Source organism: Arthrobacter sp. TWP1-1 (assembly GCF_049897845.1).
Taxonomy (GTDB): Bacteria; Actinomycetota; Actinomycetes; order Actinomycetales; family Micrococcaceae; genus Specibacter.
This window is the reverse complement of record NZ_JAFCXC010000008.1, coordinates 1-57671: the sequence shown is the minus strand read 5'-3', so window position 1 is coordinate 57671 and position 57671 is coordinate 1. Positions and strand designations below refer to the sequence as shown.

The following is a 57671-nucleotide window of genomic DNA, read 5'->3' as shown; positions in this document are numbered from 1 at the left end:
AAACGGCGTCGTAGCCGGTAATTTCCGCCAGCCAGGCCTCAAGCTGTGTGGCCATTTCTACGATGCCCACGGTGTCCGCGGCAGGGGCGAAGGGGTGCAGATTGGAGAACTCGGGCCACGTCACGGCAGCCATCTCCGCTGTGGCATTCAGCTTCATTGTGCACGAGCCCAAGGGAATCATGCCGCGGTCCAGCGCGTAATCGGCGTCCGAAAGCTTGCGCAGGTACCGCAGCATCTGGGTTTCGGAATTGTGCGCATGGAAGACCGCGTTGCTCAGGTAGTCCGTGGCACGGGCTGGCGCCGGGAGCTCGACGGCGGACGGGTCGGTAGCCTGGTCCGTCTCCTTGACGCCGAACAAGGCTGCCAGCGCGGCGACGTCGGCCTCGGTGGTGGTCTCGTCGGTGGCGATCTGCAGGTGATCGTGATCCACCTGGCGCAGCAGGTAACCGGCCCGGTGCGCGGCGGCAACGAGCTCAGCCGCCGCGTGGCCGCTCTGTGAGGTGACCTTGATCTTGACCGTGTCGAAAAAGTTCGTGTGCACCACGGTGTGGCCAGCAGCCGTTGCCGCGGCGGCAACAGCCAGCGCCATCACGTGGACGCGGGCGGCGATCTTTCGCAGCCCCTCAGGGCCGTGGTAGACCGCATACATGCCGGCCATAACGGCCAGCAGCACCTGCGCCGTGCAGATGTTCGAGGTGGCCTTCTCACGGCGAATGTGCTGCTCGCGGGTCTGCAAGGCCAGGCGGTAGGCCTGGTTGCCCACGGCATCCTTGGACACGCCCACCAGACGGCCGGGCAGCGAACGCTCCAGCCCCTTGCGGACGGCCATGTAGCCGGCGTGCGGGCCACCAAAGCCCATGGGGACACCAAAACGCTGGGAGGTGCCAACGGCTAGATCGGCGCCAAGCCCACCCGGGGACTCCACAAGGGTCAGCGCCAACAGATCGGCGGCAACCGCCACAATGGCCTTGCGCGCGTGGGCCGCGGCGATGATCGGTTCAATGTCACGAATCAGCCCGGAGTCACCGGGGTATTGCAGCAGCACACCGAAGAACTCAACCGCCGGGAGTTCTTCGTCAAAGTTATGCGCGAGGACCGGGATGCCCATGGCCTTGGCGCGGGTATGCACTACCGCGAGGGTCTGAGGGAAGGTGTCAGCGTCAACCAGCAGGACGGCGTCGTCCGCTGCAGAACGATTGTTGCGGCGCATCAGCGCAACAGCCTCGGCGGCCGCCGTGCCCTCATCGAGCATTGAGGCATTGGCTGTAACCATGCCTGTCAGATCCGACACGACAGTCTGGAAATTCAACAGCGCTTCGAGGCGGCCCTGGGAAATCTCGGGCTGGTACGGGGTATATGCCGTGTACCAGGCAGGACTTTCCAAAACATTGCGCTGAATCACACCCGGGGTGTGGGTGCCGTAGTAGCCCTGGCCGAGGAAGGACTTGTTGACGGTGTTTTTGCCCGCCAACTCCTTCAATTCAGCCAGCATGGCCTCTTCCGACACCGCTGCCTGCAGCTTCATCGGCTCGGCCAAATAGATCGATTTTGGCAGCGCGGCCGTTGTTAGCTCCTCTAAAGAACCAAATCCGAGGGTGCTCAACATATGATGAATGTGGGGCTGCGCAGTAACCCCAATGTGTCGATCACTAAAGGTGGCCGACACAAGGTTGTTTGTGCTCTGGCGTTCCGGCAAATTATCAGCGGTATTTGTCAATGGGTTCTCCAAGTCGCGAACGTTCCACAGCTATTGTATGTGTCAGGGCTAACAGCTAGCAGCACAACACATGATTGAGTAAGCAACGCAAAGGGTAATGGTTCATCCGTGCAAGTAGTGAGTATCAGCAGCCTCAAGGGCGGCGTCGGCAAGACCTCAGTCACGCTCGGCCTGGCCTCGGCAGCCCTGGCGGCAGGCATCCCCACGTTGGTGATCGATCTTGATCCCCATGCCGACGCCACCACCGGTCTCGGTGTCGCCGCGCGCGACCAGCTGGACATTGGTCAAATGATCAAGAACGCACGCAAGGCCAATCTTGGCGCCAACGTGGTCCCCAGCGGCTGGCTGGCGGCCCACCAGCACGACGACGGTGCCACACCAACGCTCGACGTCGCCATGGGTTCGGCCTTCAGCGGCATCTACGACCGCCCGGATCTGGGCAAGCGCGATCTGCGCCGCCTTTCCACCGTGTTGGCGAATGCCGATCGTGACGGCACAGCGCCCTATCAGCTGGTGCTGATCGACTGCCCTCCGTCACTGAATGGCCTGACCCGCATGGCGTGGACAGCCAGCAGCCGCGTGCTGCTTGTTGCCGAGCCTGGCCTGTTCTCCGTGGCCGGTACGCAACGCACCCTGCGCGCCATAGAACTGTTCCGCACCGAATTCGCCCCGGCCCTTGTGCCTGCCGGCATTGTGGCCAACCGCGTCCGCACAGGGTCCAACGAGCATGCCTACCGACTGGGCGAGATGAAGACCATGTTTGGTGACCTGCTGCTCTCCCCCACCATTCCCGAGCAGGCCAACTGGCAGCAGATCCAAGGCGCCGCGCACCCTGTGCACCAGTGGCCCGGAGATTCCGCCAAGAACGCCTCGGCACTCTTTGATCGATTGCTCGATTCTGTCCTGAATCAAAGCGCAACCCGAAGCCGCCTCTACCGCGGCTAGGTCCCTGGACTTTCCAGAACTTAAAGAAGAAGCAGCCCGCTGAAATTCAGCGGGCTGCTTCTTGCTTACTTATTTCTTTTGCACTTAGGAGATCTTGCGGGCTTCGCGGCGCTTGCTGAGTTCATCGTCCGGGAAAGCCGCAATGGCTGCGTGCTCGCTGGGGAGGGAAGCAAGGCTTCCCTCAACCTCTCGCCAAACACGGCCAACGGCAATGCCAAAGACACCCTGGCCACCCTGCACTAGGTCGATAACCTCATCTGCCGAGGTGCACTCGTACACGGATGCGCCGTCGCTCATCAACGTGATTTGCGCCAAGTCCTCGACGCCGCGCTCACGCAGGTGCTCCACGGCGGAACGAATTTGCTGGAGGGACACACCCGTGTCCAGAAGCCGCTTGACCACCTTCAGTACCAAGATGTCCCGGAAGCCATAGAGTCGCTGCGAGCCGGATCCTGCGGCCCCGCGGACGGCCGGTTCTACTAGACCCGTGCGTGCCCAGTAATCGAGCTGGCGGTATGTAATGCCGGCAGCCTTACAGGCCGTGGGCCCACGGTACCCTGCGTGAATATCGAGAACAGGCAGGTCTTCGGTGAACAACAAACCCTGGGATCCAGCACGGAATGCCGCACTGGGGACAACGGCTGCCGTCGGCTCGCCGGCGTCACTCTTGGCATTCACGTGGATCCTCCTGTTCACAGTCCCCCGAACGGTTTGCTTGCCCGCCAACCGTCAATGCACGACACATCCAAGGGAGAGCTGTAGGGGGCTCTAACCTCAAGTGTGCCCGTGCCAGCCGAGGCTTGCAATGGGAAACTCAATACTTTGACGTTAGATCCCTGTGGGAGCAAGGTCAAAGACGTCCGCACAACAATTTCATCGTGTCGAAAGTTTCAGGCTCAGCTTTAAGGTTAGACATGGCAGGAAATCCGCGACAATACGCGGGTTACTTGTCAAAATCCTCTGGCTCAACGTCGTTGAGGAATTCCCTAAATTGACGAACCTCACGCTCCTTGGCCTCGTCGTCATCGGCGACCACTGCTGCGTTTCCGTCCTCATCGTGGTCCCCAATCACCACACCGGCCTCCTCGATAAGGGCCTCAGCAGCCAAAATCGGGCACTCTGCGCGTTGGGCAATGGCAATGGCGTCGGAGGCACGCGAGCCAATGGTTATCCCGTTGTCGAAGCGCAATTCGGCAAAGAAAACACCGTCCTCAACCCTGGTCAGGCTGACGTCCAGAATTTTGTGGCCCAACGCCAAAACGACCCCGCACAAGAGATCGTGGGTTAGTGGCCGCGGAGGCACCACACCTTGTTCTGACAAGGCGATTGCCGTGGCTTCGGCGGCACCGATCCAGATCGGGATATGCCGCTCCCCTACCTTTTCGCGCAGCAGAACCAGCGGCTGGTTGGACGGCAGTTCAATCCTGACACCCACGATCTCAACCTCAATCATGAGGTTTCCATCTCAGCGATGCGTGTCTGGACCAAGGCACTGTGCAGACTCAGGCACAGCTCGGCAATTTCGCGCGCAGACTCGGCAGCCCGCATGGCGGCCGTGCTGTCTTTGCGCGCTGAAACCGGACCTACAGCACGTTCAACCAAGCCAAATTCCCTGTCGGCGGCGGCCTGGAAGGGCCGCAGGTGCCGGGGTTCAAGTCCGTGGACTGCCAGCGCAGTGCATGCCTGAGCAACCTTCAAGGCATGATCGTCGAAAGTTCCCTCATGCGAGGCGATCAGACCATAACTGATCATGGTCTCAAATAACTCAACGCCGGAACCAGACTCGGTGCGCAACTGCTCAGGCGTCAGGCGACGTGTCCGGCCCTTGAGTTCACGGAGCACGTCTTCGGAAACCATACGCGGTGCGATGGAAACACCCGGCGGCAGGTTCTCCGGGGTCAGCCCCTGATCGATGGCATCAAGATACTCCCTGATGACCTTCAGCGGCAGGTAGTGATCACGTTGGAGCGCGAGCACAAACCGGAGCCTTTCGACGTCGGACTCCCGAAACTGCCGGTACCCGGCAGCGGTTCGCTGCGGGGTAATGAGTCCCTTTTCCTCGTAAAAACGAATCTTAGAGGCCGTCACTGAAGGGAAGTCCGAGGTCAGCTGCGCCAAGACTTCACCAATATTCAGGACGGTTGCGGCACCGGAACGCCGGCTCGTGGACTGCACGTCCACTAGCCGCCGCCCTGTGCCGGTATTCATACTTCCCACAGCGCCCTAGGAATCCGCAGCGGCGTTGCTGGAGCTGAAGTAGTACGTGAGTCGGAACTTGCCGATCTGAACTTCATTTCCGGTCCGCAAACGAACAGAATCCACACGGTCACCATTGACGTACGTCCCGTTGAGGCTGCCGGCGTCGATAACTTCGAAGCCGCCGTCGTACTTCATGAAATTCACGTGCCGGCGCGAAACTGTCACATCATCCAAGAAGATGTCCGCGTCGGGATGGCGGCCGGCCGTGGTGACCTGGCTGTCCAGCAGGAACCGCGCCCCAGCATTTGGCCCTACGTGCGCAATGAGCAGCGCGGAACCAGCAGGAAGCGAGTTCACGGCGGCTTGCTCATCGAGCGCCAGAACGGGCACCGTGGAGGGCCTTATCTGGACGGGAGGAAGATGAATTGAGGTCGTATCTGTAGCACCGGGCTGATCCTGGGAAATCGCCTGATCATTCACCCCGGCGCCGTTACCCGTGTCAACCATTGGTACTCCTCCTTGCTGAAAAAATCTTGCAGAGGAAAGCGGATGCTTCCTCAGTTACTAACAACGTATGAGCCGTCGCTGGGAATGTACTGGGTGGAACCGCCCAGTACATCCACAAAAAGCGGATATACCGGGCCAGCCCGTCGCCAAATAATTCTTTGCTACTAGCCTACCTTTTCCTGGTACTCGGCCGCGCTGAGGAGCGAACCGTAGCTGGCCGCATCCGTGAGGGTGATTTCGAGCAACCATCCGGCACCGTAAGGATCTGAATTGATCAGCGCCGGATCGGCATCCAAGGCTTCGTTGCGGGCGGTGACGGTGCCGGTCAGAGGCGCGTAGATGTCGCTGACGCTCTTGGTGGACTCGACCTCACCCACAACTGTGTCAGCTGTAACTTCGGTTCCGAGCTCCGGGACCTGGACATATACGACGTCGCCCAGTGCATCCTGCGCAAAATCGGTGATGCCAACGCGCACTACGCCCTCAGCCGTGGGTGCCAGTACCCATTCGTGTTCACCGGTGTAGGACAGATCTGCTGGAATGTTGCTCATTAATGCGCACCTTTCGGGGTTCATCGCGTGCAGTGCGAGGAAAAAATGAAGTCTAAAGGGAAACTAAAACACATTTCTAAAGTGATACCAAAACACATTTGGCCGCGGAATTCTTCAACGATCCGTATCCAGTCTTTAGTGTGTGGCCGTTCTTGACAAGTCGAAGGTACTTTCTAGCATATTTAGTCGAAATGACCCACGCTGTCAGCAGCAACTCTGAGATGATGCATGCATGACTGATTCAGCAGCCCGCACTCCGACGGATGGTTCAACCGATTCCGACACCCGAACCGACAAGCAGGGCAAGTCGAAACTGCCCGTATGGCTATTTCGTACGATTCTTGGCGTAATCATTGCCGCTGTTCTTGTGGTCGCGTATCTGATCGCGTCCGTGACGGTTCCACTGATCTGGGCGAAGTCGATCGGAAATCAGGTCGGGAACCAATTGGGCAACAGCATCCCGCTGGGCATGTTCTACGGTTTCATCTTCTCCTTCATCCCTGTCCTGGTCGCATGGCAGGCCCACCACCGCAAACTCAACAAATGGGTGCGCGTTTCACTGGTCGTTCTGGGCATCGCTCTAACAATCCCGAACCTGCTCACGCTTGGCGTCCTCTTTGGCACCACGCAAACCGCTGCCGACGCCCGCTCCATCTGGGCCAACACCGCCAACTGGTTCGGCACTTGGAGCCAGATCTTCATGCTGGTTGGTGTCGTCTGCGCCGTGATTGTCATCGTTTTGGGCCGGATGTGGATGCGACGCGGACGCAAGATCCGTGAAATCAAGGCCGCCGAGAAAGTCCTCCGCGACAACGAGAACGCCAAGGAGCGCGCCGCCAAGGCCGCCATCAAGGCCCAGCGCAAAAATCCCTCTGCGACTCCCCCTGCAACCCCCGCGCCCGACGCCGCATCCCCGGCTTCGCCCGCTTCGCCCACCGACACGCCGCGGGTCTAGGCGCCTAACTTGCCCCAGTCATCAGACCAGTCATCAGAGCAGCCATCGCCGAAGCAGCCCTGCGTGCTGGCTGGTGTTCACCCAGGCCAGCCGGCCGGCGTCGTGCTTGAAGCGGCCCGGCTTGCTGCCGCACTGAACCTCCCACTCATTTGTGCCTATTCAAACCCGGCGCGTTTCCCGGTCGAAGAGAAAGCCGATGGAACTGTCATCTCAGAGTCCGTGGATCCAGATTTCATGGACGCCAGCGAAGCTGCCTTCCCCGCCGAGCTCGCAGCGGAATTGGAGTTGCGGCTGGGCTCGAGCCCGGTTCATTGGCGCACGGCATTGCTAGCCGGTGATCCGGCCCGTGCGTTAGCACGTTGTGCCCAAATCACAGGTGCCTCCATGATCGTTGTCGGCACCCATGGTGACGCCCGCACGCCGCTGCGCGATATCCTGCGCCTTTCGGTTGCTGCGCATCTGACCCGACTGGCCAGCTGCCCTGTGCTCGTTGTCCCTACCTTTGGTGGAACTGTTGCCAAGGACCGTTTGTGAAACCACACCTCCTTCATTCCCTAGTTCTCATAGGGATTGGTGGCTCTCTTGGTGCCGCAGCGCGTGAGGGACTGGTTCTGGCTATGCCCGACGCCGGTGGCATACCGTGGGCGATAGTGCTGGCCAATGTTGTTGGTGCCTTTGTGCTCGGCCTGTTGCTTTCATCGCTGGCCCGAGTGGCGCTCCAGAATTCACCACGGCATGACCTTGCCGATGCCCGTGGCTTGCCTCGGAGACGGCGTTTGCAGCTCCTCCTGGGAACGGGATTTTGCGGCGGCTTCACCACCTACAGCACGCTTGCCGTGGGGATGGTTTCACTCTCCGGAACCGCCACCCAGGGCCTAAGCTCGGCCGCGCTTTATGGTCTTGGGACGGTTCTGATTGGCGGCCTAGCCACCTGGGCGGGCATGGCCTTGGGTAGTCGCTCGGTTGCTTCCGAGCCGGCAGGCTGCATAGCTTCAGCAGGATCGCGGCAGGACGGACGTTCATGACTCCGTTGGTTTTCATCGCCCTGGCCCTGGCTGGCGGGCTTGGTGCCATTGCCCGATTCCTGTTGGACGGCGCCATGGGCCGGCGCTTCCAGACGGCGTTTCCGTGGGCAACGTTCACCATCAATGTCTCGGGCTCCCTGGCGTTGGGCCTTTTGACTGCACTGGCAGCCGGAAATCTGATCCCGAGGGAATGGGCACTCATTCTGGGCACCGGATTTTTGGGCGGGTACACGACCTTCAGCACCAACAGCTACGAAACACTGCGCCTCCTCGGAGAGAAGCGCTACGCCGCCTCGTTCGCCAATGCCCTTGGCACACTTGCTGCCAGCGTCGGCGCTGCAGCCCTGGGATTCTGGCTAGGAACGCTTGCCGGGGGCATCACGGCGCTCTAGCCGGCGCCGTCATCGAGAATCTTGGGGAAGCTCTTTAAACTAAGACGACCCGCAGAGCATCGGCGAGATACTCGTACGGGCCTAACCGCAGCTAACTCTGAGAAGAGCGCATTGGCTACAAAGAACATTACCTGCCACTGGTCCAATCACTTGCACCGAGGGCACCTAATGAGCCCCACTTCACACTTCGGACGCATCAATTTGGTGTGATCCGCGCAACATTACTCGCAAGTAACTCATTTCCGCGACAAACAAGTTACCCAAGGGTACGCTGACGATCATGAACGAATATCAGCCACCAATTGCAGACATCGCCTTCGCCCTTGAGCATGTTGTCGGATACCCGGACATTGCTAAGCTGCCAGGCTTCGAACACGCCGACCTCGAGACCGTCGTCGAACTCCTTGAGCAGTGCGGTGAGTTCATGACCGAGGCGGTCGCCCCGACGAATCGCCAGGGCGATGTCCAGGGATCCCGGCTCCAAGCCGACGGAACTGTGGTGACACCGGAGGGATTCAAAGAGGTGTACCGCCAATATGTTGAGGCCGGTTGGGGATCTGTGCCGCTGCCGGAAGAATTTGGTGGGGGCGGCTTCCCCCGCACTGTGGGCTTGGTGATCCAGGAGCTTATGACAAGCGCCAACATGGCATTCTCCCTGTGCCCGCTATTGACACAGGGTGCCATTGAAGCGCTGTTGCACTACGGCAACGACGACTTGAAACAACGCTACCTGCCCCCGATGGTCAGCGGCGAGTGGACCGGGACCATGAACCTCACCGAGCCGCAAGCTGGCTCGGACGTTGGCGCACTCACTACCCGGGCAGTGAAGAACGACGACGGCAGCTACGCCATCACCGGGCAGAAAATCTTTATCACCTACGGCGATCACGACATGGCCGAACAAATTGTGCACCTAGTTCTCGCACGGACCCCCGGCGCTCCCGAAGGTACTCGCGGCATATCCTGCTTCATCGTTCCGAAGTTCCTCGTCAACGACGACGGCTCTCTGGGCGATCGAAATGGTGTGGAGACTGTTTCACTCGAACACAAGATGGGCATTCATGCCTCCCCCACCTGCGTACTTTCATATGAAAATGCCACCGGCTATCTAATCGGTGAAGAAAACAAGGGCATGCGCATCATGTTCGTCATGATGAATAGCGCACGTCTCGGCGTTGGTGTCCAAGGACTGGCAGTTGCTGAGCGCGCCTACCAGCAGTCACTGGCCTATGCGCAGGACCGCCAGCAGGGTCTGGCAATCGGAGCAACCGGCAGCAGCTCACCCATCATTGACTTCCCTGATGTTCGGCGCATGCTCATTACTCAGCGGGCCTCCATTGCGGCCCTGCGGTACCTCACCTTGCTCGACGCCGTGTACGTAGACCTCAGCACTAACGATCCGGACCCTGCTGTTCGAGCCAGGGCAGACGAAATCGTTGGAATCCTGACCCCGATCTGTAAATCCTATGGAACAGATCTCGGAAACGAGCTGACCTCCTTGGCACTACAGATTCAGGGTGGCATGGGCTTCATCGAGGAAACTGGGGCTGCCCAGCATGTTCGGGATGTGCGTATTGCAGCTATCTATGAAGGCACCAATGGCATCCAGGCCGCCGATCTTGTGGGCCGCAAACTGGGACTTCGTGGTGGCGCTTCAGTCTTGGAATTCATCGCCACGATGCGTGAGATCGAAGGTGAACTTGATGCCGCTGGCGCAGAATTTGTGAGCATCCGCCAGGAGCTTGGTCGCCAATTCGATGCCCTTGAGGAAGCCACAAACTGGATGCTCCAAACAGGGCAGGCAGATCCCAACGCTGTGCTATCAGGATCGACGCCGTACCTCCGGATGTGGGGCCTATGCACCAGTGCATGGATGCTTGCGCGGGCCGCCGTCGCTGCAGCCAGAACCGGCGACGCCGACCTGGCGCAGAACCAACTCGTGTTGGCCAGATTCCACGCCGAACAGATCCTTCCGCAATGCGCGAGCCTGCTGGGTGCTGCAACGGCAGGATCAGCTGACTTGTTTGCCCTCGACGCACACCAACTCTCGGGATCTGCGCGCAAGGTCAGACGCTAGCCCTCGATTGCCCGGCTAGTCCGCACTGGACCGCATCGTTAGAGGATCGCCCGCACAGGTTGGCGCAGGACGGTTTTCAGTTTCTCCGGTGCGGTCCGGCGAGGATCACTGAGATAGATCTCGTGGTGCTTGCCATTGAACTGAAGATCATTTTCTGGCATGTAAGTGTTGTGGAGCCTGTCCAAGGTAGGCGCCTCGTCATCGTAGGGACCGACGTGGAGGATTTGCACGCAAAGGCCCTCCTCCATCTCCTCAAGACGCAGCTTCGCCGACACTGGCAGGTCCTGCTTCGCAGTGACTGTGGCGATCGACTCTTCGACTCGCTCAGAAGTGATCCATTGTGGCTGGCAGATCATCATGGTCCAGTCCCATCGCTCCTTCTTCCGGGAAACGAAATCACCCATGTCTTCCGCCCACCACAGTCCTTCCAACGGCGCAACAACATAGTCTTGATTCAGGGATTTCTTGCTCGCGAATTTCGCTGCATAGGAAACCGAATAAAGAGCCGTCACTGCCTCGGCATAGTCGATGGAGCTATTGGGATCACCATGTCCGTCGACCGCCAGATAGCGAAAAGGGGGCACCTCAGCCAGTGAAAAATCTTTTCTGTCGGGTGCATACAGCTTCTTGTAGGCCCGCTTTAGATCGTATTTCGCCATTGAATATTCCTCCTCTACCTGATTCTTCCGCCAACTCTAGAATGATGCTAGTTCCTATTTTCCAGCCGGACGGCCCGAAGGAGTGCCTTGAAATCTGAGTTGATCATCCCGGCCAAAGACGCGTGGCAAATCGCCATGGGATTTATTCCGTACGCGGTGGTAAGTATTGTCCATGTGGGCGCACGTTTTGCCGACAACGAACTGCTTGCAGACCCCACCAAATTGTTCCTCATGCCATTGTTGATTGTGGCAGTCATCCTCGCAGCCCGGCGGTCCTTGGCGTCTGGGATGGAAAATGGAGGACCGGCAAGGGGCCAACTGGCCGCCAAAGGTCCATGGTTCTTGCTGCTGGCAGGGCTCTTCTTCTCATGGTTGGGCGACGGCGCGGGCGCCTTGTTCCCCTTTGCCCCCACGCTGCCCCTGATGCTGCTGTTCTTTGGCATCGCCCACCTTTGCTATATGCGACTCTTTTGGCGGCATCTGGCTGTCCGCACAGTATCTTGGTGGGCCCTGGCCTTTGCTGGCTGGTGGGTGGTCTTGCTGATCATCATGTGGCCGCGAGCTGAGGGACTCGCCATAGCGGTGGCCCTCTACGGGCTGGTTCTCGGCGGAACAGCTGCCCTATCGACTCGTTGCAATGTCCTCGTGCTATGGGGCGGAATCTTCTTCCTTGCCTCCGACACAATTCTGTCTTTTAGAATCTTTGCTCTCGAACTCATGCCGGACTGGACAAGCGGAATGGTCATGCTGACTTACACAATAGGTCAAGGATTGATCGCAGCGGGGGCCCTCGTAACGCTGTACCAGGCTAACTCTGAGCGTAAGCCTGTTCCCGTGACAGCTCGCTAACGCAATGGCCATGATTACCTCTTGGGCCTTCTTTTGAGGGACTTGGTGATGCGTTGCCCGGTGATGCGTTTCTTCAGCCACCTGGGGTATCTCGTGGGCCGGGTTTGGTCTTCCTGGGGTGGTTCATACGCTCCAGTCGGAGTGATCCAACCGACCCGCCCATCCTGAGTCAGTGTCGGTGTCCAACCACGCATCCGGATCCCTTCACGCTGTGGTTCCTTGAACCGGCGATACACACCGTGTTTATCCTTGTCATCCTTGAAGTGCTTGAGCCCATGATGCTTCCTACACGCCGGACGCGCGTTCTCCTGGGTAGTCTTCCCACCCCGTTCAAAGGGTACGAGATGATCGAACTCGGTATCCAGGATCGGATTCGAACAATTCGGGAAATAACAACTCCCCGCCATAGCCCGCAACACCTCCCGCTCCGCTTCTCGAAGCGTGTACCGCTCAGGATTCAACGGCAACATCTCCCCCGTCACCGGATCCGTGAAGACCCGCAGGAACGTCGAGGACCCAGACAACAGCTCCCTAGCAATATCGGCGGGGATCGGCCCGCCTCCAGGACCCACAAATTCACCCGGCTCATCGGTAAGGTTCAACAACCCCATCAACGGAACCGTGACCAACACGATCGCTTGCGGCAACGGCGGACCCGCCACCACACCACCAACCCGCAACCCTGCTAACTGATCCAAATACTCCTGCCCAGGATCCTCCACCACCCCATCAACAACCCCGTCCACATACCCAGACCCATCCCCCACCACCTCACCCACCAACAACACCACCCCATCCTCATCGACATCTTCATCGGCAGGCAGATCGCCAGTGGGTAGCTCGCCAGTGGGTGGTTCCTCGGGCAACCCGTCCAGGAGTTGACCGCACAGAAGCTCGGGCGGCTCGGGCTCATCGGATGGTGTGAGCGGTTCGGGTGGTGGTGGAGGTGGGTCAGCATCGGGGCTGGCCAGATTCGCGGCACCACACTCACTGGCAGGGTTGTTGTCCATCTCGGTACCGTCACCTGGGGTCGGAATCCGCCCGACAGCTTGCCCTGGGTCCCTGTGCGCCCACACAGGCTCTTCATCAATCAACCTCACCCCGCCAAAACCCACACCACCGGCACCCTGCCCAAAGGAGTCTTGACCACTAGAGCTTTGGCTGCCGGGGCTCTGACCAAAGGAGTCTTGCCTGCCGGTGTCTTGCCTGGCGCCGTTGTGCCTACCGCTGCGGAAGACGCTTCCACCCGCGGCGTTCGATGGCTTCGAAGTTCCCCCGGCAAAGGGATCCGATGTGAACGCACCAGTGGTGAAAGGACTGGGGCTGGGGTTAGTGGAGGGGTTGTTGGGGCCGGGGGTGCTGGTGGGGTTGGTGTAGCTATTACTCGGGAGGTCTTGGCCCATCAGTAACTGGGCCGCGATATCAACACGCAGCTGAGCCAGGGTCCGGTGCTCCAGCAAATCCTCACCGGCACCATCCTGGCCCCGGTGGGCGTGGTTAGCGGCGCGGTGTTCGCGGCGGGCGTCGTCCTTGATCGCTCTAGCGATCCTGGTACACCGGGTCATGATCGGTTCCGCCGCGACCGTCGGGAGATAAAACGTCATCCACGACATCCCATCCCGACCCGACTCACAACTCAACCTACGCTGAGCGAATGCTTTCTTCGTCCGGGCACTGATCGATCCCGGAAACAAAGACTCCCTAGCCCGGCGTGCTTTAGAAGCGAACCCGGCCGCCGTGGAACCGACAGCTAACACCAACAACCTCGCCTCAAACCCGGCCACATCCTCCCCAGTAACCCCCAAGGTTTCCTGCAAAGTCCCGATTTCATTGAGCACGATGCACGCATGCCTCCACGACAACACCCCAGAATCCAACGCCGCATACGTGTCCGGGTGGTGTCGTAAAAGATCAACACTGTGATGAGCCAACGCCGCGGCCGTGACCTCAGGAATCCGTAAAACCAACGCCATATTCGTCACCGCACTAGACTCCGCGATCCCTGACTGCCAAGGATCCAACTCCATCGCCACAGCCTCCACCGAGGCCGCACCCAGGATGCGATCCATCAACGCCGCCTTACACGCAGCCAACGCATCCTCCAAACCCTTCACCACCAACAACGCCGCGATCCCGGCGTCATACACACCCCGGGCCACGACCAACCGGGTCAACGGCTCAGGAACCGGCACCGGAAACGGAAAATGCCCCTCCAACCCCACCAAAGCAGGACTGTCAGAGCCAAAGGGTTCAATGGAAGGAAGAGTAATCCCAGCAAGCAGTGCAGCCACATCCTGTGTGGCTTCATCACCCCGGTCCCCGGGGAAACACTCCCGACTACTCATACAACAACACTACCGGCACCGTAACCACACCGCAATAGATATTAGAATAAATATTCTATTATCTAGTACGGGGACCAACCCCGGGGCCGGGTCTCGACAAGCTCGACCAACGGAGACGGCCCGGCTGACGGAGGCAAGCTCGACCAACGGGGACACGCACTACCAGCGGGAACCGAGCAAGGATCGTTGTTGTTCAGCTCAACGTCGAAGTCCATGCCTAAGGGATTCCGCGGTACGCATGACCGATCCCACTGCGCCCAAAAGCGCATTGCGTTCCCGAAAACCGTGCGGCATCATGGCCGTCCGGCCCATCAGCCTCGACATCGCTATGAGACGCTGTGTCTTTGCCCGGCGGGCGTGGTCGTAGGCGGCCAACCCTTCCGTCACCGAGGTGGCCTCGCCAAGGCAGCGCCCCAGCGTTACACCGTCGACCAGCGCCTCACAGGCACCGCGCCCCAAGAACGGCCCCATCGAGTGCGCGGCATCCCCCACCAAGACCACACGCCCGCTGACGTAGGACGGCATCCGCGGCAGCTCAAACAGTTCATGATGCAAGATGTCAGCTTCCTTGACGTGGCGCAACACCTCAGCCGGGCCAGTCCGCCAAGAACCGAAGAGGTCTCGCAAGTGTTGCAGGTGCGGCGGCTCGAACCGCCCACCCGCCTTGAGGCAGGCATACCAGTTAGTGGCGTCGGGTCCAGCGGGCGTGAGCCCGAACATTGCGCCGGGCGCCCACGTTTCTCCGTGACTGACGACGGCGCCTGCCACCGTCCCGCGCCACGCCACAACACCCAGGGACCGCGGGCTGGAAGATTCACCAAAGAGGGCCAACCTAGTCCTACTGAAGGTGCCATCGGCCCCAACTACAACATCCGAACCGGAGAAATCACCGGGATTGGCGACCTCGGCACCAAAGGTGACATCAACGCCGTCGGCCAGTATTTCCAATAGTCGAGGGCGGGCAATCATCAACAAATTGCTCCCGCCGGACATTGAGACAAGAGTTCGGCCCGCCGGCGTCCTCAGGCCAGTATCCGCAGACGCCTCCATGCGTGACCCACTGCGGCGCACCGCGTCACCAGCGCCAATAGCATCAAGGGCCTTCAGCGCCTCCGGCCACATACCAAGCGCGGTACCGGCCGCAGGCAGCGCAAGGGCGCTCTCCCGCACGTCGACCTTCCACCCCCGCATGGTGAGCGCCCGCGCGGTGGCCAGCCCCGCGATCCCGGCCCCTATGATCGTCACATTCCCCTTCATGCTTGTGAGCCTACGCTTTCGCAGCCTTGGCGGCGAAGGTAAATGCCGCCACATTTTCCGGGCTGCAAGATCATCGTCTTGCACACCGCTAGGGTTGTGCCATGACTCGTACCCCAACCTCCACCGAGACCGGCGTCCGCCAGTTCACCGTCGACGCGATCTTGTTCGATCTGGACGGGACCTTGATTGATTCGACGCCGGCAACGGAACGCGCATGGCGCACGTGGGGCGAGCGAATGGGATTGGCGAACTTTAGCTACGGGACGCACGGCGTTCCAGCCCAGGCTCTCGTGGAGCAGACCATTGAGCCCGCAAGGCAGGCCGAGGCGTTCGAACTGATCAAGGCCCTCGAGACGGCGGATACAGACGGCGTCGTCGCTAAGGACGGGGCCCTGGCCTTGTTGGCGTCGCTTCCGGACGAAACGTGGACGATTGTCACCTCCTGCACTCAAGGGCTGGCCGACGCGCGGATGGCCGCCTCGGGCGTATCCGGCCCGCACCACATGGTCACCGCTGATCAAGTGACCCACGGCAAGCCCCACCCGGAACCGTTCCTACTCGGCGCCAGCCGGCTGAAGGTAGATATTCGGAGCTGCCTTGTCGTCGAGGACGCGCCAGCAGGCCTGACGTCTGGACGGGCAGCCGGGGCGTTGACCCTCGCCGTGGCCGGAACTACCGTGGCTGGCGAGCTCGACGCCGATCACGTGGTCAAGAGCCTCGCGGACGTGAGCGCCATTGTGCTCCCCGACGGCCGGATCCAGATCACCTTGAGAGTCGCGTGAGGTTCGGGAGGCGGTAAATGGGCAACAAAAAACCGCTCAAACCCTGAGTTTCCTCAGTGTTTGAGCGGTTTTTTGTTCGGTCGGGCTGACAAGATTTGAACTTGCGACCCCTTGACCCCCAGTCAAGTGCGCTACCAAGCTGCGCTACAGCCCGAAATGTTCAAGCCCCGGAAAGTATCATCCGTGGCTGAACCACCTGAAAAAGTTTACATCATAAAATACCTGACCATTACCAATTCAGATGTGAGCCGCGTTACTTCTTGCGGCTACGCTTTTCACGCACGCGCATGCTGACCTCGATGGGCGTACCCTCGAAGCCAAATGTCTCGCGGAGACGGCGTGTGATGAAGCGGCGGTAGCCGGGATCAAGGAACCCGGTGGTGAACAGGACAAACTTCGGCGGACGGCTGGAAGCCTGGGTTCCGAAGAGAATACGGGGCTGCTTACCGCCACGCACGGGGTGCGGGTGCTCGGAGACCAGTTCACCAAGGAACGCGTTTAGGCGGCCCGTGGGGATGCGGCGGTCCCAGTTCTCAAGAGCCAGGTCCAGGGCAGGAACCAGCTTGTCCTTGTGCCAACCGGTCTTGGCGGAGATGTTTACGCGCGGGGCCCAGTTGACGTGGGCCAGATCGGTCTCGATTTCGCGTTCCAGGTACTTGCGACGCTCATCGTCCATCAAGTCCCACTTGTTGAACGCGAGCACCAGGGCCCGCCCGGATTCGATGGCCAGCTGCAAGATGCGAACATCCTGCTCGCTGAGGATCTCGTCAACGGCCATCAGGACAACGGCAACTTCTGCCTTTTCTAGGGCAGTCTGGGTACGCAGTGACGCATAGAAGTCTGCACCCTGTGCCATGTGCTGACGACGGCGGATACCGGCGGTGTCCACGAAGCGCCAGGTACGGTCGCCCAATTCGATGAGCTCATCGACAGGGTCACGCGTGGTGCCGGCAACATTGTCAACGACAACGCGCTCGGAGCCGGCCAGCTTGTTCAGCAGCGAGGACTTGCCCACGTTGGGACGCCCAAGCAGTGCAATGCGGCGCGGGCCACCTGTGCGCTCGATGCCTTCGACGGCGGAGAACTCGGGCAGAATTTCCATGACATGGTCAAGCATGTCGGCAACACCACGGCCGTGCACGGCCGAAACCGGAAGCGGTTCGCCCAAGCCAAGGCCCCACAGCATGGCGTTGTCGGCTTCCTGAACCAGGTCGTCAATCTTGTTACCAACCAAGATGACGGGCTTCTTGGACTTGCGGAGCATGCGCACAATGGCCTCATCAGAGGCGGTGATGCCTACGATGGCGTCCACTACGAGCAGCACAGCGTCAGCCATTTCCACGGCGATCTCGGCCTGCTCTGCAACGCGCAGGTCAAGTCCGCGGGCGTCGCGCTCCCAACCACCGGTGTCAACCAGTGTGAAATTGCGGCCGTTCCAGTCAGCTGTGTACTGAACACGGTCACGGGTAACACCCGGAGTGTCCTCGACAACAGCCTCGCGGCGGCCAAGGATACGGTTCACCAGGGTGGACTTGCCCACGTTGGGGCGTCCCACAATGGCAAGTACGGGGTCCTGGCGGAGGGCATCAAAGTCGGAGCCGTCGTCGAACCCGCCCGAAAGCAGTGCGGCGTCCTCGTCGTCGAGCTCGTAGTTGGCTAGGCCAGCAAGCAGGCCGGCCGCGCGCGCATCTGCGTCCTCGTCGGAGATGGCCGCCAACTTCTCGGCGATCTGGTCGGTACCCGTGGGTACGTATTCCGGGTGACCAGACTCACCGTCACCGAAGGGTGCGGTTGACTTGGGGTCGCTCATGGTTGCTGTCCTTTATGCTTTGAAGATAGGTGATCATCCGCAGGCAAATCCTGCCCTGTAGCGGCTTGCGATGCGGCAATGTGTGCCGCCAGCCGCAGGCGGATTTGTTCGGTTGCTCTGTCCATTGAAACACGCCCGGAAACTCCAGGCTCACGAGTGATTCTCAATGGTTCCCCAAACACTACGTGCAGTTTGCGACGTGGTGCTGGAATTTTATCGCGATGTTCCCCGTTGCGTCTTGTTCCCAAGACCGCAACAGGTACGACGGCGGCGGCTGAGTTAAGTGCCAGCCACGCCACTCCGCTGTTCATGGAGGCGGCGTCCCCGGCTCCCCTGGTGCCTTCCGGAAGAATACCAATGCAGTCTCCGCGATCAAGGACCGCCTTGGAATATTGCAGGGCCGCCCTGTCACCGTTTCGGTTGACGGGAATTTGCCCTGATGCGTGCAAAACCCGACCAAGTATGCCCTTGAACATATTGTGGCGGACCATGACATGCATGTACCTGTTACTCGCACCGACCATAACTGGACCGTCCAAGTAGCTCAGGTGGTTTGCGGCAAAAACCACGGGGCCAACTGCCGGGATATTTTCACGTCCCAGAACCGTGGTTTTGTACACCACATGGTCAATGAAGCGGCCCAGCGGACGGCTCCAACGGGTTTTCCACCGCGGCGGGGGCGCCGTCAGCACCCTCAGCGGCCGTTCGTCACCGCTCATGCAGGCGGACCCGCGTTGACTGCTTGGCGAACCACGGCGATGACGGCGTCAATGGTTTCCTCGAAGTCGAGATCCGAGGAATCAACGGTGTAGACACCATCGGCGGCGCGCTGGAAGTCAACCACTGTTGCATCCTTGGCGTCACGGGCCAGAACCTGCTCCGCCAACTGCTCGGCCGTTTGGGTACCGCCCAGCTGCAGGCCCCTGCGGCGCAGGCGAGCTTCCTCACTGGCCGTCAGGATGAGGCGCGCCTCTGCATCGGGTGCCACAACGGTGGTGATGTCCCGGCCCTCAACCACAATGCGGTGACCGTGTTCGGCGATGAGCGCCTTCTGGCGGCGCACCAATTCGGCGCGTGCCCCGAGGTTGGTGGCGACGGCGCTGACGGCCGCTGAAATCTTGGGCTCGCGGATGGCATCCGTGACGTTGATGCCGTTGACCTTGAAGAACTCAGTCTCCGGTACCATGCTTTGTTCCAGCTTGATGGTGCGTGCGGCGGCCTCAACGGCTCCGGCATTCGCCAAGGGAATCAAGGCGTTCAGGCAGTGCCAGGCCACGCTGCGGTACATGGCTCCGGTATCCAGGAATGCCAGGCCAAGGCGTTGGGCAACAGCCTTGCTGACACTTGACTTGCCCGAACCCGATGGACCGTCCACGGCAATCACCAAGGACTTGCCTTGGCGAATCTGCTGCACAGTTACATCTGCATTGCTCACTGAATTACCTTCCAACCACGTGCCGTCAATTCCTCCACCAGCAGCACACGCCGTGAAGGCAGCACCGAAAGTTCAACCATGCCAACCTGCACTCCGGCGGAGTGATCCAGCCGCAGGTCTTCAAGGTTCACGCCAATCTCACCGATTTCGGTCAGTAGGCGTGCAATCTGGCCCGGCTTGTCATCGACAAGCACCGTGAGCCATGAATACTGCTGCGCGGGACCACCGTGTTTACCGGGAATCCTGCTCTGCCCGGCGTTGCCCTCAGCCATGAGCTGGGCCAGATCCAGGCGCGCGCCTGGGGCCGTGGGAGCGCTGAGCGTGTTGATCAACCGGTCAAGATCGGTCCGCACGCCCTTCATAATCTCCAAAAGCTGCGGGGCATTCGCTCCCAAAATCTGCACCCACAGCGAGGGATCGCTAGCTGCAATCCGGGTAACATCGCGCAGGCCATTGCCGGAAAGCGACAGCGCATGCGCCGGCGTTTCCTGCAGGCGGCTGGCCACCAGTGACGACATGACCTGCGGCAGGTGCGAGACCAGGGCCACGGCGCCGTCGTGCTCGTCAGGGGTGAAACGGAACACCACGGCGTTGAGATCTATCGCCAAGGAATGCGCAACCTTGATCGCATGCGCAGAACTCGCCTCCGACGGGCACAGCACCCACGGCATGGAATTAAACAATTCCCCGCGCGCGGCCACCGGACCGGAACGCTCGCGCCCGGCCATGGGGTGCGTGCCAACATAGCGGGACAAAACCAACGCATCCATACCGTCCAGGGCTGTTAGCTCGGCAAGTATCGAAGCCTTGACGCTGGCAATATCAACCACGACGGCGGACGGGTACCGTGTGAGGGCCCCGGCCACCACCTGCGCGGTGACATCCGGCGGCGCGGCAACAACAACCAGCTCGGGAACCAGGTTTTCGGCAGGGTCAAAGGCGCGACCGGCGCCAATGTCCACCGCAACGGCCTGAGCCGAGGGCGAGGGGTCGCTGAGAACTACATCAATGCCACGGGCGCGAAGCCCGAGACCGATGCTGGCCCCCAGCAGACCGCTGCCAAGAACCAGCACCGGACCTAACAGGTGCGAAGGATTCATCCGGTGCTTACATCCCTACGTCTGCGAGCAGGTAACCAACCTCGTGGCGACCCAGAAGTCGGACACTGCCCTGGCGCTGATCGCCCAAGGCGATGGGGCCAAACTTCACACGAACGAGGCGCTCTACCGGGTAGCCGACAGCGTCGAACATACGGCGCACGATGCGGTTCTTACCGGAGTGCAAAACAACCTCGGCCAGAACGTGACCCGGGGTGGAGTCAACGAGGCGGAAGGAGTCAACCTTCTGCCAACCATCCTCAAGCTCCACGCCGTCCTTGAGCTGGGCACCAACACCGTGGGCCATCGGGCCGCGGACCTGGACCAGGTAGGTCTTCGGGATCTCGTACTTGGGGTGGCTCAAGCGGTTGGCGAGCTCGCCGTCGTTCGTCAAAATCAACAAACCCTCGGTGCCCGTGTCCAAACGGCCAACGTGGAACAGGCGCTCACCCGTCTGGCGCTTCTTCAGGAAGTCGCTGATGCACGGGCGGCCTTCGGGATCATCCATGGTGGAGACAACACCCTTGGGCTTGTTGAACACCATGTAGACCATTTGATCGTTGGTCTGGATGGTCATGCCATCAACCACGATCTCAACGTTTTCCGGGTCAACACGCAGACCGAGCTGGTTCACGGTGACGCCGTCAACCTGAACGCGACCTTCGAGGATCATGTCCTCGCACAGGCGTCGGGAAGCAACGCCAGCCATGGCCATGACCTTCTGCAGGCGCACGCCCTCGGCATTGTGAATATCAATGTCGTCAGTGGTGCGCGACGGGCGACGGTTCTGCTCCGTGGGGCGGTTCTTCGACGGGCCGACGGTGCGGCCGTACTGCTCGTTCTTGAACGGGCGGGCACCGGTCTGGCTTGGCTTGCGGGCACCGGGCTTGTTGAATGACTTCTTGGGGCCGCCCAGCTTGGGCGCACCGGACTTGTAACCTTCGGCGCTGGCCGCTTTGGCCCTGTCGGCATTGTAACCTGCGGCGCGCAAAGCGCCCTGGCTTAGGCCGTCATCGCCCTGGTTCTTCCGAGGCGCGCCGGACTTGAAGCCGCCGGACTTGGGTGCGCCGGACTTGAAGCCGCCTGACTTCGGCGCTCCCGACTTGAATCCACCAGTGCGGGGTGCGCCGGCGCGGGAATTGCCACCACGCGGCTGGTACTGTCCGGAAGAGCTTCCGGAGCGGGGTGACGGTGTCATAAGTTTGTCCTTAAAGTGCTAAATATTGTGGTCATGCTAAAAGTGTGAATCGTCAAAATCTTGGAGGTTTTCAAGACCGGGCAGGTGCGGTGCAATTTGCGGCAACTCGTCGACGCTGCCCATTCCCAACCGTTCCAAAAAATACGCCGTGGTCCGGTACAGGAATGCCCCGGACACCGGATCGGTGCCCACTTCCTCAATCAGCCCGCGCTGCGCCAACGTCCTCACCACGGAATCGACGTTCACACCACGAATGGCGGAAACTCGAGCTCGTGATACCGGTTGGCGGTAAGCTATTACCGCCAAGGTCTCCAAGGCCGCTTGCGTGAGCCGGGCCGTCTGGCCGTCCACAACAAATGCTGACACTATCTCGGCGTAGGCTGCGCGTGAATAAACACGCCATCCTCCGGCTAGTTGCCGAAGTTCAAAGCCGCGGACCGGTACAGTGCCACCTCCCCTAGTATAGCCGTCGTACTCCCTTGCCAGTTCGTGCAATAGCTCACGTACCGTGGATGTGGGCAAGCCCACCACAAGGGCCAACTGTTCCTCGGCCACCGGTTCATCGACCACCATCAGGACCGCTTCAAGTGCGGCCTTGACGCTGTGTCGGGATTCGAGGAGCTCTTCACTTGCCGCCGAGGCGTTCATTGGTCCGTCGGCAAGCGTCGCTTCATCGCTCATGATCGCTCCCATTCCCTGCGTCTGAGTTGCCTGCATCGGAGTTGTCGGCGTCTAGGTTGTCGGCGTCGAAATCGCTGCCTGTTGCCGGCGCGTTTTCCAAACCGGCACTCCAGCGCACCAACAATTCGCCCAGCGGGTTCGCCTGGTCGAAGGCCACCATCTGATCCCGGAACAACTCCAGCAAGGCCAGGAATCGCGCAATGATCATCATGGAGGAATCGGCATCGGCGCTCAGGACCGCGAAGGACAACGGGCGGGCACTCCACGTGGCCAGGGCTGGATCATCCTTGGCCGGCATTCCCTCGGTGAGCATGGCCATGATGATGCCAGCCTGCTCCCTGACACTGACGGCCGGGACGTGTAGATGTGCCAGACCAACCTCGGTGCTCGCCGCTTCCTTGGGCTCCATGGCCCGGGCGGCCAGCTCGGCAAATTGCTGGGGCGTGTGCCGCCATACCAGCTCCGGCAGGAGCGCCGCGAAGTGCGGCTCCAATCCAACCTGGCGCGGGAAACGCCTCGCTTCACGGTCCAGTTCACCGCCCATGAGGGTGGCAACTTCCTTGAAAGCCTTGTATTGCAGAAGCCGGGCGAACAAGAGGTCACGGGCCTCCAGAAGGGCCAGGTCGTCGTCGTTCTCCACTTCCCCTTCGGGAAGTAGACGGGCGGCCTTGAGGTCCAAAAGGGTTGCAGCCAGGACTAGAAATTCACTGGCTTCATCCAGGGCCCACTCTTGCCCCAGATCCTGCAGGGCCTTCAGATAGCTGATGAATTCGTCGGTCACTGTGGCGATGGCCACGTCCGTGATGTCCATCTCATGCTTGGAAATCAAGCCTAAAAGCAGGTCGAAGGGGCCGGTGAAGTTATCCAGCCGCACCTCAAAGCGCTGCTTACCTGAAGTCTCGGCGCCAAGTGCCTCCGAGCTTTCAGTGGGTGTTTCTGCCGCGATCCCCGCGACCTCTGTTGTTGAATTCAAGTTAGGGCGAGCCGCCTCGGGCGATCAGTTCCTTAGCCAGTCGGCGGTAGGAATCCGCACCTGGGTGGTTGCCCGCGTAGGACGTGATGGGCTCGGCGGCCACAGACGCGTCGGCGAACTTGATGGTGCGCTTGATGACCGTCTCGAAGACCTTGTCGCCAAAGGCTTCGACAAGGCGGGCCAGAACTTCGCGGCCGTGGAGGGTGCGGGCGTCGTACATGGTGGCCAGCACGCCGTCGACCTGCAGGCCGGGATTCAGGCGGTCCTGCACCTTTTCGATGGTCTCTACAAGAAGAGCTACCGCACGCAGTGCAAAGAATTCGCAGATCAGCGGAATGATGACACCGTGGGCTGCGGTCAATGCGTTGACGGTCAACAGGCCAAGGGAGGGCTGGCAGTCGATGAGAACAACATCGTAGTCATCCTCAACCTTGCGCAGCGCACTGGCCAGGACCTGCTCGCGGGCAACCTCATTGACCAGCTGGACTTCGGCGGCCGAAAGGTCAATGTTGGCCGGGAGAATGTCAATGTTCTCAACGTCCGTGTGAATGATGGCGTCGCGGATGTCCACTTTACGGTCCATCAGCACGTTATATACGGTGATGTCGAGTTCGTGGGGGTTGGTACCCAGACCGGCGGAGAGTGCTCCCTGCGGATCAAAATCAACCAACAGCACCTTGCGCCCGGCTTCTGCCAGCGCAGCGCCAAGGTTAATGGTGGAGGTAGTCTTGCCGACGCCGCCCTTTTGGTTGACCATCGCAATGACGCGGGCCGGACCGTGGGAGGTGAGGACTGGTGGTTCGGGGAATTCCGTCAAGGGACGCCCCGTAGGGCCCATTACATCCTCGCCGGCAAGTGCCGTTGCACCCTGCTCGTTGCTCACCTGTCAGTCCACACTTTCGCTGCTTAATAATTCTGCGCTGCCAATGACTAGGTTACCGGTTGCCGGGTGCAAGTTTTGAACATTTGGCGCCGATGGGTTTTGAGCCTTGACCCTCAAGCTGAAGCTGAACGTTGCCTGTGGCCCTGCTCAGGGAGCCCGAACGGAGGCCAGGCGAGCCTATACTTCGTTAGTGATGAGCAAAGCTAACAGCACCCCCAACAATCCCCCTCGCCGTTCACCACAGAGTCCATCCCAGGAAGCACAAGGCTCACGCAAGGATGTAGTGCGTGCCGAGAAGCTGCAGGCAGGATACTCCGGCGAGGCAGTGTGCGGCGTTGTCAGTTTCAGCCTCCATGCTTCGCAGGCACTGGCTCTGGTCGGCCCCAACGGTGCCGGCAAGTCAACCGTGGTCAAGACCCTGGTGGGTCAACTCGAGGCAGTCTCCGGGACCACGTTGATCAACGGCGCTGAGGTGGACGATAGAACCCTGGACTTCCGCCGCGAGGTTGCTGTTGTTTTTGATGATGACGCCTTCTTCCCCTCCTTGACGGTCGAAGAGCATTTGGCGATTGTCGCGGCTGGACACGGTGTTGACGACGTGGAGGAAATCATCGCCTCCGAGCTGGAGTTCTTCGGCCTGACGGAACAGGCGAAGTCACGGCCCTACAACCTCTCGTCAGGGCAACGACGCCGGATGCTGCTGGCCGCGGCCTTTGTGCGTCCGCGCTCGCTCTTGGTCCTTGACGAGCCCGAACAGCGTTTGGATACGGCCATGCGGCACCGGCTGGCGACCCGGTTGAGGGAAGAAGTCGATGCCGGACTGGCTCTCCTTGTTGTCACCCACGACCCGGCCTTCCTATCCACAGTAGCTACCAAGGCCATCTTCATTTCCGACACCATTCACGCCATGACGCCAACCCAGGCTGCGACAGCCATCGCCTCCGAGAACCCGCACGCGGACTGATCCATGAGCGTGCAATCAAAAGAGCGCTTCAGCGCCAAGGAAATCCGCCAATATACGTTCCGGGCCGGCCTGAGCCGCACCGAGGGCGGCCTCATGGAACTCGTTTCAGAGGTCTACACCTCTCTTCTGGGTGGCCTCACGCTGCTGACCATGGCGGGGGCCCTCATCATGGCGCTGCGCCACAGCCTCGGAGTCGGTGACGAATCGGCGTTGGCGGCATCCGCCGTCGCAGCCGGTTTTCACTCCGTCACTCTGCTGCAGGCCGGCGCCACGGTACTGCTCACGCTCGCGGCAGCCCTGTTATCCGTCGAGATGACCATGGGCCCCATCGCCATGAGCCTTCCGCAAACCGCATGGTGGCTTGGACTGCCGGTGCGGCGCAGGGGCTTCATCCAGCCGGGGTTCCTGAAATCCCTACTGTGGCCGACCATTGCGGCCATCATTGTGGTGCTTCCGCTGTCTCTAGGTATGGCCGATCACCCAACGCCTGGCCGGATTGCCCTGGCCGCATTGTGCGGGGCCGCTCTGGCGTGGTTGCTGTACGGCATTGCGTCCTGGTGCCAGGTCACCGGTCAGGGCGCTTGGTTGAAGAGGGTTATGGGCGCCATCACTCTTGTGGCCCCATTGACCCTTGTCGCTACCGCCCTGTACAACAACGTGGCCGGACGTCAGGCTGTTACGGCCAATCAGACCGCGTGGATGGAATACCTTCCCACCAGCTGGCCTTTCTTAGTGGCCGACGGCGCACTGTGGCCCCTGCTGGTCGTGGCCCTTGCGCTGGGGTTGCTCGGGCTGGTTTATGCAAACCTTGAGCGGATCACCACGGCCCAGCTCAAGGCCAGCGCGGCGGCAGGTGCCTACGCGGCGAGTTCACTGCTCTCCATGGACGCCACGGAGCTTTCGCGATCCTTGAGCACGGGCCCCTCGCTGGGGAAGAGCAAGGCCAGGCTGAAGCTCATCTTTACGGGCGGCACCGCCCATGCGCGGAGCGTTAAGACGCTCATCAGCACCCACGCCACGATGACACTACGCTCCCCCGCCACCTTGCTGCGGGTTCTTGTTCTGGCCGCCATCCCGGCATCGCTAGCATCGGTGGAATTCCTTGGCAACGCCATCCTGATCGCCGTGGCGTTGTACCTGTGCGCCAACTTCGCGTCAACTGCGCTCGGTGCAACGGCACGCTTCTCGGCAGGCAACCCGGCCGTCGACACCTTGATGCCACTGCCAGCCAAGACCGTGCGATTGGTGCACTACGCCATCCCTGCGGTGGCCATGACACTCTGGGCACCAATCTGCATGGGACTGCTGCTGGCACTTGGCGTTGGTTCACCGGCCCTGCTGGTCCTGGCAACACTTGCCGGGCCGGGTCTTGGCGCGGCCACCTTGCGTGCGGCATTCAAGCCAGCTCCCGATTGGAACATGCCTGCCGTGGCCGCACCCATGGGCCCGGTCCCCACCGGCGCCATCAGGTCATTTCTGATTGGCCCCGATCTGACGCTCATTGTGTTGCTACCCGTAGTTATTTGCCTGATCTCCGGCGGTGTTCCAGCTATTGCCTTCCCGGCCCAGCTGACGCTGACCTGGCTAGCATTCCTGTGGGGAACACACCTGCGCAAGACCAAGTCGGCCAAGGACGGTGGCCTGTTCGGCACGCCGGCGGCCGCCCCCGCAACCTCCACAAAGTAGCTCAATCGCCCTGTCCTGGACGTAGTCCCTCCACCCCGGGCAGGGAAAGTGAATCCATTAAGCAGCTCCTGCGGGTGCGCGCAGGGAAAGCAAATCTGTTAAGCAGCTCACGCGGGTGTTCGGCTCCGGAGCCCGCAGGAGCTGCTTAAACAAATAGCGGGTGGCCATCCTCCAAGAGGACGGCCACCCGCTTTTGACTCAGAAAGCTACACCGTGACCGGAACGCGGTTCCCTGCGGCAGCTGCTTCGTCTCCACCCTCGAAGCCGGCGGCCGGCGCGGAGCCGTGGTCGTCGTCGTTCAGGGTCAGTTCATCGAAGGGATCCTTGCCGGAAAGAACGGCGTGGGCTTTGTCCATGTCGAGCTCATGCGTCCACTTGCCAATCAACAGGGTTGCTACGGCATTGCCCGTGAAGTTGGTGAGTGCGCGGCACTCGGACATGAACTTGTCGATGCCCACAATCACGCCCATGCCATCGAGCAGGACCGGCTTGTGTGCGGCGAGACCGGCGGCCAAGGTGGCCAATCCGGCACCCGTGACACCGGCTGCACCCTTGGAAGCGATGACCATGAAGACCAGCAGGCCAATCTGCTCGCCCAGGTTCATGGGCAGACCCATGGCGGTGGAGATGAACAGGGCGCTCATGGTCAGGTAGATGGCGGTGCCGTCGAGGTTGAACGAGTAGCCGGTGGGGACCGTAATGCCGACAACGGGCTTGGAAACGCCGGCGTGCTCCATCTTGGCCATGAGGCGGGGCAATGCGGATTCGGAGGACGAGGTTGCGAAGATCAGCAGGTACTCGCGAGCCAGGTAGCGCATCAAGGCGAAGATGTTCAGGCCGGTGACAAGGCGCAGGATGGATCCGAGGATGACCACGATGAAGAGCGCACATGTCAGGTAGAACGCACCCATGAGGATGGCCATGGAGCCGATCGCGGCCCATCCGGTGGCACCAACCACGGCGGCGATGGCACCAAAGGCACCCAAGGGAGCGAGCCACATGATCATCATCATCAGCTTGAAAACAACCTTCTGGATGTTACGGACCGCGTTGAGCACCGGCTCGCCGGCCTTGCCCATGGACTGCAAGGCAAAGCCAACCATCAAAGCAAGGACCAACGTGGGCAAGACCGGAATGTCGCCCGGGATCATTTCCATGAGGAACTTCACGGTGGAGTTCACTTCGGCGCCACCTGAGGCCTCATACGGCTTGAGGTGCAGGCCGGCGCCGGGGTGAATAATGTTACCGACAACGAGGCCGATTCCCAGTGCAACGGTGGACATCACCATGAAGTACAGCAGCGCCAGGCCACCGACCTTGCCGACAGTGGCCGCTTTGGCGATGGAGCCAACACCAATGACCAGTGTGCAGAAAATGATGGGCGCAATGACCATCTTGATCAGTGAGATGAACATGGTGCCGATGGGCTTAAGTGATTTGCCGACCTCGGGGGCCAGCAGGCCGATCGCCGCTCCGAGAACGACCGCCGCAATGACGGCAATGTACAGCCAATGGGTCTTGTCCAACCCGCGTCGCGCCGGCTTTGCAGTGCTGACTGTCCCTCGTCCTTGAGAGCTCATGGTGACTCCTTGTGATACTGGTGATTAGCATTGGTAGGTGGGGCGTGCGATCCGCCTCACACAAGATTGCCCCGCAACGTGACTTATCTCACTGTTGTGTTCATATTGGTCGCACGAAAGGTGAAACATGTTTTGGCGTGGCTGGAGCATTGCCCGAAGGTTGCTTGTCGCCAACCTGCTTTTTGTGGTGCTTCTGACCAGTGGCCTGACCGCCATCATGGTGGCCGACGCCGGTTCCCGCACCTATGAGCAAACCCGTCAGCGCATGCTCTCGGTCGCCACGGCGATTGCCGATTCACCCATGGTGGTGGCTGCTGCGTCCGACCAAAACCCGACTACCAGCTTGCAGCCCTATGCCAAGGCGGTCATGCGTGACGCTAGGGTCGACTTCATCACCATCATGGACGCGCAAGGCCTCCGCTGGACTCATCCGGATCCGGAAGAGATCGGCAAGCCTTATGTGGGCTCCACGGCCCAGGCCAAAGCCGGTGAGACGTTTTTTGAGACCACCAGCGGGACCCTTGGACCCTCGGCGCGCGTCATAGTGCCGATCAAGAATTCTGCTGGCGAGGTGCTGGGCATGGTGGCCGCCGGCGTGACGGTCAGCAATGTCCAGGTCCTCGTTGCGGCCCGCATCCCGGAGGTTTTGGGACTGGCAGCCGCCCTTTTGCTGGCAGGTTCATTGGCGGCCTGGGCACTAGGTCGCTACCTCAAGCGCGTCACCTTCGGTTGGGGTCCCGAGGAATTGGGACAGCTCTTCGCCTACTACGAATCGGTGCTCCATTCCGTCCGGGAGGGCCTGGTGCTGGTGGACCCCCGCGGCACCATGCTCCTCTACAACGATCACGCTGCACTGCTGCTAGGCATGGCAGCGACAAGCTCGACGGCGGCACGTTCGACGGCGGCCGGCACCGCGCCGTCGTTGGCGTCCCTGAACCTGCCCGAGTCCCTTACGGAACTTCTACGCACGGGACGCACCGCCACGGATGAGGTCCATCTCGCCGGCGATCGCCTGCTGGTGGTCAGCCAGCGCCCCGCCCTGGCGCCAGGCAGCAATAACATTGCCGGAACCGTGGTGACATTGCGCGACCACACCGAACTGACGGCGCTGGCCGGCAGCCTCAGCAGCACCCAGACACTGGTGGAAGCACTGCGCTCCCAAACACACGAGCACGCAAACCGGCTGCACGCCATTATTTCCCTGATGGAACTGGGCCGCTCAAGCGAGGCCCTGGCCTTTGCCACCTCGGAACATTCGGAGAACGTGCGGCTCGGCGGGGAATTTGTTGACACCCTCGATGAGCCATTCCTGGCCGCCTTACTCATGGGGAAACATGCTCAGGCCGATGAACGTGGCGTAGCCCTTGAACTGACGGCATCTGGCACATTGCCGCCGGCCACGCTGGACATCCGCGAGCTGGTGACGCTGCTGGGCAACTTGGTGGATAACGCCATTGAGGCGACGGCCGGCCACTCCCCCGGCCCCACCGTGTGGGTTGACCTGCTCGTGGCCGACGGCACCCTGACCATTACAGTTGCCGACAACGGCCCGGGATTGCCCACCACCGACCTTGACGTGTTGGGACGGATCGGAACCACCGGCAAGACCTCCGTTGCCCCCGGCGGACGCGGATACGGCATTGCCCTTATCCGCCGGGCAACCGCAGCCCTCGGTGGCACCATCACAGGCGAGAACGACGGCGGCGCCGTCATGACCGCCGTCGTGCCTCTCGGCAGGCTTTCTGAAACTGATTCTGAAAAAAGAGGTAATCAATGATCGTGCCCACACCCATACGGGTACTCGTGGTGGACGATGAACCCATCGCACTGGCCGCCCACGCCGACTATGTTCGGCGATTGGATGGCTTTGTCGTCGTAGCCGAGGCGAACGGCATGGGGGCCGCATTGGCCGCGTTCAATGATCCGGCAGTCCCTTCAATTCAGCTGGTTCTGTTGGACATGAACCTTACCGACGGTCACGGCTTGGACCTGCTGCGGCGCATTCACGGGCTGGGGCTGGTGCCGGACGTCATCGCCATCACGGCCGTGCGTGAGGTTCACGTGGTGCGCTCCGCCATAGCGTTGGGCATTACCGCGTACCTCATCAAGCCGTTCACTTTTGCGGCATTTCGGGACAAGCTGGAGAACTATCGCAGTTTCCACAATGTCCTAGCCGACAGGTCGCAAACGTCACAGGACGCGATTGACCGAGCGATGTCACAGCTGCGCCCTTCAGGAAAGTTGACGCTGCCCAAGGGCATGCTTCCCGAGACGCTCGGCGTCGTGGTGGACTGGCTACGGACCCAGGACCATGCGGCGTCAGCGACCGAAGCCGCAGCGGGGCTTGCGATGTCTCGGGTCACGGCCCGCCGGTACCTCGACCATCTGGTCGAGACCGGCACGGCAAGCAAGGCCCCACGGCACGGCTCACCCGGCCGTCCGGAACTTGAGTACAGCTGGTCTCACGCACCGAGGCGGCCCTGAGATTCCAAATCGTCCTAAGGGTGCGAAAGAAACACTAACCCCGAAATGAATATTTCGCTAATTACGAAACATTAACTTGACGTAAAGGTAAGCCTAAGTAAGGTTAGGCTGTGCTTGGTTATTGCCGGGTATTACCGAACGCAAGGATTCCCCTCTTGACATCGCTGCACACAATAAACGACCCATCAATCACTGAACTCTCCTTTGGATCCGGCGTAGAGGAGGCCCTGGCCGCCAGCAATTACCTGTTCAATTCGGCTAATTCCGCCCGCTATGTCGCCGATGTCCTGCAGGGCGTGAACTTGGTGGCGACCACCGTGTCCCGCACCACGCGCCCCTTCACCGGGGCCACCCCAGCCGAGCTCTCCGCTTTGGTTGAAGCCGTCGATCTGGATCAACCGTTGGAAGATACCGCCGCGGCTTTGACTGAGCTCGAATCGTTGTACCTCAAGGACGCCATCTACTTCCACGACACCAAGTACGCGGCCCACCTGAACTGTCCCGTGGTGATCCCCGCACTGGTGGGCGAGGCGGTGTTGTCGGCCGTGAATTCATCCCTAGACACGTGGGATCAGAGTGCCGGCGCAACCATGATCGAGCGCCGTCTGATCGACTGGACAACCGAGCGGCTTGGCCTGGGCCCGGACAGCGACGGCGTGTTCACAAGTGGCGGCACCCAGTCCAATCTTCAGGCCATGCTGATCGCACGGAACCACGCAGTGGCATGCCTACGCCTTGATCCTGCCAACGCAGGGCTGCGCCTGCCAGCTCTGCTGGAGCGGCTTCGCATCTTCACCTCCGGTGCCAGCCATTTCAGCATCCGCAAGTCGGCGTCAATGCTGGGACTGGGATATGACGCCGTCGTCGACATTGAGTGCGATGCAAGCCGCCGCATGGACCCGGCGGCGCTGGCCCGGGAACTGGCCGTTTGCCAGGCCGAAGGATTGATTCCGCTAGCCGTCGTTGCCACGGCCGGAACCACCGATTTCGGAAGCATCGACCCCCTTCGTGAGGTGGCGGCCCTCAGCCGGGCGTACGGCAGCTGGTTCCATGTTGATGCCGCTTATGGCGGAGGGCTCATTACCTCCTCCCGATATCGGCACCTCTTGGACGGGATTGGCTTGGCCGACTCCGTCACGATTGACTACCACAAGACGTTTTTCCAGCCCATCAGCTCCAGCGCCTTACTGGTCCGTCAGCGCGCCAATCTTGGTCATGTCACGTACTACGCCGACTACCTCAACCCGGAAAGCGCGGCCAAGGCCAATGTTCCCAATCAGGTTGACAAGAGCATCCAAACCACGCGGCGCTTTGATGCGCTCAAACTTTGGCTAACCTTGCGCACCATGGGGGCCAATGGTGTGGGTGCCCTCTTCGATGAGGTGATTGATCTGGCCGCAAGCGCAGGCGAGGCGCTGGATGCGCACCCGGACTTTGAGTTGGCCGTCAGTCCTACGCTGAGCACGCTGGTCTTCCGCTACAAGCCGGCCGGTATCTCCGAGGCCGACGCCGACGCGCTGAACCCGCTGATCCGCTCAGCCGTTTTCGCGTCCGGGGAGGCGGTGGTGGCAGGAACCAAGGTGGACGGCCACCACTTCTTGAAGTTCACCCTCCTCAACGCCGGAACGACGTTGGAAGATTTGCAACAGATCATCGAGCTGCTGCGTCACACCGGCGAGTCCCTGCGCAGCGCCGGAACCACCGCAGGAGGCGCAGCATGAGCACCGAAAAATCCAATTCGGGAACCACGGAGTCCCATCGCATTTACGACATTGCCGGGATCGGCGTCGGGCCCTTCAACTTGGGCTTGGCCGCCCTCGCCGCACCAGTAGAGGGCCTGGACGCCGTGTTTTTGGAGCAACGTAGCGGATTCGACTGGCACCCGGGCATGATGCTGGAATCGGCGCATCTGCAGGTGCCCTTCATGGCCGATCTCGTCACCCTGGCAGACCCGACATCGCCCTATTCGTTCCTGAATTACCTCAAAAAGACCGGCCGGCTCTACCCGTTCTATATTCGTGAGACGTTTTACCCGCTACGGGCCGAATACAACCAGTATTGCCAGTGGGTCGCCGCTCAGCTTCCCAACGTTCGCTTTGGCGTCACCGTTCAGCAGATCACCTTCACCGACGGCGTCTATGAACTGCACTCCACCGGTCCAGCCGGGCCGGAGGTAGTCAGGGCGAGACATCTGGTGCTCGGCACGGGCACCTCACCCCACATCCCTGCCGCCAGCGCCGAGCTACTCACAGACGGAGGGCTGGTGCTGCACAACTGCGACTATTTGGCCCGGCGCGACGAACTAGTGCGTCAGCCCAGCATCACCATTGTGGGTAGCGGGCAAAGCGCAGCCGAGATCTACTACGACCTGCTGGGTGAGATCGATGTCCACGGCTACCAGCTGAATTGGGTAACCCGTTCAGGGCGGTTCTTCCCGCTCGAATACAGCAAGTTGACCCTGGAAATGACCTCGCCGGAATATGTGGACTACTTCCATGCCCTGCCGGCGCAGACCCGGGACAAGTTGAACGCCAGCCAGAAGAACCTTTACAAGGGCATCGACGCGGAATTGATCAATGCCATTCACGAAATGCTGTACACCAAGGGAGTGACCGGCCCGGTCCGCACGTCCCTGCTGACGCACGCCGCCCTCTCCGGAGGTGCCTACGATCCTGTCAATGGCACGCACCGGCTGGACTTCACGCACCAGGAACTAGACGAGAACTTCAGCTTCGAGAGCGCCGCTTTGGTCCTGGCCACGGGCTACACCTACCGAGAACCGATCTTCCTTACCGGCATTTCCGGGCGGATTCGCCGCGACGCGGCCGGGCGTTTCGATGTCGGACGAAACTACGGCATCGGCGCAGCGGCCGAGGACATCTTTGTCCAAAATGCCGAACTCCACACCCACGGCTTCGTCACCCCGGATCTAGGCATGGCTGCTTACCGCAATTCCTGCATCATCAGGGAAATCACCGGCCGGGAGGTCTACCCGGTGGAGCGCAGCATCGCCTTCCAACACTTTGGTGTGCCGCAACGAACAGCGGTGCCAGCATGAGGTTCAAATTCCGGCCGGTGGATCCCGCCGCTGACGCCGCACTACTGCACTCCTGGGTGAGCCAGGACTACGCACGCTTCTGGGGAATGCAGTCCACGACCCTGGCCGAGGTGCGCGCAGAATACGAAAAGATTCAGGGCTCAGGCCACCACACGGCCATCCTAGGGCTGGAGGACGAGAATCCCGTGTTCCTCATGGAACGCTACGACCCCACCCGGTCGCCTCTCCATGGGCTCTATGAGGCAGAGGTTGGCGACATTGGCATGCACCTGCTCGTGGCTCCCCCGCTTCAGCCCCGGCAGGGATTCACCACGGCAGTTATGTCCGCCGTGCTTGAGCGGCTCTTCGCCGATCCCGCAGTGAAGCGCGTGGTGGTGGAACCAGACGCGGCCAACCACAAGATCCACAGCCTCAATGCCCGCCTCGGCTTTGAGAAACATGCCTTGCTTCGACTGCCGGACAAGGACGCGTGGCTGAGCCTGTGCACCCGAGAAAATTTCCATGACGCCGCGTTCCTGTTGGCAACCCAGATCGCTTCCGGAGGAGCCACCCAATGACTGAAACACTGACTGCCACACTGATTGAGGCCAGCCATGCTGGCCAGACCGTAGCCCATCTAACTCCCGAGGGCTGGGCCATAGCCAATCGACACGTTCTCCGAAAAGCGTTGTCGGAGTTCGCCCACGAACGGCTGCTCACCCCGATTCCGACAGGCAAGAATAGCTACCGGCTGGCCAGCGACGACGGCGTGATCCAGTACCGCTTCACGGCCCGGCTGCTCCAGCTGGATCACTGGGCCATCGACGGCGCATCCATCCACCGGACCCGGTGCAGCGATGGCACCGCGCCACCACAAGGGCTTCCCCTGGACGTCCTTGACTTCATCTCCGAGTTCCGCGGCACCTTGGGAATCCGCCCGGAGCTACTCCCCCTCTACCTCGAGGAGATCAGCAGCACCCTTGCCAGCCACGCATTCAAACAGCTGGCTGACCACCCGCATTCGGCCGAGCTGGCCAAGGGAGTCAGCGCCGGCGTCACCCCGGCGGCCGACTTCCAGATGATTGAAATGGCCATGACCGAGGGGCACCCATGTTTTGTGGCCAACAACGGCCGGATGGGCTTCGGCAGCACCGACTACCGCGCCTTCGCACCGGAGGCAGGTGCCCCGGTGCAGCTCCAGTGGCTTGCCGTCCACAGATCCAAGGCCGTGTTCTCCGCCAGTGAGGGGCTCGATTACCACGCTCATCTCGAGACCGAGCTCGGTGCCACCGCACTCGCCGGCTTTGACGCTGAGCTGACAGAGTTCGGCCTGAACCCTCAGGACTACCTGCTGATGCCGGTTCATCCTTGGCAGTGGGAGAACAAACTCGCCGTCACCTTTGCCGCCGAAATCGCCCTGCGCCACCTCGTCCCGCTGGGGCGTGGCAGCGACCGCTATCAGGCCCAGCAATCCATCAGAACGTTTTTCAACACGACCGCGCCGGAACGCTGCTACGTCAAGACGGCTTTGTCCGTGCTGAACATGGGCTTCATGCGGGGGCTGTCCCCGCAGTACATGAAGGCCACCCCGGCCATCAACGACTGGCTGTTCACCCTGATCGGGGCGGATGCGACCTTGCAACACCATGGCTTGGCCATGCTCAAGGAGAAGGCCGCCCTGGGTTACCACAACGCTTATTTCGAGGCGGCCTCCGTGAAAGGTTCGCCCTACCGGCAGATGCTCTCCGCACTGTGGCGGGAAAGCCCGCTGCCGCTCCTGCGCCCCGGGCAGCAACTGGCGACCATGGCCTCGCTGCTGCATGTTGACAGTGCCGGTGTCCCTTTCGCCGCGGAACTGATCCGCCGCTCCGGCTTGGGTGCGACGGAATGGCTCCGCAGGTACCTGCATGCTTATCTCGTGCCCGTCGTGCACTGCCTGTTCCGCTACGAGCTCGCCTTCATGCCGCACGGGGAAAACGTCATCCTCGTATTGGAGCACGGCGTGCCCGTGCGGACCATCATGAAGGACATCGGCGAGGAGATCGCCCTCATGGGCGACGGCGTCGAAGTCCCCGCCGAGGTGTCCCGGATCAAGGTGGCCATTCCGGAGGGCGAAAGGGTCTTAGCCGTTTTCACCGACGTCTTTGACTGCATCTTCCGTTTCCTGGCGACCATACTCGTGGAGGATGGCGCGCTCAGCGAAGACGAATTCTGGGGCACGGTGGCCGCCGTCGTGCATGGCTACCAAGGAGACCATCCGGAATTGGCCGAGGCGTTTGCCCGGCATGACCTCTTTGCCGACGAATTCGACCTCTCGTGCCTGAACCGGCTGCAGTTGCGCAACAACAAGAACATGCTTGATCTGGACGACCCGTCCGGCGGGCTTCAGATGGCCGGCAAGCTTGCTAACCCGTTGGCGGCTTTCCGGTAACACCCGCCGCACCCCGGGAGCAGATATCCCTGTTCCCGGGGCGGCCCCGGATTTCAAGGATCGGCCCGTCCCGTCTACTATTGCTGAGGCGTGTTTCGCGCCACAATCCAGCGCACAACGACGTGCGCTCCCAATTCTGTGATCTTGAGGTCCCCATGAAGCTGCTTAAATCGATCCCGCTGCTCGGCTGGATCATCGTCGCCATCGTTGTTGGCATTCTGACCGGACCGGTGATGCCCATCTGGCTCGGCAGCGTATTTCTCACCTACAATTCAATTTTTTCGGGCTTCCTGAGCTTTGTCGTGCCGCTGATCATCCTGGGTCTTGTCATGCCCGCCATCGCCGAACTCGGCAAGGGCGCCGGGAAATGGCTGGGCGTCACGGCCTTGATCGCCTACGGCTCAACCATTCTCGCCGGATTGCTCGCTTACTTTGTGAGCCGCTGGCTGTTCACGTCACCGCTGTCGGGAGGTGGCCTGGAAGCCTTCGGAGAGGAATCCGGCTCAGGATTCAGCCCCTTCGTCTCCGTCGTCGCCAGCGCTGGCGATTCGGCGACTGAGATCGTGCTCGCACCCGTCATCGACGTCATGAGCGCACTCGTGCTCGCCTTTATCCTCGGCATCGGATTGACGGCATTCCGCAGCAAGGTACTCTTTCGCGGAGCTGTCGAGTTCCGCACCATCATTGAGGCCGTGATCCGGCGCATCATCGTGCCGGCGCTGCCGCTTTTCATCTTCGGCATCTTCATGGACCTCTCGGCCAGCGGCTCTGCCGTGACAGTCGTGACGAAATTCCTGCTCGTCGCCGTCGTGTCCTTTGCTTTGACCTTCGTTGTGCTGCTTCTGCAGTACTCCCTGGCCGGCGCCATGTCGGGCATCAATCCTTTGAAGGCATTGTGGAACATGCGCGATGCGTACTTCACGGCACTCGGCACGTCATCGTCGGCCGCAACCATCCCTGTGACACTCGCGTCGACCAAGAAGAACGGCGTCTCCGACTCGGTCGCAGGCTTCGTGATCCCCCTGTGCGCCACAATCCACCTGTCGGGTTCGATGGTCAAGATCACCTGTTTCTCCATCGCGGTGCTGCTGCTCACCGGCGGTGACGTGTCGTTCGGTGCCTACTGGCCGTTCATCCTGATGCTCGGCGTCATGATGATCGCCGCCCCCGGCGTTCCCGGCGGTGCGATCGCCGCAGCAGCGGGCCTGCTCGTGCAGATGCTCGGCTTCGGCGAGGTAGAGGTGGGGCTCATGTTCGCCGCATACATCGCCCTCGACAGCTTCGGCACGGCAACCAATGTGACCGGCGATGGCGCGCTCGCCCTGATCATGAACAAGCTCACGCGTGGCAAACTCGGCTCGCAGCCGCAGGACCCGGCGGACGAGACGGTTGAGCCGGGCGAGGGCAGCCAGACTGCCTCGCATACCTTGGCCCAGTAACGTCTGATCTACCCCCGCGAACGTACACTTGATGCCGATGACACGCTGTGTCATCGGCATCAAGTGTACGTTCGCGGGGGTTAAGGCTGAGTCCCTGTCAGGGCGGGGATGAGCGCATCGATCACGGCCGGGTCCTCGATGGTAGAGGGCACCGTGTAATCGTCGCCGTCGGCAATCTGGCGCATGGTCTTGCGTAGGATCTTCCCTGAGCGGGTCTTGGGCAAGGCGTCCACCACGGTGGCGTTCTTGAAATCGGCCACAGGCCCAATCTCGCGCCGCACCAAGGCCACTAACTCCGATTGCAGCTCCTCTGGCGCCAGGGTCACACCGGATTTAAGCACCACATAACCCACGGCTTTTTGCCCCTTGAGCGCATCAGCGATACCAATGACGGCACATTCCGCCACGGCCGGGTGGGTGCCGATCACCTGCTCGATGGCACCCGTGGAGAGCCTGTGGCCGGCCACATTGATGACATCGTCGGTGCGGCCCATGACAAAGACATAGCCATCTTCATCCTGGTAGCCAGAGTCGCCCGTGACGTAAAAGCCCTCGAACGCGCTCAAGTACGAATCGATGAAACGCTGGTCATCGTTCCACAGCGTTGGCAGCGTTCCGGGCGGCAGCGGCAGGCTCAGCACAATGTTGCCTTCCTCCCCAGTCGCCACGTCAACACCCATGCCGTCCACGATCCGCAGATCAAACCCAGGCATCGGCACCGTGGGTGAGCCGGCCTTCAACGGCAGCGGCTCGAGCCCGCGCGGATTACCAACGATGGCCCAACCAGTTTCGGTCTGCCACCAGTGATCAACCACCGGCACCCCGAGCACCTTGCCGGCCCAATGGTACGTATCGGTGTCCAGCCGCTCACCGGCGGTGAACAGCGTTTGGAGGCTGCCGACGTCGTACTTCTTGAGCAGTTCCGCCTCCGGATCCATCTTGCGAATGGCCCGCAGCGCCGTGGGCGCCGTGAACAACGCCTTGACCTTGTGCTGCTCGATGACGCGCCAAAACGCGCCGGCGTCCGGGGTACCCACGGGCTTGCCCTCATACATCACGGTCGTAGCCCCGGCCAGCAGCGGCCCATACACAATGTAGGAATGCCCCACCACCCAGCCAACGTCCGACGCCGTCCACCACACGTCGCCCGGGCCGATGTCGTAATGATTGGCCATGGTCCACAGAAGTGCGACGGCGTGACCCCCGTTGTCCCGGACCACGCCCTTGGGTGCCCCGGTGGTTCCTGAGGTGTAGAGGATGTACAGCGGATCGCCCGCCTTGACTGTCACCGGTTCCGCGGGCTCGGCGTCTGCGAGCGCAGCATCCCAATCCACCCAATTCAGGCCGAGGGCCTGCGGATCGGCGGTGAAGCCGTCGCGGTGTTTGATGATCACTGGCAGTTCGGGAACACCGGCCTTGGTCAGGGCTTCTGCGACGGTGGGCAGGTATTCAACTAGACGGTTGGGCTCCAAGCCTCCGGAGGTGGTGACAATAACTGTGGGTGCGGCGTCTTGAATGCGCACGGCAAGTTCACTGGCGGCAAATCCACCAAACACCACGGAGTGGATGGCGCCGAGGCGAGCCGTTGCCAACATGGCCATGGCGGCTTCGGGGATCATGGGCATGTAGATCAGGACTCTGTCCCCCTTACTCACTCCCTGGGCACGAAGCACTCCGGCGAAGCTGGCTACAAGCTTTGTTAGCTCTGCGTATGAATAGGCTCGCTGCGTGCCTTGCATCGCGGAATCATGAATCAGGGCGGGCTGCTGTCCACGTCCTGCCGCTACATGACGGTCAAGGGCGTTGTAGCAGGTGTTGAGTTCACCATCGGCGAACCAACGGCCCTGTGGGGCCTGTTCCTTGTTGTGCGCCTGCTTCGGCGCGACAGCCCAATCAACAGCTTGCGCGGCTTCGAGCCAGAACCCGTCCGGATCGCTCATGCTGCGCTGGTATTCATCCCGGTAGCTAACGGCAGTCAATGCCATGGTGGTTCTCCATCCACGTTGATGTGATGTGAGCCATGCTACCGTCGCGTTCAGCACCATGACAAGCCCCAATGTATACAGAAAATAGACGAACGCCGGGAATTTTTGTAAACATTGCCCAAAATAACTGTTGTTTGTATACACTAAACGGGTATTGTGTTCTGTAGAGCACATGCAGTCACATCTAGAACAGCCTGCAATTCAACGACGAGGGAGGGATCATGAGAGCGAGCGAACGCGCTTATGTCACCTTGCGCAGCGATATCATCAACTGGCGCCTTACCCCAGGGACTGTCTTGGGCGAGGTTGAACTCTCAGAACGCCTGGGTGTCTCCCGTACCCCTATACGTGAAGCACTTGCCAAGCTCACCGCCGAGGGCCTGACCGAACCGCAAAGCGGCCGCGGCGTGGTGGTCAGTGAGATTTCCCTTGACCATCTGGATGAACTTTTTGAACTCCGCACAGCGCTGGAATGCAAGGCGGCCGAACTTGCTGCACAACGGCGTAACCCGGACGTCTTCCTTGACCTGCATGAAAAGCTCACCCACGCCGGTGAGCTGATTACGGTCCAGGACCCCGCCCGCACGGACTACTACGAATTGGCAGGCGAGCTCGACAGCGCTGTCGATGCCGCCGTCGGCAATCACTACCTCAACCTAGCTCTGAAGAACCTGCGCGTACATCTTGTCCGTGTTCGCCGACTCGGCAAGGACAACCCCGCCCGACTCCGCGATGCGGCGAGGGAACATGCTGCCATTGCCTTGGCCATCGCCAACGGCAACCCCACCGTGGCCAGCGCAGCCACCACCGTCCACCTGGACAACAGCCTGCGCCACTTACTGAGCACCTCCTCCTAAACTCCTAATCTTCCCCCCCCCCTCATTTTTGAATCACCCTGCGAAAGGAACACCATGACAATTGATCACAACGTCCGCGTTTACAAGAGCGACGAGAACCTGGCCCGCGAGGACCAGCTGGCTCACAAGATCGCCACCGTGGCTGCCGATCCCGTGGCAGTGACGGCTGAGGTCACCGACATGATCATCAACCGTGTCATCGATAACGCCTCTGTTGCTATCGCATCCCTGAACCGTGGCCCCATTGTTGCGGCCCGCGCACAGGCACTGACCCACGCACCCTCCACTGGAGGCTCCGGCGCTTCCGTCTTCGGCATTACCGAGAAGGTCTCCCCCGAGTGGGCAGCCTGGGCCAACGGCGTTGCCGTTCGTGAACTGGACTACCACGACACCTTCCTCGCAGCCGAGTACTCTCACCCGGGCGACAACATCCCCCCGATCCTGGCCGTCGCCCAGCACACCGGAGCCTCAGGCGCTGACTTGATCCGCGGCATCGCCACCGGCTACGAGATCCAGGTGGACCTTGTGAAGGCCATCTGCTTGCACAAGCACAAGATTGACCATGTTGCCCACCTCGGCCCGTCGGCGGCCGCCGGCATCGGCACCTTGCTGAACCTTGAGGTTGAGACCATCTTCCAGGCTGTTGGCCAGGGCCTGCATACGACGACGGCCACTCGCCAGTCCCGCAAGGGCGAGATCTCCACCTGGAAGGCACACGCCCCCGCCTTCGCCGGCAAGATGGCCGTTGAAGCTGCCGACCGTGCCATGCGCGGACAGACCTCGCCCGTGCCGATCTACGAGGGCGAAGACGGTGTCATCGCTTGGATGCTCGACGGCGCCGACGCCCAGTACACCGTGCCGCTCCCCGCTGCAGGCGAAGCCAAGCGCGCCATCATGGACACGTACACGAAGGAACACTCCGCCGAGTACCAGGCGCAGGCGTGGATCGACCTAGCCCGCAAGCTCCACGGCGAGCACCCCGAGGCCACCGACCCGGCCAATGTGAAGTCCGTGCTGATCAAGACCAGCCACCACACTCACTACGTGATCGGCTCCGGCGCCAACGATCCCCAGAAGTACGATCCCACCGCCTCACGGGAAACCCTTGACCACTCCATCCCGTACATCTTCACCGTGGCCCTGCAGGATGGCGCGTGGCACCACGTTGACTCCTACTCCCCCGAGCGTGCCGGCCGCCCCGACACTGTGGAGCTGTGGCACAAGGTCACCACGGAAGAGGACGCCGAATGGACGCGCCGCTACCACTCCCTGGACATCGCCGAGAAGGCCTTCGGTGGCTCCGTGGAGATCACACTCAATGACGGAACGCTCATCACCGACTCCATCGCCGTTGCCGACGCTCACCCGCTCGGTGCCCGGCCGTTCGCCCGTGAGCAGTACATCAACAAGTTCCGCACCCTGGCCACCGGCCTGGTCGAGGAAGCTGAAATCAACCGCTTCATCGCGGCAGCAGAAAACCTCCCCAACCTGGCCGCAGGCGAACTGAACCAGCTCAACATCACGGCAGCTCCCGGCGTCGTGGATCTGGCAGCTGGCCCCAAGGGACTGTTCTAACATGCTGTACTCGAAGAAGACTCCCGAGCAGAAGCGCCGTGATCTGCGCGCCATGCTGGTTCCCGGCGCAGCCGTACAGTTCCCGGGTGCCTTCAACCCGCTCTCGGCCCGCCTCATTGAGGAAAAGAAGTTCGACGGCGTGTACATCTCCGGCGCTGTCCTCGCCAACGATCTGGGATTGCCCGACATTGGCATGACCACGCTGAGCGAGGTGGCGGCGCGCGGTGGGCAGATTGCCCGCATGACGGATCTGCCATGCCTGATCGACGCCGACACCGGCTTTGGTGAGCCCATGAACGTTGCCCGCACCATTCAGGAACTGGAAAACGCCGGGCTAGCTGGTTGCCACATCGAGGACCAGTTCAACCCCAAGCGCTGCGGCCACCTCGATGGCAAGAACATGGTCGATCTGGAAACGGCGGTCAAGCGCATTGCCGCCGCCGCCGATAGCCGCCGAGATGAGAACTTCTTGATCATGGCCCGCACCGACATCCGCGCTGTTGAGGGCTTGGATGCCGCAATTGACCGGGCCAAGGCCCTGGTCGACGCCGGCGCCGACGCGATCTTCCCCGAAGCCATGAAGTCCGTGGCAGAGTTTGAAGCCGTGTGCAAGGCCGTGGACGTTCCCGTGTTGGCCAACATGACGGAGTTTGGCAAGAGCGAGCTGTTCACGCGCGACGCGTTGGCAGCGGCCGGTGTCGCCATGATCATCTACCCCGTGACGTTGTTACGCAGCGCGATGGGTGCAGCTGAGCGCGTACTTGATGCGATTTCTGCCGATGGCACTCAGGAAGCCGCCGTTCCCGACATGCTCACGCGCGCCCGGCTCTATGATCTGGTTGACTATGAGGCGTACAACCAATTTGACACCGGCATCTTCAACTTTCAGATCCCCAGCCTGGACATTTCCACTAACAACGCGAATCTCTAGTTCAACACCACCCGTTTGAAGAAGACTCCAAGAAGTCTTGATGAAGGAGTGCTCACCGTGAGTGACAAAGACGTACGCAAGGGCCTTGCCGGTGTAGTTGCCGATTACACGGCCGTATCCAAGGTCAATCCCGACTCCAACTCGCTGCTGTACCGCGGCTATCCGGTGCAGGAGCTGGCAGCCAGCAAGTCCTTTGAAGAAGTGGCCCTGCTGTTGTGGAGCGGTGAACTGCCCACGCCGGAGGAGCTGGCAGACTTTGAAACCTTTGAACGGGCCAACCGCTCATTGGATCCGATGATCAAGGCGGCAATCGATCTGTTGCCGCTTGACTGCCACCCCATGGACGTTGGCCGCACAGCGGTTTCCGTCCTTGGCGCGGCCCATCCCCTGGCCGAGGACTCGTCACCGGAGGCAGAACTCAACAAGGCAAAGTCCCTGTTTGCGCAGTTCCCGGCCGTCGTCGCCTACGACCAACGCCGCCGTCGTTCCCTGGCCTTGGTGGAACCCCGTGCGGATCTGGACTACTCGGCGAACTTCCTGTGGATGACGTTTGGCGAGGAAGCTGCGCCCGAGGTTGTTGACGCCTTCCGTGTCTCCATGGTGTTGTACGCGGAGCACTCCTTCAACGCCTCAACATTTACTGCCAGGGTCGTCACCTCAACGCTCTCGGACCTGCACTCGGCCGTCACCGCTGCCATCGGCGCGTTGAAGGGCCCGCTCCATGGCGGTGCCAACGAAGCCGTTATGCACACCTTCACCGAGATCGGCATCCGGGCCGACGAGTCCCGCGAAGAGGCCGCCGCCCGCGCCAAGGCCTGGATGGAGGAGGCCCTGGCCGCCAAAAAGAAGGTCATGGGCTTCGGCCACCGCGTCTATAAGCATGGTGATTCCCGCGTGCCCACCATGAAGGGTGCGCTGGAGAAGATGATCGCCCATTACAACCGCCCGGAAATGATGGGCCTGTATGACGGTCTGGAGCAGGCCATGGAAGAGGCCAAGCAAATCAAGCCGAACCTCGATTACCCCGCCGGCCCCACGTACCACCTGATGGGTTTCGACACCGACATGTTCACGCCCATCTTCATCGCTGCCCGCATCACGGGCTGGACGGCACACATCATGGAGCAGCGCGCCACCAATGCGCTCATCCGCCCGCTCAGCGCCTACAACGGCGTTGACGAGCGCCACGTAAGCTAGCCGTTCCTGGCAGCGCCTAGGGAACGACGGCGGGAGGTCACCTTTGCTGAAAGGTGGCCTCCCGTTCGTTCCAGGCAAACCCTCGCTCATTAGCGGGGCTGTTTTCCCAAACGCTCGGTCACTTCCTGCGTAGTTGGCGGTACTGTGAAGAAACGTACCTGCAACCGCTAGAAGGAGCATCGTGGAAAAATCATCCCTGACAGCCCTGGCCCGGGAACTTATGGCCTCCGCCAAGACCAAGAGCAGTGGCCGCAGCGCCCGAACGGTCTTTGGCGGTCATGAGCGGATCCTGCGGCAGACGGTTGTTGCCCTGACAGCGGGCTCGTCCCTCGATGACCACGACAACCCGGGTGAGGCGACAATCCAGGTCCTCAGTGGCCGGATACTTCTCAAGTGTGGCGAGGTTCAGTGGGAGGGCTCCCCCGGCGACCATCTGGTGGTGCCGCTGGCCCGCCACCGTGTCGATGCCGTGGAAGACTCGGCGTTCCTGTTGACGGTGGCGAAGCCCTAACTACCGAAGTTTTCAACGAGGCTAGGCACATTGGCCGGAGTTCGGGTGCTTGAGGCGACCGTTTCATTGTCATCATTGAGCACAACCCGCCAATGGCCACGCCAGCCCGTGAGGAATTCCGGCAGCCAGTGAACGGCATCGGCCCACATGGCTTCGTGGGGAAGTTGTTCGACGTCGTGCCACTGTGGGGCGATCTCGTCGCTTTCTGTGGCAACGCCGGAGAATCGCCGGCACAGGAAAACGGTGGTGAACATGTCCAATGCGGGTTGGGCAGGGAACACAAATTCGACGGTGCCTGCGGGAATGAGGTCCATGGCCTCCACCGTGAGGCTGCTTTCCTCAGCCACCTCACGGCAGATCGCCTCAACCACGCTCTCGCCCTGCTCCACGTGACCGCCGATGCCTACGATCTTGCCAGCACCGAACCCGGTCTTTTTTAGCCCCAGCAACACCTGCTCATGGCCATCGTTGGTGCGGAGAAGGAAACACAGGGTAACGGGTGCGCTCATTCCTTCAGCATACGTCCCACTCTTGGACGAACCGCCAGATGAGCGCAGCCATGCCGAAGCCCACCACGGTCAGCACCGTCTCCAGCTCACATACTTTCCCAGAGCATCAAGGCGATCTTGGAAGCGGGCCGCTCCAACGTTGAGGAGGCCATCACGTTCCGCGTTCACCTGACCACTACTGCGGGGCAGTTTGGAGGGGACGTTAGCCAAGGGCGCGGGGATGCGAGGCCGCGTAGACCTCGCGCAGGGTATCGGCCGTGACCAGGGTGTAGACCTGTGTGGTGGTGACCGAGGCGTGACCCAGCAGTTCCTGGACTACGCGAACATCGGCGCCGCCTTCCAGCAGATGCGTGGCGAAGGAGTGGCGCAGGGTGTGCGGGGAAACCTCCACATCGACCTTGGCATGTTCGGCAACACTTTTCAGGATGGTCCAGACACTCTGGCGGCTGATCCTGCCACCACGGGCATTCAAGAACAGGGCCGGGGTTCCACCGCCCTTGGTCACGAGCGCCGGCCTGCCCCTGACTAGGTAAGCGTCAAGCGCCCGCAGGGCGTAGGAGCCAATCGGGACGATCCGTTCCTTGGAACCTTTGCCAAAGAGGCGTACCAGGGACGGTCCGTCCTGCGTGGGGTCGGGCAAGACCAAATCGTCCACGTCTAGGCCAACGGCCTCACTGATGCGCGCACCGGTGGAGTATAGGAATTCCAGCATGGCAGCATCCCGCAAGCCGGTGGGCGTGTCATTGCCGGCCGCTTCGAGAATGCGTGACACATCGTGAACGCTGATGGCCTTGGGCAGGCGCCGGCCGGCTTGGGGTGGGTGTACGTCGGCGGCAGGGTCGGCGTCGCTGACGCCTTCCAATGCCCAGAATTTATGGAGTCCCCGCACGGCGACAACGGTGCGTGCCATGGAACGCAAGCTAAGGACCGAACCTCCGTCGGCGCCGTCGGACAGGGCTTGGGCGAAGTCGCTGACGTGGTGCCGAGTAATGCCGGCCGGCGAGGTGACGTTGGCCGCCGTGAGGAATTTTTCGTAGCGCAACAGATCGCGGCGATAAGCCTGCAAGGTGTTGGCGGCAAGCCCGCGTTCAACGCCCATGTGCAGCAAATAGTCCGCAATGGCACGCCCCACGGGTGTGGACGTCGTGGACGGCGTGGCTGACGTTGCTGCGGAGGTCACCGCTGGCGGTTGGAAGGGTGTTCGGGCCAGGGGGTATTGCCGGGGCGCAGATCGGCGAAGTCGGTGCGGACCGCCTGGGCTGCTGCCAGAATGCCGACGACGGCGGACGGGTTGTGAATGCGCCCGGCCAACACGGCTGAGGCTGCTTCGTCTAGGTCAACCCAGGCGAATTGAATCTCGGCTTCTTCCTCGGTCCGCACATGCCGCTGATCTTCGGGAACCAAAGAGATTTGGCGGGCCAAATAGATCCTGATGGCTTCGCTGGAGGATCCGGGGGAATTGAAGAAGTCCGTCAGGACGTCCCATTGGGCGGCCACGAGGTCGGCTTCCTCAGCCAATTCCCGTGCGGCACCAACAACAAAATCTTCGCCTTCAACGTCCAGCAGGCCTGCCGGAATTTCCCACAGGTTCATCTGGACGGGGTGGCGGTACTGCCGGAGCAGGAGCACCTGGTTTTGTTCGTTGAGAACAACCACCGCTACTGCCCCGGGATGGTCAATATAATCCCGGGTCAGTGGCGTGGAGTCGCTGGTGAGCGAAAAGGTGTCTGAGACAACGTCCCAGATACGGCCTTGGTACACCGTGCACTGCGAATGCAGGATCCGCAAGCTTTCCTCGTCGGCAATCACGGCCGGTGAGTCAATTGGTGCAGTTCCCTGTCCGGCGGGCGGCGTACCAAGGCTCGTCACTTAGACCTCCAGCAGGCGGGTTGCGTTCTGACGATCCAGAGCCGCGGCAATCAGACCGGCAAAGAGCGGGTGCGGCCGGGTGGGGCGCGAGCTCAGTTCGGGGTGCGCCTGGGTGGAGACGTAGTACGGGTGGACGTCGGCGGGAAGCTCAACAAATTCAACCAGCTTGCCATCGGGTGAGGTACCCGAGAAGACCAAGCCTGCTGCTGCGATCTGATCGCGGTACTTGTTGTTTACCTCGTAGCGGTGACGGTGGCGTTCGGAAACGTCCGTGGTGCCGTACGTTTTCGCGATAACCGAGCCCGCGTCCAGAACTGCCGGGTAGAGACCCAGACGCATGGTGCCGCCAAGATCGCCCTTGCCGTCAACGATGTCCTGCTGCTCTTCCATCGTGGCGATGACGGGGTAGGTGGGGTTGTCGTCGAACTCCGAGGAGGACGCGCCTTCCAAACCAACAACGTTGCGGGCATATTCGATGACCATGGTCTGCAGGCCGAGGCACAGTCCCAGTGTGGGGATCTGGTTTTCGCGGGCGAACTTCAGGGCGCCCAGCTTGCCTTCGAGTCCGCGAATACCGAAGCCACCGGGAACGCAGATGGCGTCAACGTCAGCCAGCGACTTCTTGGCGCCTGCTTCTGTTGCGCACTCGTCCGACGGTACCCAGCGGATCTTGACCCGGGTAGCGTTGGCGAAACCGCCGGCGCGCAGGGCCTCGGTGACCGAGAGGTAGGCATCTGGCAGATCGATGTACTTGCCAACAAGGGCAACTTCAACGTGGTGCGCCGGATTGTGGACAACCTCGAGGAGCTTGTCCCACTTGGTCCAGTCGACGTCCTTGAAGGAGAGGCCGAGCGCACGCACAATGTAGGAATCCAGGCCCTGGGCGTGCAGGGTCTTGGGGATGTCGTAGATGCTCGGCGCGTCGGGGCAGCCGATGACAGCCTCAACATCAACGTCGCAGGCACGGCCGATCTTGGCCATCATGGCCTCGGGCAGAACCCGATCCGAACGCAGGATGATGGCGTCCGGCTGAATGCCCAAGGAGCGCAACGCAGCAACGGAGTGCTGAGTGGGCTTGGTCTTCAGTTCTTGGGACGGGCCAATGTAGGGAACCAGTGAAACGTGAGCGAAGAACACGTTGTTACGGCCCACGTCCTGGCGCACCTGACGTGCGGACTCCATGAACGGCTGGGACTCGATGTCACCGACGGTGCCACCAATTTCGGTGATGATGACGTCGGGTGCGTTCTCGCCCTCGGCGGGCAGGCGCATGCGGCGCTTGATTTCATCGGTGATGTGCGGGATGACCTGCACAGTGTCACCCAAGTATTCGCCGCGGCGTTCCTTGGCGATAACCGTGGAGTACACCTGGCCGGTTGTTACGTTGGCGGAGCCTTCCAGATTTTCGTCGAGGAAGCGCTCGTAATGGCCAATGTCCAGGTCGGTTTCGGCGCCATCGTCAGTGACGAAGACTTCACCGTGCTGGAAGGGATTCATTGTGCCAGGATCCACGTTGAGATAGGGATCGAGCTTTTGCATTGTGACCGAGAGGCCGCGTGCACGCAGCAGGTGACCGAGGCTGGAAGCCGTCAGACCCTTACCGAGCGAGGACGCGACACCGCCGGTGACGAAGATGTGTTTGGTCGTCTTGGACTGACCACTGAACCGGGAATTTGATCGTTGCACCACGGAATTCGAGCCTATCATCTAATGAGCCGATATTGCTTCCTGCTCAGGACTTAAATTATGCCGGACCACTGCGAAAACTATCGTTGAGGACGAACAGCCTGAGCCAACAATTCCTTGGCGTGAGCCTGCGCTGTCGCGGAATCCTCCTGCCCTGCCAGCATTCGAGCCAGTTCCACGACCCGTTCCTCGTAGGTCAAAAGCCGCACATTGCTGGTGGTTATTCCTGTTGAGTTTTTACTCACAGAACTCTTGGTCACAAGGATGTGCTGATCGGCAAAGGCCGCAACTTGGGGCAAGTGCGTCACCACCAGAACCTGCACATGCTCGGCAAGCATGGCTAGGCGTCGGCCAATTTCCACTGCAGCCTTGCCACCCACGCCAGAGTCCACTTCGTCGAACACAAAGGTTGGGACGGGGTCGACGGCGGCCAGCACAACTTCCAGCGCCAGCATCACCCTGGAGAGCTCACCGCCAGAAGCACCCTTGCCCAGCGGCCGGGGCGAGGCGCCGGCGTGGGGTGCCAGCAGGAAGGCGATGTCGTCCTCGCCGTGAATGCTGCGATCTGCCGTGTTGATCTCAATGACCAACTTGGCGTCAGGCATGGCCAGGGCTTTGAGCTCGTCGCTGACAGCCTTTGCAAGCTTGTCGGCAGCCTTGCGGCGCATGGCGGTAACCTCGGCAGCCAGGACCCCTAATTCGGCCAGGGCAGCGAGCTCCTCGGCCTCGAGCGATTCGATCCGCCCTGAATCATCACTCAATTCACTTAGGCGCACCCGGGCGGCGTCGGCCCACTCGATGACCTCGTCGATGCTGGGGGCGTACTTGCGTACCAAGACGGCCAGCTCGCCGCGGCGGTCCTCAACCTCGGCCAGCCGTCCGGGGCCGTCGGTATCCAGCGAAGTTGCGTAGCTGGCAAGGTCCCTGGCGATGTCGGCCAGAAGATAGCCAACCTCGGAGAGTCGTTTGGTGGTCTGCGTCAACTCCTCATCGGCATCCGCGACGCTCTCCACCAGCCGTTTGGCGGTGTCGACAAGGCCGGCGGCATCCACGCCATCGCCATAGTCTGCAGCACTCAGGGCCTCGTGGGCGCCGAGCGTTGCCTTGCGCAGTTCCTCGACATTGCCCAGCTTGACCGCCTGCGCCTTGAGGAGCTCGTCCTCGGCTGATAGGGGTGCGACGGCGTCGATCTCGGCCAACGCGGTTGTCAGCGAATCCGCCTCTCGCAACCGTTCCCGGCTTGCGGATCGCAGTTCGGCAAGCTCGGCCTGAACGGCACGCCACCGTTCAAAGACACTTCTGTACGTAGCTAGTTTGGCGGCGAACCCCTTGTTGGCTTCGGCGGCAAACTTGTCCAAGGCGGCACGCTGGGCCGAGGGATTCTTGAGCCGGATCTGGTCCGACTGCCCGTGCACGGCAACCAGGGCTTCACCCAACTCGTTGAGCACACCAATGGGAGCACTGCGCCCACCAACATGGGCACGGCTGCGGCCATCGGCGCTGACGGTGCGGGCCAGAATGAGTTGCGCACCGCCGTCGAACTCATCAATGTCCGCACCGGCTTCCACAGCTCTCAGCAGAGCGGGGTGACCCTTCGGCAATGTCAGCGTTGCCTCCGCGGACGCGCTCTTGGCACCGTTGCGCACGGACCCGGCGTCTGCCCGGTTTCCCAGCAAAAGTCCGACGGCGGTGACCACCATGGTCTTACCGGCGCCAGTTTCACCGCTGACGACGCTGAGGCCGGGGCCCAGCGGAAGCGTGGATTCGGAGATGACGCCCAAGTCGCGGATGCGTATTTCTTCGATCATGTGCGGTCCTCCCCATAAAAGCCGGTGGTGCCGGAGTAGGTACTTTCGTGCGGCGGGACGGTCAGATCGGGCACGGGCGGAACCGGCCCCGTAGGTGGCCCTTCGAGAGAGGTCTTGGGCCTGGTTGTCTTGATAATGGGAAGCTGGGTGGTGGGCGTCTGCGACACTTCTTCCGCCGGTCCCCTCCAGCCTTGCACGGGCAGCTCAAATTTCCGCACCAATCGCTCGGAAAACGGTGATTGCTGCGTCCTGGCAAGGTTAACCGGCTTACTGGAACGGGTGACCTCGATGCGGGAACCCGGCAGCAGGTCAACCGTGCGCCGACCATCACACCAGATGACACCATAGGCGCCATTGCGGCTGAGTACTTCAACGGCAAGTGTGGATGAGGGCGAGACGACTAGTGGCTTGGCAAACAGTGCATGAGCGCTGATGGGAACCATGAGCAGGGCCTCAACACCGGGCCACACCACGGGGCCGCCGGCGGAAAATGCATAAGCGGTGGACCCGGTGGGGGTGGCCATGACGACGCCGTCGCAGCCGAAGGAGGTCAGCGGGCGACCGTCAACTTCGGTGACAACCTCGATCATGCGTTCGCGGTTGCCTTTTTCCAGGGCCACTTCATTGAGCGCCCAGGTGTGGGCCACAACTTTGCCGGCAACCTTCACAACTACGTCAAGGCACATGCGTTCCTCAACGGAATATTTGCGCTGAACCACGGCGGCCACGGTTTGGATGAGCTCCTCGCGTTCGCTTTCCGCGAGGAATCCCACATGGCCGAGGTTCACACCAAGCAGCGGAACATCATATTCACGAACAAGCTCGGCAGCCCGCAGGATGGTGCCGTCACCGCCGAGCACCATAACCAGCTCAATGTCCGCCAGTGTGACGTCCCGGCCCAGGATCTCCATTTTCACGCCGGAGACGCCCAGGTATCCGGTCATATCAGCCAATTCCTCGGCGTACATGACGGGAACGATGTTGTTGGCATGAAGCTCAACGCATGCCTCAAGGGCTGCAAGCATCGATTCTTCACGGCCGGTGTGGGCCAGAATCAAGACGCGCCGTGTCATGTGCTGTTTCCTCATCATGTTGGTTGCGAACCTGCCGGAAGCTGATCCGCCGCTAGCAGGACATCATGGCGGGACGCCCCCATGCAAGCTTAAGGCCAGAGTTGAGCCAAGAGCTTGTCCACCGCGCGGTCCTGTCCTTCTATGCCATCCTGCCCTTTGATCTTATGCGCAGGGGCTGACACAGTCCGGGTAGCGAGCAGGAAATACTCCACGTTTCCCTCCTGGCCAGGCAGGGAGCTGGTCCCAATCCCGTCCAAGGAGAGGCCGTTGGCAACCGCGGAATGGGCCACCAGCGCGACGGCCCGGCGTCGTTCATTCTCGCTACTCACCACACCGGTCCGGGCCAAATTGTTCTTGCCCACCTCAAATTGTGGCTTCACCATGAGCAGCAGTTCCCCGCCGGGCTTGGTGGAGAGGGTCAACGGAGCCATGACCTTGGTCAGGGAAATAAAAGAAAGGTCGCAGACGGTGAGGTCGGCGAGAGCGCCCACATCGCCGGGCTGCATAAATCGGATATTGAGGCCCTCGTGGACCTCTACCCGCGGGTCGTTGCGCAGAGAGTCGACCAATTGATCGTGTCCCACGTCGACGGCGGCAACGCTGACCGCTCCCCTGCGTAGCAAGACGTCGGTGAATCCGCCGGTTGAGGCGCCGGCGTCGAGGCAGCGTTTTCCTGCCACGGTGACCTGAGAAAAGTAGTCAAGTGCGCCAGCAAGTTTGTGCCCGGCGCGCGAGACGTAGTCCTCTTCGTGTCCGGGAAGCACCTCGAGAACACTGTCGGCATCGACGGGGAGGGCGGACTTGGTGGTGGGGTTTCCGGCGACGGTGACGCGGCCAGCCTTGATAAAGGTTGCCGCGACCGTGCGTGAACGCGCCAGCCCTCGGTTAACGAGTTCCTGGTCAAGACGGGTCATGATGCGGCTCCGCTCAAGTGCGTTTGGGGGTCGGTGTTGAGCTCTTGTTCGAGCCCAGCAATGACAGAAGAATAAAGGGCCTTGTGCTCATCGGCCGGCAGTTGGGCGCTCTGAGCAGCCATCGTGATCAAGGCATCGACGGCATGATCGCCCGTAGGCAGGGACGTTTCGGTCCCTGCCCCGGGCTCACGTGGAAAGCTCATGGCAGCGTGGAACCCCAGCTAAGAAGGGGATTCGTGGCGCTCATGCTTTCGGGGACTACGGCCCACCATGCGGCACAGGCCGCACGCCAGGAGTCAACGTCCTCCGGGGTTCCGGCGATGTGCACCGTTGACTCCCCCGCAGCATTGAGCTCGACAGTCGCGGCAGCGGCACCACAGGTGACCTTGGCGCCGTCGTACGTAATCACAGGATATGGCTTGAACAGGTCCGGCAGCGTGGGGATAATGAATCCCGGACGCTCCGCCGTGCAGGCACGCAGCGCGGTTTCACCGGAATCCACCCCGGTCAGGACCAAGGCAGTGGCCATCCCGGCATTGTTGCCGCCAAGGATGTCGGTGTCCAAACGGTCGCCAACAACCAACGGGGCGCTCGCCCCGAGGCGGTTGGCCGCAGTGTGGAACAACGGCGCCTCAGGCTTGCCAGCCACCAAAGGATCATGTGCGACGGCGGCACGAACCACCGCGACAAGGCTCCCGTTTCCGGGGGCGATCCCACGGTCACGAGGAATTGTCATGTCCGTGTTGGTGGCAATCCAGAGAGCCCCGGCATTGATGGCGTACGAGGCCTCAGCCAGATCAGCCCAGCCAAGCGTCGGTTCGAAACCCTGGATGACAACATCCGGGGCATCAAGGGCGCTTTCGACAACCTTCATGCCCAAGGCCTGAACTTCCTGCGCCAGCGCGGTACTGCCGGTGACAAGCACCTTCGTGCCTTCAGGGAACTTCTGAGCCAACAAGGCAGCACCCGCCTGGGCAGAGCTGACAACTTGGTCGTCGTCGGCCGGGGCGCCCAGTTCACGCAGGTGTGCTGCGACCTGCGCTGGCGTACGTGAGGCGTTATTCGTCACGTACGCCAGCTTCACATTGACGCCCGCAAGGGCGGTCAATGCCTCGATCGCACCGGGAATGGCGTTGGGACCGGCATAAACTACGCCGTCCAGGTCCGCCAGTACCGCGTCAAAATCAGACAGCAACGTTTTAGTTGTCACTGTGATTGTGCTGGTCCGATTCCTCGTCTTCCGAGGAGTTGGACTCTTCTTCTTCGTCACTGTCTTCGTCGGACTCGGCATCATCGGATTCGAAGTAGGAAGACTCGGCGTCGTCCTCGTTCGTCTCGTCCTCATCCTTGGCATCGCCGGAGGTGAGTTCGGCAGCTGCCTTGGTGTCGTCGTCGTTCATCACGGGCGCAACAGGTGCGGCCATGACATCGGAAACGCGAACACGCGGTGCATCCAGGGGAATGTCCTCGTCGTCGCCGAGATCCATGATGATCTGATCGGTGCCCTCATCGATACCCAAGGCTTCCTCGGCCACCAATGCCTGGTGCTCCCAGGTCTTAGCCTCATCCTTGCGGCCTGCAGCGCGCAGAACCATGCCGTAAGCACGGAACAGGCGCGGGCTGAAGGAGAAGGCGCGGTTGATGTCCAACTGCGGGATCTCGAGTGCGGACAGTGCCGCATCCATCTCGCCCAGGTCGCCACGGGCGCCTGATTCGACGATGGCCAATTCAACCTTGCCAGCGGTGTCAAGTGTTGAGGCATCCTCTGACTTGATCAGATCAAGTGCACGGTCCGGACGGCCTAGGCCGCGTTCGCAATCTGCCATGAGGGGCAGGTGAGCGTTGGAACCGCTGATACGGCGGTAGGTGCGGAGTTCACGAAGTGCCTCGCCGTACTTGCCGGCGGCGTAGGCCGTCATGGCAACTGCTTCACGGACACAGGCCAGACGGCCACCGCGACGGCTTGCAGCCAGTGCGTGCTCGAAAGCTACCTCGGGTACGAAGTCGATCAAGCGGCCGGCCATGACGAGGTGCTTTGAAACCCACTCGTTGTTGCGTTCGTCCAAGATACGCAGCTGGGCGCGGGTTACCTTGTCCAGCTCCTGACCGGTTACATCGGGATCAATTTCCGGTGAACGCTCACGATCGGGGCGGTTGGAGCTGCGCAGATCGGCAGCGTTACGCTCCGGAGCCGTGCGGGGACCCGTGCTGGAGCTACGGTCATCGCGGCCACCAAAGCTGGGACGGTCATTGCTGCGTGCAGGACGGTCACCGTAGGACGGGCGATCGTTGCTACGTGCCGGACGTGCGTCACGATCACCGAATGAACGGCCACCCTGAGCGCCGCGGTCATCGCGTGAACCGTAGGACGGGCGATCGCCGGACGGGCGGCCACCCTGAGCACCACGGTCGTCACGTGAACCATAGGAAGGACGGTCGTTACTGCGGGCGGGACGGTCACCGTAGGGACGGTCGCCACCGGTACGTGCCGGACGGTCACCGTAGGACGGGCGATCGTTGCTGCGTGCCGGACGTGAGTCGCGGTCACCGAATGAACGGCCACCCTGAGCACCGCGGTCATCGCGTGAACCATAGGAAGGACGATCGCCGCTCGGGCGTGCGGGACGATCACCGTACGACGGGCGATCGTTGCTGCGTGCCGGACGTGCGTCGCGGTCACCGAATGAACGGCCACCCTGAGCGCCGCGGTCATCGCGTGAACCGTAGGAAGGACGGTCGCCGCTCGGGCGTGCGGGACGGTCGCCGTACGACGGGCGATCGCCGGACGGACGTCCACCCTGTGCACCGCGGTCATCGCGTGAGCCATAGGAAGGACGGTCGCCAGACGGGCGGCCACCCTGGCCACGGTCTTCACGGTTGCCATAGGGACGGTCTCCGCCGGTGCGTGCCGGACGGTCGCCATATGACGGGCGATCTCCGGTCGGACGTCCACCCTGTGCGCCACGGTCATCGCGTGAACCATAGGAAGGACGGTCGTTGCTTCGTGCGGGGCGGTCGCCGTACGACGGGCGATCTCCGGTCGGACGTCCACCCTGTGCGCCGCGGTCATCGCGTGAACCATAGGAAGGACGGTCGTTGCTTCGTGAGGGGCGGTCGCCAAATGACGGGCGATCTCCGGACGGGCGTCCACCCTGGCCACCGCGGTTGTCGCGATCACCGAACGGCTTGCGGTCTTCGCGGCGTCCGTTGACCATGGGGCGGTCCGCGCCACGGTTGTTGCGGTCTCCGAATGCGGGACGGTCACCACCAGAGCGTGCGGGACGATCGTCGCGATTTCCATAAGAAGGACGTGAATCGCGGTCACCGGTCGGGCGTCCACCCTGTGCGCCGCGGTTGTCGCGGTCACCAAAAGAGCGCGCCGGACGATCAGAGTAAGGACGCGCCTGCTGGCGGTCGTTTGTGGGGGGACGTTCCGTGTAAGGGCGGTCGTTTCCACCCTTGTTGTCGCGTCCGCGAGAATTATCCTCGCGCTTACCTTCGTAATGCTCAGCCATGCCGACTCCTAAACCTTCGAGCGCACTAACTGGCACAGTAACAGCCGCTCTTCACTTATGATGATCTTTGAAAAATCTCTGGACCCATTGGTCCATCTACCAGTCTAGTCGAGCTTGGCGGCTCCACCCATGAATCTGGCGTATCTGGACAAGATGAGTGACCAATCACAAACAAACACGTTGTCCGAGTCACTTTCTGAGCCCGTTATTTGCTCACAACTGATTGTCATGCGGGTCATTCCGGCCTCTGATGGCTCAAAACGGATGTCAACCTCGGAAGTTCCAAATTCTTCTTGGCCCAAAGTCCACCGGAATTTGATGAATTCAGGAGAGTCCCACTCCTGAATGTCAGCCCAAACAATCTCTTCACCATCCTCAGACTCTTCCACCAGATGATCGCGAAGGATCGCAATATGACTACCTTCACCAAACACACTTAGTTCTGCCACGGGCCACCAGAGGTGAACTGCATCAGTGAAGCCGTCAAAGGCCGGATCCAGGGGAACCTCGATGACCACAGAGCCCTCGTACGGCTTAGCCTCGGAAGGAGACACGTAGTCCGGCTCATGGGCATGGGAAAAAAGATTCTGCATCCGCCAACCTTACTCCCGAACGAAGTCAGATGGCCCTCCCCGGAGGCCCGCCAGATGTATCACCTACATCATCGGTCTCCACGAAATGAGATTCCTCACATGATCGCTGGACTTTTACGCTCTAGCTGGCGGTGTGGGGTTGGTGGCCGGCACCCGCGTCAGGGGTTCTTTAAACAGCGCCGGCCGCCTGGTCGGCGGCCGGTCTGTTGGTGTTGTTAAGTGAAGGGAGGCCCCGCACCAAGTAGTTGGTGTGGGGCCTCGACCTTTGTTACGTGTTGTCCGGCGGTGTCCTACTCTCCCACATCCTCACGAATGCAGTACCATCGGCGCTGTGGGTCTTAGCTTCCGGGTTCGGAATGGGACCGGGCGTTTCCCCCACGCTATGACCACCGTAACTCGTTCCCCATACCAGTGAGCTTGCGCTTGTGGTTGGGTGGCTTGTTGGGTGTTCTGTGATGAACAACAGTATTTTATTATACAAGACATTCCCGTGAGTGTTTGACCAGGAATGTTCCTGGTCAAGATACCGGTAGGGGTGTCTTGCTTTTTGGTTTCAACGTTACAAACCGTTTGGGTTTGTTGGTTGGGAACCACATAGTGAACGCGAGCAATTTATGCTTTATAAAAATGTGTGTTGTGTAAGTTATCGGCCTATTAGTACCGGTCAGCTTCACGAGTCTTTAGTCCTCG

General features: G+C 61.2%; 52 protein-coding genes, 1 tRNA gene and 1 rRNA gene (1 of these 54 running past the window's edge). 22 read left to right on the top strand and 32 right to left on the bottom strand.

Going from position 1 to position 57671, the window contains the following annotated elements; genetic code table 11:
• Positions 1 to 1666: the 5' portion of an aminomethyl-transferring glycine dehydrogenase gene (gene gcvP, locus ACP7B9_RS13800; RefSeq protein WP_425864424.1), read on the bottom strand. 1178 nt of this gene lie to the left of the window's left edge; the window shows 1666 of its 2844 coding nt (coding positions 1–1666); the start codon lies at positions 1664 to 1666; its stop codon lies beyond the left edge, outside the window.
• Positions 1667 to 1825: 159 nt separating this feature from the next.
• Between gcvP and ACP7B9_RS13795 the strand changes: the two genes are divergently transcribed.
• Positions 1826 to 2662 carry a ParA family protein gene (locus ACP7B9_RS13795; protein ID WP_425864262.1) on the top strand — a complete coding sequence of 279 codons (837 nt, stop codon included), beginning with the start codon at positions 1826 to 1828 and terminating at the stop codon, positions 2660 to 2662.
• 84 nt (positions 2663 to 2746) lie between these two features.
• On the opposite strand, the gene ACP7B9_RS13790 is transcribed toward ACP7B9_RS13795, so the two are convergent.
• The 5 genes from ACP7B9_RS13790 to gcvH form a co-directional block, all read right to left on the bottom strand.
• Positions 2747 to 3340, bottom strand: a complete 594-nt coding sequence (locus tag ACP7B9_RS13790) for a MerR family transcriptional regulator (RefSeq protein ID WP_425864260.1) — start codon at positions 3338 to 3340, stop codon at positions 2747 to 2749.
• A gap of 265 nt (positions 3341 to 3605) precedes the next feature.
• Positions 3606 to 4115: a bifunctional nuclease family protein gene (locus tag ACP7B9_RS13785; protein WP_425864259.1), complete on the bottom strand. Its 510-nt coding sequence runs from the start codon at positions 4113 to 4115 to the stop codon at positions 3606 to 3608.
• The gene (locus ACP7B9_RS13780) at positions 4112 to 4870 is read right to left on the bottom strand and encodes a MerR family transcriptional regulator (RefSeq protein WP_425864257.1); all 759 of its coding nucleotides are present in this window, start codon (positions 4868 to 4870) and stop codon (positions 4112 to 4114) included. Before ACP7B9_RS13780 ends, ACP7B9_RS13785 begins: the two co-directional genes overlap by 4 nt.
• A 15-nt stretch (positions 4871 to 4885) precedes the next feature.
• Entirely contained in the window at positions 4886 to 5368 is a 483-nt protein-coding gene (locus ACP7B9_RS13775; RefSeq protein ID WP_425864255.1) for an FHA domain-containing protein, read from the bottom strand.
• Positions 5369 to 5532: 164 nt separating this feature from the next.
• Positions 5533 to 5919, bottom strand: coding sequence for a glycine cleavage system protein GcvH (gene gcvH / locus ACP7B9_RS13770; protein WP_425864253.1), 387 nt, complete (start codon positions 5917 to 5919; stop codon positions 5533 to 5535).
• Positions 5920 to 6151: 232 nt separating this feature from the next.
• Between gcvH and ACP7B9_RS13765 the strand changes: the two genes are divergently transcribed.
• The 5 genes from ACP7B9_RS13765 to ACP7B9_RS13745 all read left to right on the top strand — a co-directional run bounded on the left by ACP7B9_RS13765 (position 6152) and on the right by ACP7B9_RS13745 (position 10368).
• Positions 6152 to 6874 (top strand): hypothetical protein, encoded by a 723-nt coding sequence (locus ACP7B9_RS13765; RefSeq protein ID WP_425864251.1) that lies wholly within the window; start codon positions 6152 to 6154, stop codon positions 6872 to 6874.
• A gap of 9 nt (positions 6875 to 6883) precedes the next feature.
• Complete coding sequence (locus tag ACP7B9_RS13760) at positions 6884 to 7408, top strand: universal stress protein (RefSeq protein WP_425864249.1); 525 nt, start codon at positions 6884 to 6886, stop codon at positions 7406 to 7408.
• A complete protein-coding gene (locus tag ACP7B9_RS13755; RefSeq protein WP_425864247.1) occupies positions 7405 to 7899 on the top strand; it encodes a fluoride efflux transporter FluC in 495 nt (164 codons plus the stop codon). Before ACP7B9_RS13760 ends, ACP7B9_RS13755 begins: the two co-directional genes overlap by 4 nt.
• The gene (gene crcB, locus ACP7B9_RS13750) at positions 7896 to 8291 is read left to right on the top strand and encodes a fluoride efflux transporter CrcB (protein ID WP_425864245.1); all 396 of its coding nucleotides are present in this window, start codon (positions 7896 to 7898) and stop codon (positions 8289 to 8291) included. The genes ACP7B9_RS13755 and crcB overlap by 4 nt, the downstream gene beginning before the upstream one ends.
• A 280-nt stretch (positions 8292 to 8571) precedes the next feature.
• The gene (locus ACP7B9_RS13745) at positions 8572 to 10368 is read left to right on the top strand and encodes an acyl-CoA dehydrogenase (RefSeq protein ID WP_425864243.1); all 1797 of its coding nucleotides are present in this window, start codon (positions 8572 to 8574) and stop codon (positions 10366 to 10368) included.
• 38 nt (positions 10369 to 10406) lie between these two features.
• Here ACP7B9_RS13745 and ACP7B9_RS13740 read toward each other — a convergent pair whose 3' ends face one another.
• Positions 10407 to 11027: a GyrI-like domain-containing protein gene (locus ACP7B9_RS13740; protein ID WP_425864241.1), complete on the bottom strand. Its 621-nt coding sequence runs from the start codon at positions 11025 to 11027 to the stop codon at positions 10407 to 10409.
• Positions 11028 to 11114: 87 nt separating this feature from the next.
• On the opposite strand from ACP7B9_RS13740, the gene ACP7B9_RS13735 reads away from it, so the two are divergent.
• Complete coding sequence (locus ACP7B9_RS13735; RefSeq protein ID WP_425864240.1) at positions 11115 to 11876, top strand: lysoplasmalogenase family protein; 762 nt, start codon at positions 11115 to 11117, stop codon at positions 11874 to 11876.
• A 14-nt stretch (positions 11877 to 11890) separates the two neighbouring features.
• On the opposite strand, the gene ACP7B9_RS13730 is transcribed toward ACP7B9_RS13735, so the two are convergent.
• On the bottom strand, positions 11891 to 14221 hold the full coding sequence (locus tag ACP7B9_RS13730) for an HNH endonuclease (protein WP_425864239.1): 2331 nt from the start codon (positions 14219 to 14221) through the stop codon (positions 11891 to 11893).
• A 198-nt stretch (positions 14222 to 14419) separates the two neighbouring features.
• Entirely contained in the window at positions 14420 to 15478 is a 1059-nt protein-coding gene (locus ACP7B9_RS13725; protein ID WP_425864238.1) for an FAD-dependent oxidoreductase, read from the bottom strand.
• A gap of 101 nt (positions 15479 to 15579) precedes the next feature.
• On the opposite strand from ACP7B9_RS13725, the gene ACP7B9_RS13720 reads away from it, so the two are divergent.
• Positions 15580 to 16260, top strand: a complete 681-nt coding sequence (locus tag ACP7B9_RS13720; protein WP_425864237.1) for an HAD-IA family hydrolase — start codon at positions 15580 to 15582, stop codon at positions 16258 to 16260.
• 80 nt (positions 16261 to 16340) lie between these two features.
• Here the strand turns inward: ACP7B9_RS13720 and ACP7B9_RS13715 are convergent.
• From ACP7B9_RS13715 to ACP7B9_RS13675, 9 genes are all read right to left on the bottom strand, one after another.
• Positions 16341 to 16414: transfer RNA gene (locus ACP7B9_RS13715), tRNA-Pro, on the bottom strand.
• 99 nt (positions 16415 to 16513) lie between these two features.
• Positions 16514 to 18070 carry a ribosome biogenesis GTPase Der gene (gene der / locus ACP7B9_RS13710; protein ID WP_425864236.1) on the bottom strand — a complete coding sequence of 519 codons (1557 nt, stop codon included), beginning with the start codon at positions 18068 to 18070 and terminating at the stop codon, positions 16514 to 16516.
• The gene (locus ACP7B9_RS13705) at positions 18067 to 18789 is read right to left on the bottom strand and encodes a lysophospholipid acyltransferase family protein (RefSeq protein WP_425864235.1); all 723 of its coding nucleotides are present in this window, start codon (positions 18787 to 18789) and stop codon (positions 18067 to 18069) included. The genes der and ACP7B9_RS13705 overlap by 4 nt, the downstream gene beginning before the upstream one ends.
• Positions 18786 to 19505 carry a (d)CMP kinase gene (gene cmk / locus ACP7B9_RS13700; RefSeq protein WP_425864234.1) on the bottom strand — a complete coding sequence of 240 codons (720 nt, stop codon included), beginning with the start codon at positions 19503 to 19505 and terminating at the stop codon, positions 18786 to 18788. The genes ACP7B9_RS13705 and cmk overlap by 4 nt, the downstream gene beginning before the upstream one ends.
• On the bottom strand, positions 19502 to 20605 hold the full coding sequence (locus ACP7B9_RS13695; protein ID WP_425864232.1) for a prephenate dehydrogenase: 1104 nt from the start codon (positions 20603 to 20605) through the stop codon (positions 19502 to 19504). Before ACP7B9_RS13695 ends, cmk begins: the two co-directional genes overlap by 4 nt.
• Before the next feature lie 7 nt (positions 20606 to 20612).
• Entirely contained in the window at positions 20613 to 21800 is a 1188-nt protein-coding gene (locus tag ACP7B9_RS13690; RefSeq protein WP_425864230.1) for a pseudouridine synthase, read from the bottom strand.
• 36 nt (positions 21801 to 21836) lie between these two features.
• Complete coding sequence (gene scpB, locus ACP7B9_RS13685; RefSeq protein ID WP_425864228.1) at positions 21837 to 22481, bottom strand: SMC-Scp complex subunit ScpB; 645 nt, start codon at positions 22479 to 22481, stop codon at positions 21837 to 21839.
• The gene (locus ACP7B9_RS13680) at positions 22471 to 23427 is read right to left on the bottom strand and encodes a segregation and condensation protein A (protein WP_425864423.1); all 957 of its coding nucleotides are present in this window, start codon (positions 23425 to 23427) and stop codon (positions 22471 to 22473) included. The genes scpB and ACP7B9_RS13680 overlap by 11 nt, the downstream gene beginning before the upstream one ends.
• A gap of 28 nt (positions 23428 to 23455) precedes the next feature.
• Complete coding sequence (locus tag ACP7B9_RS13675; RefSeq protein ID WP_425864226.1) at positions 23456 to 24337, bottom strand: ParA family protein; 882 nt, start codon at positions 24335 to 24337, stop codon at positions 23456 to 23458.
• A 193-nt stretch (positions 24338 to 24530) separates the two neighbouring features.
• On the opposite strand from ACP7B9_RS13675, the gene ACP7B9_RS13670 reads away from it, so the two are divergent.
• Both ACP7B9_RS13670 and ACP7B9_RS13665 read left to right on the top strand, forming a co-directional pair.
• Positions 24531 to 25301: an ABC transporter ATP-binding protein gene (locus tag ACP7B9_RS13670; protein ID WP_425864224.1), complete on the top strand. Its 771-nt coding sequence runs from the start codon at positions 24531 to 24533 to the stop codon at positions 25299 to 25301.
• 3 nt (positions 25302 to 25304) lie between these two features.
• Entirely contained in the window at positions 25305 to 26987 is a 1683-nt protein-coding gene (locus ACP7B9_RS13665) for a DUF6297 family protein (protein ID WP_425864222.1), read from the top strand.
• A 206-nt stretch (positions 26988 to 27193) separates the two neighbouring features.
• On the opposite strand, the gene ACP7B9_RS13660 is transcribed toward ACP7B9_RS13665, so the two are convergent.
• On the bottom strand, positions 27194 to 28567 hold the full coding sequence (locus ACP7B9_RS13660; protein ID WP_425864220.1) for a cation:dicarboxylate symporter family transporter: 1374 nt from the start codon (positions 28565 to 28567) through the stop codon (positions 27194 to 27196).
• A gap of 127 nt (positions 28568 to 28694) precedes the next feature.
• On the opposite strand from ACP7B9_RS13660, the gene ACP7B9_RS13655 reads away from it, so the two are divergent.
• From ACP7B9_RS13655 to ACP7B9_RS13625, 7 genes are all read left to right on the top strand, one after another.
• Positions 28695 to 30344: a sensor histidine kinase gene (locus tag ACP7B9_RS13655; protein ID WP_425864218.1), complete on the top strand. Its 1650-nt coding sequence runs from the start codon at positions 28695 to 28697 to the stop codon at positions 30342 to 30344.
• Positions 30345 to 30346: 2 nt separating this feature from the next.
• The gene (locus tag ACP7B9_RS13650) at positions 30347 to 31051 is read left to right on the top strand and encodes a response regulator (protein ID WP_425864216.1); all 705 of its coding nucleotides are present in this window, start codon (positions 30347 to 30349) and stop codon (positions 31049 to 31051) included.
• A 155-nt stretch (positions 31052 to 31206) separates the two neighbouring features.
• Entirely contained in the window at positions 31207 to 32772 is a 1566-nt protein-coding gene (locus tag ACP7B9_RS13645) for a pyridoxal phosphate-dependent decarboxylase family protein (RefSeq protein WP_425864214.1), read from the top strand.
• Positions 32769 to 34109, top strand: coding sequence for a lysine N(6)-hydroxylase/L-ornithine N(5)-oxygenase family protein (locus ACP7B9_RS13640; RefSeq protein WP_425864212.1), 1341 nt, complete (start codon positions 32769 to 32771; stop codon positions 34107 to 34109). The genes ACP7B9_RS13645 and ACP7B9_RS13640 overlap by 4 nt, the downstream gene beginning before the upstream one ends.
• Entirely contained in the window at positions 34106 to 34666 is a 561-nt protein-coding gene (locus ACP7B9_RS13635; RefSeq protein WP_425864210.1) for a GNAT family N-acetyltransferase, read from the top strand. Before ACP7B9_RS13640 ends, ACP7B9_RS13635 begins: the two co-directional genes overlap by 4 nt.
• A complete protein-coding gene (locus ACP7B9_RS13630; RefSeq protein ID WP_425864208.1) occupies positions 34663 to 36519 on the top strand; it encodes an IucA/IucC family protein in 1857 nt (618 codons plus the stop codon). Before ACP7B9_RS13635 ends, ACP7B9_RS13630 begins: the two co-directional genes overlap by 4 nt.
• 155 nt (positions 36520 to 36674) lie before the next feature.
• Positions 36675 to 37958, top strand: coding sequence for a dicarboxylate/amino acid:cation symporter (locus tag ACP7B9_RS13625; protein ID WP_425864206.1), 1284 nt, complete (start codon positions 36675 to 36677; stop codon positions 37956 to 37958).
• Between the two features lie 80 nt (positions 37959 to 38038).
• Here ACP7B9_RS13625 and ACP7B9_RS13620 read toward each other — a convergent pair whose 3' ends face one another.
• Positions 38039 to 39943 carry a propionyl-CoA synthetase gene (locus tag ACP7B9_RS13620; RefSeq protein ID WP_425864204.1) on the bottom strand — a complete coding sequence of 635 codons (1905 nt, stop codon included), beginning with the start codon at positions 39941 to 39943 and terminating at the stop codon, positions 38039 to 38041.
• Positions 39944 to 40164: 221 nt separating this feature from the next.
• Here ACP7B9_RS13620 and ACP7B9_RS13615 point away from each other — a divergent pair, with 221 nt between their 5' ends.
• The 5 genes from ACP7B9_RS13615 (at position 40165) to ACP7B9_RS13595 (ending at position 45014) form a co-directional block, all read left to right on the top strand.
• Positions 40165 to 40800, top strand: coding sequence for a GntR family transcriptional regulator (locus tag ACP7B9_RS13615; protein ID WP_425864202.1), 636 nt, complete (start codon positions 40165 to 40167; stop codon positions 40798 to 40800).
• 54 nt (positions 40801 to 40854) lie between these two features.
• Positions 40855 to 42375 carry an MmgE/PrpD family protein gene (locus tag ACP7B9_RS13610; protein WP_425864201.1) on the top strand — a complete coding sequence of 507 codons (1521 nt, stop codon included), beginning with the start codon at positions 40855 to 40857 and terminating at the stop codon, positions 42373 to 42375.
• 1 nt (position 42376) lies between these two features.
• Positions 42377 to 43306, top strand: coding sequence for a methylisocitrate lyase (gene prpB / locus ACP7B9_RS13605; RefSeq protein ID WP_425864200.1), 930 nt, complete (start codon positions 42377 to 42379; stop codon positions 43304 to 43306).
• Between the two features lie 57 nt (positions 43307 to 43363).
• Positions 43364 to 44503 carry a bifunctional 2-methylcitrate synthase/citrate synthase gene (locus tag ACP7B9_RS13600; protein WP_425864198.1) on the top strand — a complete coding sequence of 380 codons (1140 nt, stop codon included), beginning with the start codon at positions 43364 to 43366 and terminating at the stop codon, positions 44501 to 44503.
• A gap of 181 nt (positions 44504 to 44684) precedes the next feature.
• Positions 44685 to 45014: a cupin domain-containing protein gene (locus ACP7B9_RS13595; protein WP_425864196.1), complete on the top strand. Its 330-nt coding sequence runs from the start codon at positions 44685 to 44687 to the stop codon at positions 45012 to 45014.
• Here ACP7B9_RS13595 and ACP7B9_RS13590 read toward each other — a convergent pair.
• From ACP7B9_RS13590 to rrf, 12 genes are all read right to left on the bottom strand, one after another.
• Positions 45011 to 45523, bottom strand: a complete 513-nt coding sequence (locus tag ACP7B9_RS13590; protein WP_425864194.1) for an 8-oxo-dGTP diphosphatase — start codon at positions 45521 to 45523, stop codon at positions 45011 to 45013. The genes ACP7B9_RS13595 and ACP7B9_RS13590 overlap by 4 nt on opposite strands.
• 202 nt (positions 45524 to 45725) lie before the next feature.
• Positions 45726 to 46703, bottom strand: coding sequence for a site-specific tyrosine recombinase XerD (gene xerD / locus ACP7B9_RS13585; protein WP_425864192.1), 978 nt, complete (start codon positions 46701 to 46703; stop codon positions 45726 to 45728).
• Entirely contained in the window at positions 46700 to 47332 is a 633-nt protein-coding gene (locus ACP7B9_RS13580) for an NUDIX domain-containing protein (protein WP_425864421.1), read from the bottom strand. The genes xerD and ACP7B9_RS13580 overlap by 4 nt, the downstream gene beginning before the upstream one ends.
• Positions 47333 to 47392: 60 nt before the next feature.
• Entirely contained in the window at positions 47393 to 49099 is a 1707-nt protein-coding gene (locus ACP7B9_RS13575; RefSeq protein WP_425864190.1) for a CTP synthase, read from the bottom strand.
• Between the two features lie 59 nt (positions 49100 to 49158).
• Positions 49159 to 50886 (bottom strand): DNA repair protein RecN, encoded by a 1728-nt coding sequence (gene recN / locus ACP7B9_RS13570; protein WP_425864189.1) that lies wholly within the window; start codon positions 50884 to 50886, stop codon positions 49159 to 49161.
• Positions 50883 to 51959 carry an NAD kinase gene (locus tag ACP7B9_RS13565; protein WP_425864187.1) on the bottom strand — a complete coding sequence of 359 codons (1077 nt, stop codon included), beginning with the start codon at positions 51957 to 51959 and terminating at the stop codon, positions 50883 to 50885. Before ACP7B9_RS13565 ends, recN begins: the two co-directional genes overlap by 4 nt.
• 89 nt (positions 51960 to 52048) lie before the next feature.
• Positions 52049 to 52873: a TlyA family RNA methyltransferase gene (locus tag ACP7B9_RS13560; protein WP_425864185.1), complete on the bottom strand. Its 825-nt coding sequence runs from the start codon at positions 52871 to 52873 to the stop codon at positions 52049 to 52051.
• Entirely contained in the window at positions 52870 to 53076 is a 207-nt protein-coding gene (locus tag ACP7B9_RS13555; RefSeq protein ID WP_425864184.1) for a hypothetical protein, read from the bottom strand. The genes ACP7B9_RS13560 and ACP7B9_RS13555 overlap by 4 nt, the downstream gene beginning before the upstream one ends.
• Positions 53073 to 54083: an HAD-IIA family hydrolase gene (locus ACP7B9_RS13550; protein WP_425864182.1), complete on the bottom strand. Its 1011-nt coding sequence runs from the start codon at positions 54081 to 54083 to the stop codon at positions 53073 to 53075. The genes ACP7B9_RS13555 and ACP7B9_RS13550 overlap by 4 nt, the downstream gene beginning before the upstream one ends.
• A complete protein-coding gene (locus ACP7B9_RS13545) occupies positions 54073 to 56388 on the bottom strand; it encodes a hypothetical protein (protein ID WP_425864180.1) in 2316 nt (771 codons plus the stop codon). Before ACP7B9_RS13545 ends, ACP7B9_RS13550 begins: the two co-directional genes overlap by 11 nt.
• Positions 56389 to 56492: 104 nt before the next feature.
• Positions 56493 to 56981, bottom strand: a complete 489-nt coding sequence (locus tag ACP7B9_RS13540; protein WP_425864178.1) for a hypothetical protein — start codon at positions 56979 to 56981, stop codon at positions 56493 to 56495.
• A gap of 277 nt (positions 56982 to 57258) precedes the next feature.
• Positions 57259 to 57375 (bottom strand): 5S ribosomal RNA (rrf, locus tag ACP7B9_RS13535).
• Positions 57376 to 57671: the final 296 nt, after the last annotated feature.

What these genes read in the sequence shown, in the direction of transcription:
- ACP7B9_RS13785 (WP_425864259.1), bottom strand. Translation starts at nt 4,115, where the DNA reads ATGATTGAGGTTGAGATCGTGGGTGTCAGGATTGAACTGCCGTCCAAC.
- ACP7B9_RS13780 (WP_425864257.1), bottom strand. Translation starts at nt 4,870, where the DNA reads ATGAATACCGGCACAGGGCGGCGGCTAGTGGACGTGCAGTCCACGAGC.
- ACP7B9_RS13775 (WP_425864255.1), bottom strand. Translation starts at nt 5,368, where the DNA reads ATGGTTGACACGGGTAACGGCGCCGGGGTGAATGATCAGGCGATTTCC.
- gcvH (WP_425864253.1), bottom strand. Translation starts at nt 5,919, where the DNA reads ATGAGCAACATTCCAGCAGATCTGTCCTACACCGGTGAACACGAATGG.
- ACP7B9_RS13765 (WP_425864251.1), top strand. Translation starts at nt 6,152, where the DNA reads ATGACTGATTCAGCAGCCCGCACTCCGACGGATGGTTCAACCGATTCC.
- crcB (WP_425864245.1), top strand. Translation starts at nt 7,896, where the DNA reads ATGACTCCGTTGGTTTTCATCGCCCTGGCCCTGGCTGGCGGGCTTGGT.
- ACP7B9_RS13745 (WP_425864243.1), top strand. Translation starts at nt 8,572, where the DNA reads ATGAACGAATATCAGCCACCAATTGCAGACATCGCCTTCGCCCTTGAG.
- ACP7B9_RS13740 (WP_425864241.1), bottom strand. Translation starts at nt 11,027, where the DNA reads ATGGCGAAATACGATCTAAAGCGGGCCTACAAGAAGCTGTATGCACCC.
- ACP7B9_RS13730 (WP_425864239.1), bottom strand. Translation starts at nt 14,221, where the DNA reads ATGAGTAGTCGGGAGTGTTTCCCCGGGGACCGGGGTGATGAAGCCACA.
- ACP7B9_RS13725 (WP_425864238.1), bottom strand. Translation starts at nt 15,478, where the DNA reads ATGAAGGGGAATGTGACGATCATAGGGGCCGGGATCGCGGGGCTGGCC.
- ACP7B9_RS13720 (WP_425864237.1), top strand. Translation starts at nt 15,580, where the DNA reads ATGACTCGTACCCCAACCTCCACCGAGACCGGCGTCCGCCAGTTCACC.
- der (WP_425864236.1), bottom strand. Translation starts at nt 18,070, where the DNA reads ATGAGCGACCCCAAGTCAACCGCACCCTTCGGTGACGGTGAGTCTGGT.
- ACP7B9_RS13705 (WP_425864235.1), bottom strand. Translation starts at nt 18,789, where the DNA reads ATGAGCGGTGACGAACGGCCGCTGAGGGTGCTGACGGCGCCCCCGCCG.
- ACP7B9_RS13695 (WP_425864232.1), bottom strand. Translation starts at nt 20,605, where the DNA reads ATGAATCCTTCGCACCTGTTAGGTCCGGTGCTGGTTCTTGGCAGCGGT.
- ACP7B9_RS13690 (WP_425864230.1), bottom strand. Translation starts at nt 21,800, where the DNA reads ATGACACCGTCACCCCGCTCCGGAAGCTCTTCCGGACAGTACCAGCCG.
- scpB (WP_425864228.1), bottom strand. Translation starts at nt 22,481, where the DNA reads ATGAGCGATGAAGCGACGCTTGCCGACGGACCAATGAACGCCTCGGCG.
- ACP7B9_RS13670 (WP_425864224.1), top strand. Translation starts at nt 24,531, where the DNA reads ATGAGCAAAGCTAACAGCACCCCCAACAATCCCCCTCGCCGTTCACCA.
- ACP7B9_RS13665 (WP_425864222.1), top strand. Translation starts at nt 25,305, where the DNA reads ATGAGCGTGCAATCAAAAGAGCGCTTCAGCGCCAAGGAAATCCGCCAA.
- ACP7B9_RS13660 (WP_425864220.1), bottom strand. Translation starts at nt 28,567, where the DNA reads ATGAGCTCTCAAGGACGAGGGACAGTCAGCACTGCAAAGCCGGCGCGA.
- ACP7B9_RS13655 (WP_425864218.1), top strand. Translation starts at nt 28,695, where the DNA reads ATGTTTTGGCGTGGCTGGAGCATTGCCCGAAGGTTGCTTGTCGCCAAC.
- ACP7B9_RS13640 (WP_425864212.1), top strand. Translation starts at nt 32,769, where the DNA reads ATGAGCACCGAAAAATCCAATTCGGGAACCACGGAGTCCCATCGCATT.
- ACP7B9_RS13635 (WP_425864210.1), top strand. Translation starts at nt 34,106, where the DNA reads ATGAGGTTCAAATTCCGGCCGGTGGATCCCGCCGCTGACGCCGCACTA.
- ACP7B9_RS13630 (WP_425864208.1), top strand. Translation starts at nt 34,663, where the DNA reads ATGACTGAAACACTGACTGCCACACTGATTGAGGCCAGCCATGCTGGC.
- ACP7B9_RS13625 (WP_425864206.1), top strand. Translation starts at nt 36,675, where the DNA reads ATGAAGCTGCTTAAATCGATCCCGCTGCTCGGCTGGATCATCGTCGCC.
- ACP7B9_RS13620 (WP_425864204.1), bottom strand. Translation starts at nt 39,943, where the DNA reads ATGGCATTGACTGCCGTTAGCTACCGGGATGAATACCAGCGCAGCATG.
- ACP7B9_RS13615 (WP_425864202.1), top strand. Translation starts at nt 40,165, where the DNA reads ATGAGAGCGAGCGAACGCGCTTATGTCACCTTGCGCAGCGATATCATC.
- ACP7B9_RS13610 (WP_425864201.1), top strand. Translation starts at nt 40,855, where the DNA reads ATGACAATTGATCACAACGTCCGCGTTTACAAGAGCGACGAGAACCTG.
- prpB (WP_425864200.1), top strand. Translation starts at nt 42,377, where the DNA reads ATGCTGTACTCGAAGAAGACTCCCGAGCAGAAGCGCCGTGATCTGCGC.
- ACP7B9_RS13590 (WP_425864194.1), bottom strand. Translation starts at nt 45,523, where the DNA reads ATGAGCGCACCCGTTACCCTGTGTTTCCTTCTCCGCACCAACGATGGC.
- ACP7B9_RS13575 (WP_425864190.1), bottom strand. Translation starts at nt 49,099, where the DNA reads ATGATAGGCTCGAATTCCGTGGTGCAACGATCAAATTCCCGGTTCAGT.
- recN (WP_425864189.1), bottom strand. Translation starts at nt 50,886, where the DNA reads ATGATCGAAGAAATACGCATCCGCGACTTGGGCGTCATCTCCGAATCC.
- ACP7B9_RS13565 (WP_425864187.1), bottom strand. Translation starts at nt 51,959, where the DNA reads ATGACACGGCGCGTCTTGATTCTGGCCCACACCGGCCGTGAAGAATCG.
- ACP7B9_RS13560 (WP_425864185.1), bottom strand. Translation starts at nt 52,873, where the DNA reads ATGACCCGTCTTGACCAGGAACTCGTTAACCGAGGGCTGGCGCGTTCA.
- ACP7B9_RS13555 (WP_425864184.1), bottom strand. Translation starts at nt 53,076, where the DNA reads ATGAGCTTTCCACGTGAGCCCGGGGCAGGGACCGAAACGTCCCTGCCT.
- ACP7B9_RS13545 (WP_425864180.1), bottom strand. Translation starts at nt 56,388, where the DNA reads ATGGCTGAGCATTACGAAGGTAAGCGCGAGGATAATTCTCGCGGACGC.
- ACP7B9_RS13540 (WP_425864178.1), bottom strand. Translation starts at nt 56,981, where the DNA reads ATGCAGAATCTTTTTTCCCATGCCCATGAGCCGGACTACGTGTCTCCT.